Consider the following 53017-nt stretch of genomic DNA (forward strand, 5'->3'; position numbering starts at 1 on the left):
TCCTCCTCCGACATCATGCCGTCCATCCCGGCATGGCCGGAGTGCTCCGAGCTGCGCTCGGCGCCCCAGGCCTCCAGCCACTGGCCGAGCACCTCGATCTCGGGTCCCTGCGCCGCCTTGACCTGGTTGGCGAGCTCGGTGATCTGGGGGTCGACGTCGGGCTTGGCCAGGACGACGTCAGCCATCTCGATCGCCTGCTCGTGGTGCGGGATCATCATCTGCGCGAACATGACGTCCGCGTCGTTGTGCTCCGCCTGCTCGCCGGCCACGGTAGCGGTGTCCTGCGCGGGCTCCTCGGAACCTGAGCAGCCCGCGAGGGCAAGGGCGCCGGCCAGGGCGATGGCAGACATAAGGGTGCGCTTCATGGGGTCTTCCTCTAGCTCGTCTCGGGGTAGCACTCACTGCCCGACCGCGCTGGGGCACGGCAGGCTGCTGGATCGGCGCGGGTGGGCGCCGAGCCTGGTTCTACGTCCGGGAGATGCAGAGCTCGTGCAAGGAAGGGGCGCCGAGGGCGTCGGCGCCGGCGGGTGCCAGCAGCAGCGGCATCGACCATTCGATCGGGGCGCGCCACAGGAGTCGTCGTGCGGGCACGACGAGGGCCAGGAGCGCGACGAGGATCATGAGACACATCGCCGTGGCGAGGTCGTGTCCGCCGCACCCGTCGTGGCAGACGCCCGTTCCTGGCTGACCGGCGGTATCGCTGTACGACGGCGAGGCCGCCGATCTGTCGACGACGCCGCTGACCTGCGCCGGTGTGAGACCCAGCGGTGCGGCGTGCTGAGCGGCGGCGACCGACGGTTCGTGCGGCACGTGGTGCATGTGCAAGGTCGGTGACCCGCTCATCGAGTGCATCGTGACGACGCCGATGATCACCGTCAGGATCGCCAACGCGCCCATCGGGCGTTGCCGAGGACCGGCGACCGCCGAACGAAGGAGCGAGATCACGCGCACGGCACGGAGGCTATCCCACCGCCGGTGTGTAGGAAACCGGGCACAACGGTCGATGCTCTAGTTTCCACGCCGCCACCGCCGAGGCCGACCTCCCTGTCGGGACGCGGGTCAGCTGATGGTGCTCAGCAGCTCCCGGCAGGCGGTCTCGCAGGCGCGGCAGGCCTCGCCGCACACCCGGCAGTGCTCGTGCATGCTCGCGTGCTGCTCGCACTCGTCCCCGCACGCCTTGCACGCGGCGATGCATGCCTCCAGCAGCGCGCGACTGATGTTCGCGTCATAGCCGGTGTGCCGCGACAGCACCCGAGCAGTCGCGTCACAGACGTCGGCGCAGTCCATGTTCGTCCGGACGCACTTGCGCAGGTCGGCGACCATCTCCTCGCTCAGACACGCGTCCGCGCACGCCGTACACGCTTGGGAGCACTCGACGACTGACTCGATCGCGCTCGCCAGCAACGTACGGTCGAGGTTCATCGACTTCGGATAGGTCTCGAGCATCTCGCTGGTCTTCATGGCGTCTCTCCTGAGGGTGCTCTGAGGCGTCGCTGCCGTCGGGCCACGTCGCCGCTTTCGTCTTCACGGTAGGAACGCACCTCGCGACTCGCAATCAGCCGAGCCTCCTTCTCCCGTCGTCGCGGAAGACGCCCGGTCGCCTCGGGTCCGGCATGGCCTCTCTCGACGTCTCCGGCGCCGGCTCGTCGTCCTGGTGCGCCAACCGTGGATCGCTGAAGGTCCGTCGGTAGGTGCCGGGCGTCGTGCCAAGATGCGCCCGGAAACGGCGGCGCAGGTTGGTCGCCGAGACGAGTCCGACCCGGGTAGCGATGGCGAGCACGCAGGTCAGGACACCAATCCCATACAGGCCTTAGTTCTCAGCGGGAGCGCCGTTCACCGCGGCGACCCAGCGGCGACGGGCGACCAGCAGGCCGGACCCCACCAGCAGCAGGAAGACCGCGGCAACGACGGCCGCCAGCGGGTCCGCACCGGTGGCCGCGAGTACGCCTCCCGGACCAGCATCGGGCGTCCCGCTGTCTGGCTCCGGCGGGTCCTGGGAGTCGCTGCCTCCTGGCTCTCCAGGCGTCGGGGAGCCGCTGGGGCTCGGGTCGGAAGGACCAGGATCAGAAGGGCTCGGATCAGAAGGGCTCGGGTCGGAAGGGTCCGGGTCGGAAGGGTCCGGGTCAGAAGGGCTCGGGTCGGAAGGACCAGGATCAGAAGGGCTCGGATCAGAAGGGCTCGGGTCGGAAGGGTCCGGGTCGGAAGGGTCCGGGTCGGAAGGGTCCGGGTCCGGCGGGGTCTCGTCGACGCAGGTCTCCGTGAGGGTGCCAGCGTCGTGCTCGAAGCCGTCGCCGTCGCCGTCGGCCACGATGGTGAGGGTGCGCGTGGTCGAGACGGTTCCGTGCTCCTGGGTTGGCACCGACCACGTCGTCTCGACGCAGTACTTCCCGGGCCGCGTGACCGCCCATGACGTGTTCGATGTGTCGGTCTGCGGCCACACGCTCGCCGTGGTGACCCCCGCCGCGGTGTCGAACACGGTCCGCCGGGGCTTTTCCTGCTCCACCCAGAGGTCACCCGGGCCGTCGACCCGGTCGATCGTCCAGGTGACGTCGCCCGTCACCTCGTCCTGAGGGACGCCCAGGGTGTTCCACCGCAGGTAGGGCACCTCGTCGCGCGATCGGTAGGAGAACTTGCCACCGTCGTGCCCGAACCAGTAGGCGCCGTCGTCGGCGAGAGAGCCGCGGAAGATCGCGTCCTCCAGCTCCAGTCGCTCCGGGAGGGCGTCACGGTAGCTGCTGGACCGCAGCAGGTCCGCGCGGAGGGCGGAGCCGTCGAGGTCGAGAGAGACGTCCCAGAACGAGCCTTCCACCAGGACCGGTCCGTCGACGGGCTCGGCGGGCAGGGTGCTCGGTCGCCCGTCGACCGCCGGGTAGTCCGCCGTCGTGCCGCACGGCTGCACGGTGGCCGGGTCGACGGTCTCGCCGACCACGTGGGTGAGCTGTTCGGCGGCGGTGTGCAGCGTGCCGTCCGCCAGCTCTGCGCCGACGGTGATCGCGATGCAGTAGACGCCCGGCTGGTCGAAGAACCAGCTGTAGTGGACGTGGGTGCCTACCGGGAGAAGGTATCCGGCAGGGAGGCCGTTCTTCGTGTTCGCGAGCAGCCCGGCGCCGTTCTTCTCCGAGCCGTAGTTGTGGGCCCGGCCCGTATCGAGGGCGAGGTGGCCCGGGGCCTGCGTCCCGCCGGGTCCGGTGACCGCGTCGATGCGCACGCTGACGCTGGCGTCGTCCGCCGTGGAGGCCCGCAGGGTCGGTGACTGGGTGCTCATTCCCACCCAGGGCAGACCTGGCACCTGGGAGTAGGGGCTGTTCCAGATCGTCTGCCCGGGCTCTCCGACGAAGGTCCAGTCGTTCGCAGGGGTGAACGTCGCGGGGAGGGTGAGGCGTGCGGTGTCGTCCGAGTGCAGCACGAAGCGATCCCAGTCGAGCCAGCCGAGCGTGTCGTGATGGGCGCGCAGGGCGAGCGACTGGGCTCCTGACTCGTCGGTGTCGACCTCGGGTGCGATCGCGTCGATGTGACCGTCGCTGATCACGCGCACCTCCGGGTCTGGCTCGGGGTCGGGGCTCGGCTCCGGATCGGGTTCGGGGTCCGGCCCGGGCGCCTCGCCCGGCACCTCTCCGGTCGCCGTGCCGCACGGCGCATCGACGGCGACGGTGTCGCCGACGGCGATCCGGATGGTCCCGACGGCGCCCGCGGGGGTGCCGTCGGCGAGCGTCGCGGTGAAGCCCAGGTCGAAGCAGTACATGCCGGAGGCGCCGAACGACGCCCCGGTGTTGAAGATCTCTCGTGCCGGGAGGGCATAGGTCGCGTCGAGCCCCTGCGGTGAACCGTCCCGCTGCTCCCCCGTACCCCAGCGGAACAGCTCGGTCGGCGCGTCTGGGCCCGTCGCTCCGTCCTGCCGGCTCTCCGGGAGGCCGTACAGGGCGAACGAGCCGGGCGCGACGACGTTCGGCATCGAGAAGTGGAGGTTCGGGTCCTCGGTGGCGAGGGTGGTCGGCCGCACGGACCGGGTGCTGAGCCGGAGCGCGGCGACGTCCTGGGTCTGGTCGTAGTCCAGGAGCGAGACGGTGCTCCAGCGCATCTCGCCGGTCGGCCCGAGCCACGAGAACGACGAGTCCGCAGGGACCTCCTGGGCCAACCGCGACGGCACCCGCAGCTGCAGGTCGGGAGCCGTACCGTTCGGCGACGCGCTCCCACGCAGCGCCCCGGTGCCGCCCGTGAGGCTCGCCGCGACGTTGACGAGCTTCGACTCCGCCGTCGTGTCCGCGGCGACCGGGACAGCAGGCACGACCGTGACGGCGACCGCCGCGATCGTGATGAGCATCGCCGGGTGTCTCGAGCGCCGGGTACCGCGGGCCCGCCACCGAGCTGTCGTCCTGTTCCGCACTGGTCCTTCTCTTTTCGTCCGCTGGTGGTCCGACCGATCACACGCCGGGGGCGGCCGCCGGCCGCCGACCGGCGACCGCCCCCGGCACGGATCAGCCGTTGATCACGAACTCGATGTCGCGGTCGGCGCCGTTCGTGCCCGGCGAGGCCTCAAGGACGTCGAAGTTCAGGACGAAGGAGTGGCTGCCGCCGCACGATCCCGCGTCGAACGCCCATGCGCCGTGCTGGTGCGTGCCGGAGCCGACCGTCAGGACCTGCCCGTCGGCGGTGTCGAGCCCCCCGGCCGAGGAGGTGTACGCGACGTCCCCCGGGCCACTCACGAGGCCGAGGGTGATCTCATAGTCGCTGGCGCTGTCGTTGTCGAAGCCGATGAAGGGCACGTCGCCCTCGATGTTGAAGTTGTTCGGCACTGTGTAGACGCCGTTCGAACAGGTCACGTCGGTTCCGGCGACGTCGAACACCAGCCGGTAGTCGTAGGTGGAGGAGCCCCAGGACGAGAAGCTGCCGCCGAACTGGTCGTAGATCGAGCCGACCTCGTGGGTGCTGCTGACCGCCACGACGTCGGCGTGGCCGGACGTCACGTCGGACGCTGCCTGTGCGGGCAGCGCCGCCCCGAGGCTGAGCAGCGCGGCACCACCCAGGGCGACCCCCGCCCTGGCGGCGTTCCGCGGCATGCCGGTGGTGCGGGCGCCGGTAGCGCCGTTGCGGTCGTGGATGAGGTTCGTGGACATCATTTCTCCTTCGTGCCGGTTCGATGGAGGTGGACTCAGCCGGAGACAACTTCCCGCACGGCGAGCGAGACGGACAGCCCGGACATGCAGGAGCAACAGAACATTCCCCTTATTGAGAATGATTCTCGCACCGATCTAAGCGGCCGCCCGGACCGGTGTCAACGGTCTGGCGAGAATGGTTCTCATCGAAGCCGTGGCGGGACCGACACCGGGCCCGTGGATTGAGGGCGGTCCGCGAAACTGGTTGTCTGCGTCGGATGAGAATGGTTATCACTCGCGACTGGCCCGTCCACCACTGCGCGCCGGACGCCGGGGCGCGATGACCGGGCCGGCACGGCGACCGTCACCACGTTCGCTGGTTCGTCGCGAGCTGGCGACCAGCGATCGGTTTCGCACCGCGAACGACATCTACCTCACGCTCGCGGAGCAGCGACACCGAGCGAGCCTTTCGACGGTCTACCGCACCCTGACCGCGCTCGCGGACTCCGAGCTCGCCGAGACGGTCTACCTGCCCGCGGCGGGAACCGCCTACCGCTTGCGGCCTCGTGAGGCGGCCGGGCCATATCTCGTGTGCGTGCGGTGCGGCACGGCGGCGCCGGTCCCTACGGCCCATCTCGCGCCGTGGTTCCGCTCCACGGCAGCGCGGCAAGGCTTCACCGAGGTCGAGGCCCGCATCGAGATCTGGGGCCGGTGCAAGGCCTGCCGGCAAGGGCTGCCGACAGGGCTTAACGATAATGATTCTCAGTTCTGATATGGTCTGCGCCGCGGCCAAGGCCGCCCCATGCACCGTTCTCGAAAGGAGCAAGCTCCGCCCTCGCGACACCCTCGCGGAGCTCAGAACCACATGACACTCACCGCACGAACCCGCTCACGGTCGAGGAGCCTGGTCGCTCTCGGCCTCGTTCTGCCCCTCACGGCACTGGCGGCCTGCTCCTCGGGCGAGGCCGGGGCCGGCACCGACAGCACGGCCTCGCAGACCACCACCGAAGCGCCGGAAAACCCGGCGACGGAGGAGGCGACCTACACACCACGCATCGCCATCACCTACGACGGTGGGATCCAGGTGCTCGACGCCGGGACCCTGGAGAGCGTCGGCGAGTTCGAGCTCGACGGCTTCAACCGCCTGGGCGGCGTCGGTGACGGACGGCACCTCCTGGTCTCCACGTCGGGTGGGTTCCAGGTCCTGGACGCCGCGGCGTGGGCCGAGCCGCACGGTGACCACTCGCACTACTACACGGCCGACCCGCGGCTGACCGACGTCAGGTTCGACGCCGAGACGCCCGGTCACGCTGTCCCCCATGAGGGCCGGGTCGCGCTGTTCGACGACGGCACGGGCGAGGTGACGGTCTTCGACGCGGGCGACGTCGCCGACCCGGAGCGCGAGACGCGGCAGCTCAGCACTCCTGAGGCCCACCACGGTGTCGCGGTCGAGCTGCACGACGGCTCGCTCGTCCTCTCCGAGGGCACCGAAGAGGCTCGCACGGGCATCCGTGTGCTCGACAAGGACGACAAGGAGATCGCGTCGTCCGACGAGTGCCCGGGGGTGCACGGCGAGGCGGTCGCCGCCGACGAGGCCGTCCTGATCGGCTGCGAGGACGGGGTGCTGGTCTACAAGGACGGCAAGATCACCAAGGTCGACAGCCCCGACGACTACGGCCGCATCGGCAACCAGGCGGGCAGCGAGGAGTCCAGCGTGGTGCTGGGCGACTACAAGTCCGACCCGGACGCCGAGCTGGAGCGGCCCACTCGCGTCTCGCTCACGGACACCAAGACCGGCGAGATGACGCTCGTCGACCTGCCCTCGAGCTACACCTTCCGGTCGCTCGCGCGCGGCGACGACGGCGAGGCGCTCGTCCTGGGCACCGACGGCCAGATCCACGTCATCGACCCCGACAGCAAGAAGCTGGTCAAGTCGGTCCCCGTCATCGACGAGTGGGAGGAGCCGGACGAGTGGCAGACGCCGCGCCCCGCGATCTTCATGCTCGACGGCTCCGCGTACGTCACCGACCCCGCGGCCCGTTCGATCCACGCCGTGGACATCGAGACGGGCGAGGTCTGGCTGAGCACCGAGCTCGAGGTCGAGCCCAACGAGATCAACGGCATCTCCGGGAACGTCGAGGAGGGGTCGACCGAGTTCGGCGAGGGCGAGGACCACGGCCACGCGGAGGACGGCCACGCGGAGGACGAGCACGCGAAGGAGGAGGGTGACCACTCGGAGACGAGTGACCAGGGCTGACCTTGGCGCCCCCCGCAGCTCGTGGTGGCCGCGACGCCGCCGGTGTCGCGGCCACGCCCTGTCCCGTGCACGACCCTGCCTCTCACCACGACGCCGAGGAGCCTCATGCCCCCCGCACGCCCCCGTGCCCGACCTCTCTCTGCCGCAGCCGCTGCACTGCTGGTCCTCACCGCCACCACCGCGTGCTCACCCGTCGTCCAGGACGACACGGTCGACGTCCTCACGTCGTTCTACCCGCTGCAGTACGTCGCCGAGGAGGTCGGCGGCGAGCACGTGAACGTCACCAACCTCACGCCTGCCGCGGCCGACCCGCACAGCGTCGAGCTCTCACCGGCCCGGGTGCGCGAGATGGGCCAGGCCGATCTTGTCGTGTACCTCTCCGGGATGCAGGCCGCGACGGACGAGGCCCTGGAGGCCAACCCGCCCGACCGCCTGCTCGACACCGCCGAGGCGGCCGGGCTGGAGGCCGGTCCCAACGGCGCCGCCGCAGCGCCGTCGGGCTCCGCCGCGCTCGACCCGCACTTCTGGCAGGACCCCGCCCGGCTCTCCGACGTCGCCCAGGGCGTCGCCGCCGAGCTCTCCGACGCTGATCCTGATCACGCGGCCGACTACACCGCCAACGCCGAGGCACTGGTCGCCGAGCTCGACACCCTGGACCAGGACTACCGCGATGGGCTCGCGCAGTGCGCTGGAGCGACTCTCGTCGTCTCGCACGAGGCCTTCGGCTACCTGGCCGAGCGGTACGACCTCGTCCAGGTCGGCATCTCGGGCATCGACCCCGAGGCAGAACCCTCGCCCGCCCGGCTACGCGCCGTGCGCTCCGTGGTCCAGGCCGACGACGTGCGGACCGTCTTCTTCGAGGTCATCACCAGCCCGAAGGTCGCCAAGGCGCTCGCCGAGGACCTCGGCATCGACTCCGCCAAGCTGGACCCCATCGAGGGTCGGTCCGACCCGGACGCCGACTACATGGACGTCATGCGGGAAAACCTGGCAGCCCTGGAGGGCGGGCTCGTGTGCGAAGGCTGACCTGACCACGCCGGCTCCACTGCACGGAAGGTAGGCACGATGCGACTGCTGCTCCTGTCCAACTCCACCAACCACGCCGGCGGCTACCTCGAGCACGCCCTGGACACGGTGGTCGGCTTCCTCGACGGCGCGACCGTCACGTTCGTCCCGTACGCGCTCGCCGACCACGACGGCTACACCGCGAAGGTCACCGAGGTGCTCGCGTCCCGAGGTATCCGCGTGAGCGGGCTGCACGCCGCCGGCGACCCCTGGGCCGCTGTCGAACAGGCCGAGGCGGTGTTCGTGGGTGGCGGGAACACCTTCCGCCTGCTGGACACGCTGCAGCGCCTCGACCTGCTCGCCCCGCTCGCGGCGCGCGTCCGCGACGGGCTGCCGTACCTGGGCGCGAGCGCCGGCACGGCCATCGCGAGCCCGACCATCCGCACCACGAACGACATGCCGATCACCCAGCCGACGTCGTTCGAGGCGCTCGGCCTGGTCCCGGTCCAGCTCAACGCGCACTACGTCGACGCGGACCCCGCCAGTACGCACGGCGGTGAGACCCGCGAGGAGCGTCTGAAGGAGTTCCTCGAGGTCAACGACGTGCCGGTACTCGGCCTGCGCGAGGGGACCTGGCTGACCGTCGCGGACGGCACCGCCCGCATCGGCGGAACCGCCGTGGGCGACGCCGCGCCTGGTCCGGCCGTCGTGCTCACCCGTTGGGACGCACCGCTGGAGGTGAGCGGCGACGTCAGCGAGCTGCTGTCGGCCACGGCGAGGTTCGATGCTCCGACGGCGCCGTCGCCGCGTGCGGGGTCGCACGCCGCGGTACGTCGCCCGGGAGACCAGGTGCGTGTCGACCCGGCGCTCTCAGGTGCCGAGTTCTGGGAGCCGCTCTACCGGTCGGCCCCGTCACCGACGGACGTAGCGCCCAACGTCCGGCTCACCGAGGTGGTCAGCGGTCTCGCGCCGGCACCGGGTCGTGCCTGCGACCTGGGCTGCGGGCACGGTGGCGATGCGCTGTGGCTGGCCGCTCTCGGCTGGCGGGTCACCGCGGTCGATGTCTCGGCGACTGCCGTGGACCGTGTCAAGGCCGCAGCCGTCGACCAGGGCCTGGCGGACCGTGTCCGGACCGAGCAGCACGACCTGTCGCGCAGTGTGCCGACCGGCCCGTTCGACCTGGTCTACGCGTGCTACCTGCACAGCCCGGTGACGTTCGACCGGACCGATCTGCTCCGCCGGGCCGCTCAGCAGGTGGCGCCCGGTGGGTACCTGGTGCTGATCGACCACGCGTCTCTTGCACCGTGGTCCTGGCGCTCCAGCGACGACGAACCTGTGTTCCCCAGCCCGGAAGAGACCGTCGACGCGCTGGCGCTCGATGACGGTTGGCGCCTGGAACGTTGCGAGCGCAGCGAACGGGAAGCGAGAGGACCGGACGGCACGACCGCCGTCGTCGCGGACGACCTGATCGCGCTCCGTCGCACACCGCATCCGATACCCGCAGGCCCTCGGCCTGCCACGGTCAACCCATCAGGAGGAACACATGGATCCCGCTGAGTTCTGGGCGACGGGCGACTACGCCGTCGTCGGCGACCTCTGGGCGCAGCCCGGCCGCGACCTCGCCGCGTCCCTGTCGGTCGAGGGACGGGACGTGGTCGACCTGGCCACAGGAACCGGCGTGACGGCGATCGCCGCCGCCGCGCACGGGGCACGGTCCGTGGTCGGCGTGGACGTCACCCCCGAGCTGCTCCGGGAGGCCACGCGGCGTGCCGACGAGGCAGGCGTGCACATCACCTGGCTGACCGCCGACTTCCTGTCCGTGCCGCTGCCGAACGGGTGCGCGGACCTGGTGACCTCGACCTTCGGCATCGTCTTCGCCGCCGACCCCGACACCGCCCTGGCGGAGGCACGGCGCCTGACCCGGCCCGGCGGCCAGATCGTCTTCACGAGCTGGTCCGCTGCCGGCCTCTTCGGGAAGATCCGGCAGGCGCTGGCGTCCTTCTTCCCCGAGGCACCCGCGCCGTGGCACGAGACCGCGGACGACATCCGCGCCGTGGCGGGCAGGGACGCACAGGTCACCGAGGAATCGTTCGTCATGACCGTGGAGTCACCCGAGCAGTTCGTCAGCCAGCTCGAACAGCACAGCGCGCCCGTCGTGCTGGGCGCAGCGAGCCTCGGACCCGTGTGGCCGCAGGCGCGCGAACGGCTCCTGGACACCGTGCGTGCGGTAGGCGACCACACCGGCGACGGCTTCCAGCTACCGGTCGGCTACCTGCGCACCACGCTCACCACGACCACCGACGAGCCGCACCCGACGACCGGGTGACCGTGCGGGCCGGGCTGCTGCCCGCGGAGCCCGACGCCCGCGCGGCAGTGACCGGCACCCTGTGGCTGGTTCATCCCACCCAGGCTGTCCAGCTCGGCCCGGCGTCGCGCTCCAGCGCGCGCAGATAGACACTGAGCTTGCCGTAGAAGATGTAGACGGCCTCACGGTAGATCTCGTGCTGGACGAAGGGTGAGGCGATGAAACCGCCGCCTCGGTCGATCCGATCGACCTGCAGCTCGTCGACCGTGAACGCATCCAGGGCGGCCTTCATCGCGGCATCCTGCTCGTCGAACCACGCACGGAGGCCGGCGACCGTCACGGGTGATGGCGGCGGTAGCTGCCGGTGCGCCCAGTCGAGCTCGAGCGTCCGGAACGAGTGGGTGTACACGCCCTGGAGGTCTCCCAGGTCGATGAGCAGCTGGCCGAGCGTGGGATTCGCACCCGGCAGCTCGTAGGAGAGGTCGTCGTCGGAGACCACAGTGAGCAGATGGTCTCGCATGCTGTGGTGCCCGCGGATCTCCTCCTCGAACAGGCCGTTCATCATTTGCCTCCCTTTTACGACCGATAGTAGTTTCACCGTCGCAGCCCCACACCGACGACCACGCCGGCGGACACGCCGGAGAGGACGCCGAACACTGCTCGCCCCCCGCGTGACGCGTCCCAGCGGTTCGGCGTTCACTGTCAGTAGCGGTGTTGAGGAGCACCTGCTGCGATCACCCGTGACCCGCGAGATGCTGCGGCGGGCGGAGCCCGGCCGCACCGAACGTCCCCACGTGCATGCCGGACAGATATCGCCGTGTCGTCATTCGGTCGGGCCGCCAGAGCGTACGGACGAAAAGCCCCTCCGTCTCGCTGGAGACGGAGGGGCTTCGTGCGGCGCAGATCTTAGCTGATCTTGCGTCGGTAGGTGGCCATGGCGAAGCCGTAGGCGAGGGCGAGGATGCCGATGCACCAGGCGAGGGCGATCCAGATGTCGGTGCCGACGGGCTGTTGGGCCAGGAGGCTGCGGATGGCGTCGACGATGGGGGTGACGGGTTGGTTCTCGGCGAACCAGCGTACGGGGCCGGGCATGGTCTCGGTGGGCACGAACGCCGAGCTGACGAACGGCAGGAAGATGAGGGGGTAGGAGAATGCGCTGGCGCCGTCGACGGTCTTGGCGGACAGGCCGGCGATGACGGCGAGCCAGGTCAGGGCGAGGGTGAACATGGTCAGGATGCCTGCGACGGCGAGCCAGGCCAGTACCCCGGCTCCTGAGCGGAAGCCCATGAGCAGGGCGACCAGGACGACGAGGGTCACGGAGACGAGGTTGGCGACCAGGGAGGTCAGGACGTGTCCCCAGAGCACTGCTGAGCGGGCGATGGGCATGGACTGGAATCGTTCGAAGATGCCGCCCTGCATGTCGAGGAAGAGTCGGTAGGCGGTGTAGGCGATGCCGGAGGCGATGGTGATGAGCAGGATGCCGGGCAGGAGGTAGTTCACGTAGCTGCCGGTGCCGGTGTTGATGGCGCCGCCGAGTACGTAGACGAACATCAGCATGAGGGCGATCGGTGTGACGGCGGTGGTGATGATGGTGTCGGGGCTGCGGAGGATGTGGCTCAGGGAGCGTCCGGTCAGGACGGCGGTGTCACCGAAGAAGTGCTTGCTCATGACTGCTCCTTGCTCGACTCGGTCGTGACCGGCGAGCTCTTGCCCGACCCGTCGTTGGTGTCCTTGCCGCCCTTGCCGTTGGTGCCCACGAGCGTGAGGAAGATGTCCTCGAGAGACGGCTGCTTCTCGACGTACTCGACCTTGGCCGGGGGCAGCAGGGCCTTGAGCTCGGCCAGGGTGCCGTTGACGATGATGCGGCCCTGGTGGAGGATCGCGATCCGGTCGGCGAGCTGTTCGGCCTCGTCGAGGTACTGGGTGGTGAGCAGGACGGTGGTGCCCTGCTTGGCGAGCTCCGCGACGACCTGCCAGACCTCGATGCGGGCCTCGGGGTCGAGCCCGGTGGTGGGCTCGTCCAGGAAGATGATCGGCGGGTTGCCGATCAGGCTCATCGCGATGTCCAGCCGGCGGCGCATGCCGCCGGAGTAGGTGCCCGCCTTCCGGGGTCCCGCGTCGACCAGGTCGAAGCGGGCCAGGAGGTCGTCGGCGACCGTGCCGGGGTCCTTCAGGTGGCGCAGCTTGGCGACCAGGATCAGGTTCTCCCGCCCGGTCAGGACCTCGTCGACCGCCGCGAACTGCCCGGTCAGGCTGATCGACTCCCGGACGCGCTGCGCGTCGGCGGTGACGTCGAACCCGTTGACGGTCGCCGTGCCGGCGTCCGGCCGCAGCAGCGTCGACAAGATCCGCACCATCGTCGTCTTGCCTGCGCCGTTGGAGCCCAGCAGCGCGAAGATGCTGCCCCGCGCCACCTCGAGGTCCACGCCCTTCAGGACGTGCAGCTCCTTGTACGACTTCTCCATGCCCTGCACGCGGATCGCAGGTTCACGCCCTGCTCCGGTCGCTGCCTCGGCACTCATCTGATTCCCTCTCGTCACGTTCTCGAAGATCCGGATCACCCCGCCGCCGGGCCCGGTCGCCGTGGCGGCCGGGCCGGGCTCGGGCTGTTGTCAGAGGCTGCGGGCGGCGATGTCGCCCTGGGTGGTGGTCGCGTGGATCTCCAGGTCAGCGGCGCCGGTGTTCTTGAGCGCGTTCTGGATCCGGCCCAAGGTGGTGCCGGCGTCCAGGGAGGCAGAGACACCGGCAGCGGCACCCACCGTCACGTTGCCGGCCTGGGTGGTCAGCACGACCTTGCCGCGGACGGCCTCGGTGATGGTGATGTCGCCCTGCATGGTGCTGATCTCCCCGGGACCGGTAAGGCGGCCGACCGAGACGTCACCGGCCTGAGCCGTGAGGCGGACGCTCGCCGCCTCGTCGATCTTGATCGCGCCGTAGGCCTCGTGGGTGACCTCGCCGAACCGGCCGACGCCGCGCAGCTCGGCGGTGGCCGTCTTTCCCTCGACGCCGGAGCCCGAGGGGAGCTGGACGGTCACCTCGATGGCCCCGGAGGCGCCGAGGATCTCGTGCTTCACCGGGGTCACGATCCGCAGGACGCCGTCGGTGTACTCGACCGTGGTCTGCTCGGCGGCCTTCACGTCCCGGCTCTTGGAGGCGTCCGCCGGCAGGACCTCGACCACGGTGTCGGCCCGGTCCGCGGCGATGAGCTGGACACGCGCTGCGGGGATGTTCAGGACGGTGGAGATCGGGTTCGGGGTGTCGAAGTTGTACATGGTGATCGGCTCCTGTGCTCGGTGGTGCTCATGTTTCTGATGTCGCAAACGCTACGTTGCATTTGCGGATCAGGCAACGCTAGCGTTGCGTTGGAGCAGCGTCAGTGCAGGTCAGATCGTATAAATCGTTGCTCTGGGTTGGAATTTAACGCAACACGATTGCTGCGGAGCGTTGCACTAGTTGAGAACGAACGCTATTCTGAAGGACCTCATGGAGCACTAAGGAGATCGCTATGCCGGGTGGCAGGCTCAGCAAGCAGGAACGCCAGCAGATCGCGCTGGGTCTGGCCGACGACCTCGCTTATGCGGAGATCGCGCGACGCCTTGACCGGCCCACCTCGACGGTCACGCGCGAGGTGCTGCGCAATGGTGGCCCCGTCGACTACCGTGCCGACCTGGCCCACCGGGCCGCCGACCGCCGCACCCACCGGCGCAAGCAGACGACACGCCGCGGGCAGGAGGCACTCCCGCAGGCCCACGGACGCGATGCCGAGGCCGTGCGCGAGTTCGAGGAGGCCTTCACCACCCTCTTCATGCAGTCGGGCCTGCCCCGCATCGGCGCCGGAGCGCTGACCTGCCTCCTGACCACCGACGCGGGCAGCGTCACCGCAGCCGAGCTGGCCCAGCGTCTGGACGTCAGCCCCGCATCCGTCTCCAAGGCAGTCGCGTTCCTGGAGAGCCAGGGCCTCGTCCGCCGCGAGCCCGGCGAGGGTCGCCGCGAGCGCTACTTCGCCGACAACGACGTCTGGTTCCAGTCGATAATCGGCACTGCGCAGTCCAACGCCCAGCTCGCCGAGTCCGCACGGCAAGGCGTCAGCGTCCTCGGCCGCGGCACCCCGGCCGGCGAACGGCTCGAGAACATCGCCCGTTTCATGGACTTCATCAGCGAGAGCCTCGTGCGCGCAGCGGAACAAGCTCGCGAGATCCTCCACACACGGACCGAGACGCCCTCGGACGAGCCGTCATAGCCCAGCCACCAGCTCCAGTTCGCTCCACCACAGACCGTGCCGTCGCAACCGCATGGGCCTGCAACCGGATCTACTGCTGGTCCCGCGCGACCGCCTGGGCCTGTGCGTTCCGTCGGCGGACGATCGACACGATGATGATGGCGGCGGCGACCGCGAGGATGGCGAGGATGTCCAGGACCGGGTTGGCGAGCAGGGCGGAGCGTTCCTGGAGCCAGGCCTGAGCATCGACGGGAAGCAGCTCTGGTGCGCCGACCAGTCCGTTGGTGGTCCAGAACAGCACGCCGACGCCGACGACCAGCAGCCCGGTGAGCATGGACGTCGTGTGCAGCTCGCGTCCGAGGACGGTGAGGACCCGGCCGCGCAGGGCGCTGCGGCCTCGTGGGCCGAGCCGTCCCCACAGTGCGGCGATCACCAGCAGCGGCGCGACCATCCCTGCCCCGTAGACGGCGAGCAGCCCGCCGGCGGCGACCACGTCGCCCCGCGCGGCGGCGACGGTCAGGACGGCGCCAAGGATCGGACCAGCACAGAACCCTGCGACGCCGCTGGCGGCGCCGAGCAGCAGGGTCTTCACCCAGCCGGTCGCGACGTGTGCACGGGTCTGGAGGCTGGGGACGCCCGGAAGCAGGCGCGCGGGGTCGAACCCGAACCCGAGGATCTGCGCGACACCCAGGACCACGAGAAGCACGGAGGCGGCCAGCACGATCACCTGACGGTGGGTCGCGAAGAGCGCTCCGACCGCACCTGCCCCGACGCCCAGAGGCACGAGCACGAGCAGCAGCCCGGCGTAGAAGACGGCGCCGTGGGCGACCAGGCGCGGGCCGGCACCGACGGTGGAGGCGAAGAAGGCCGGCATCAGCAGTGCCGCACAGGGGCTGAGCAGAGCGAGGATCCCGCCGACAAAGGCGCTGAGCAGTCCGATGTCCATCGCGGTCACTCCGCCGCGGCGAGCGCTTGCTCGAAGGCGTCGGCGAACACCTGCGAGGGTTGCGCGCCGACCAGCGGCTCCCCGCCCATGAGAAAGACCGGTGTGGAGAAGGCGCCCAGGTCGAGGCCGAGCTGCGCGTTCCTGTCGATCTGCGTGGCAGCGGCCGAGGACTCCATGTCGGTGCCGAACTGCTCGGTGTCCAGGCCGAGCTCTTCCGCCAGGGCAGTCAGTGCCTCGTCGCTCAGCTCGGCCTCGGCGCGCTTCTCCCCGCCCGCGAAGAGCGCGTCGTGGTACTCCCAGAACTGCCCCTGCAGCGCGGCCGCGTACGAGGCCCGGGCTGCGCGTTCGGAGGCCGGCCCGAAGACGTTCACGTCGCGCCACTCGATCCGCAGGTCGCCGGTCTCGACGTGCTCCATCATCAGCGGCAGCGTCTCGTGGCTCCAGCGCGCGCAGAACGGGCACTGGTAGTCGGAGAAGACGACGAGCGTCACCGGTGCGTCGACCGGTCCCGCCGCGAGGGGGTCGTCAGGGTCACGACGTTCCGCGGAGGTGAGGTCCGGCTGGGCCGACTGCTCGGGTTCTTCGATCACCGCAGGAACGTCCCCGGTCGGCGCCGGCTCCCCTGCCGCATCGGGACCGGTCTGCGTCAGCGCGACGACCAGCCCGACGAGCAGGGCCGCTACTCCGGTCACGACGACTGGCGTCATCCAGCCTCGCGTCGACCGGCGGCGGGTCCTCATAGACATAAGACGTCCCTCTCGTTCGCGTGGTTGACGGCCCTACTATGGCACATAGTCGACTATGTCTAATAGTCGATCTCGTGCATGATGGAGGCATGACGTCCTCTCCCGGCCCGCTGTCGTCGTGGCCGCAGACCGCCGTGCTGGCCGTCCACGCGTTGCGCGCCTGGAAGATGCCCCAGGTCGGCGCAGCGGCCGGAGCGGCAGTGGCGTTCGGGCTGCTGCTCGGGCTGGCGACGGTGCTGATCCCGAATCCGGTCTTCGCCCGTGACATCCCCCCGGTCTGGTGGAACTACCCCGTGTGGGTGCTCACCTCCCTGCTCTCCGGCATGCTGTTCGCCACCTACGTGCGGCCCTCCTTCGTCCCGTCCGACGACCGGGTCGGTGACGGCCCGACGGCGGACGCCGGCGAACGCCGGAGCGGCCGGCTCGGCATGGCCGGCGGCATGCTGGCGTGGTTCGCGGTCGGCTGCCCGGTGTGCAACAAGCTCGCGCTGCTGGCCTTGGGATACTCGGGGGCGATCACGTGGTTCGCCCCGGTGCAGCCGTTCCTCGCCGTCGGGGCGCTGCTGCTCACCGGTGCCGCCCTCCTCTGGCGGTTGCGCGGCCAGATCGCCTGTCCGGTCCCAGGTCGTGAGAAGGAGAAAGTCCGTTGAACGGAAGCAACAGGGCGCCGGAGCCGCCACGGCTCGGCGCACTCGAGTCCCAGGTCATGGATGTGCTGTGGGACCACGGGCCGGCCACCATCCGGGGCATCATCAACCAGCTCCCCGGCGACCTCGCTTACACCACGATCGCCACGGTGCTGACCAATCTCGACCGCAAGCAGCTGGTCTCCGCTCGTAAGGAGCATCATTCGACGCTGTACACGGCCCGAGCCGGGCGCGAGGAGCATGTCGCCGCGGTGATGCGGCACGCACTGGGGACGAGCAGTGACCGGGCCGCGTCGATCCTGCACTTCGTCGACACGATCCCGGCCTCCGACCTCGATCTGCTGCGCGACTACCTGCGGCAGCGCGAGGGCGGAGCCGCCTCGTGACCGTGGGAGCCCTCGTCGTCCTGCTGATCACGTCGCTGGCGGCGTCGGCGGTTGCCGGGCCGTGGGTGCTGCGGCACGCGGCGCCCGCCCTGGCCCGTGTCCCCCGCGCCGCGGTGGTGCTGCTGGCCGGGAGCGTCCTGGGCTGGCTGTGCACAGCACTGGCGCTCGGACCGCTGCTGGCCTGGACGATGTCGGGCCCGTCGCTCCTGCCCGACGGCGCCGCGGAGACCTGCCAGCGTTGTCTCGACGCCGCGAACCCGTTCCCGACCACGCCGCTCGACAGCGCTGTGCCCGTCGTCCTCCTGCTGGCTCTGCCCGCACTCGGGACCGTGGCCCTGGGCGTCGCGATCACCATCGAAGCACTGCGACGGCGCCACGCCACCGCGCGCACCGGGCGCCTCCTGCGTGACCAGGCAGAGCGTCGTGCGATCCTCGGCTACCAGGTGCTCGTCGTCGACGACCCGCACCCCTTCGCCATGACTCTCCCCCGTCGCCACGGCGGCATCTCCCTCTCTGCGGGAGCCCTGGACGCCCTGGCTCCGGACGAGCTGGCCGCGGTGCTCGCGCACGAGCATGCGCACCTCCGCCAGCACCACCACCTCGTCACCACGGCGATGGCCAGCGTCTCGCGGTACCTACGGTGGGTTCCGCTCGTCGCGGCCTCGGAGGCTGCGCTCGGGCACTACCTCGAGATCGCCGCGGACGACGCCGCCCGCAGGCGTGCGGGGACCCCGGCGCTGGCCGGCGCGCTGCTGGCCCTCGGAGAGCACAGCCACTCCACCCCGGCGAACACCGTCATGGACGGTGCACTGCACATGCTCGGACCCGACCGCATCCGCCACCTCGTACAGCCCTGCCCAGGCACCGCGGGCGTGCTCCCCGCGCTCGCCGCGACGTCCTACGTGACCGCCCTCACGCTCCTGGCCGCCACCGTGCACCTGCCCTACCTCATCACCGTGCTCACCGGCTGCGCATGACCGGCACGCTCCCCCTACCCGCCCGGACCGTGCAGCAGCGCACCATGACGGTGCTCGTGATCACGCAGATCGTCGGCACCGTCGGAGTTGCTCATCGGCGCCGGATCCGCCGTCAGCCTGCAGTCCCGGTTCGCCGCGACCGACCTCGCCGAACCCCAGCACAGGGCACGCTCGCTCGCCCTCGTCGTCTGGGTCGGCACGCTCGGTTCCGTGCTCGGCCCCAACCTCGGGGTCCCCGGCGAGATCATCGGTGCGGCCACCGGGCTCACCGTCCTCGCCAGCGCCTTCCTCGTCGCAGCGGTCTGCCTCGCCCTCGCGGGCACGATCATCTTCGTCCGGCTGCGCCCCGACCCCCTTCTCCCGCTCGGCCGCGCACCGGCCCGGCCGAACGACCCCGGCGTATCCGGCACGCACTCGCGGAGATGCGCACGAACAGGCGTGCCGCTGCGTTCGCCGCCGGCCCTCTCCTGGTGGCGACGAGCTTCTCGGTCCTCGCGCTCCTCTCCATCGCGGTCCTCGTACCACTGATCGCGCTGACGGCCACGCGCGCTTTCTCGCCCGCGGCTCCGTGACACCCGCGTCCGGCGGGACCGGGCGCGACAGCCGTCACGACCACTCGCCTCAAAGGCTTGACCTGTCGGTGGTCGGGGCGTTTCCGATCGTCGCAAGGAGGTGGCGTCGGCCGTCTCCGAGCATCGCGGCGCCGTTGCTGGTGATCTGCGTGGGGACGGTGATCGGGCCGCGGCCCTCAGGGTCATAAGCCTGCGCCACGTCACCGGTCAGGACGTTGTGGACCCTGACATTGCCGCCTTCGCGGAGATAGAGGAACACGCCGCCGAGAGCGGCGATGGTCGTCTCGGGAGCCACACTTGACGACCAGAGACGCTCGTGGCCGGCGTCGTAGGCATGGAGGCCCACGTCGTCGAGGACGACAAGGGTGTTGCTGGCGACGTCGACCGCGGCGTCCAGTGCGGTATCGCTCAGCACGGTGCCCTTGTCGAGATCGATGAGCGCTTGGGTGGAGCCGGACGTCTTGATGAGCGCGAGCCCGTCTCCGGGCGAGAGGCTCGACGACGGGCCGAGCGAGGCCGCGGTCCAGCCGTACTCAGCGAGTGAGATGCGCCAGAGGTCGTGCTCACCGGCGGAGTCGCGGGCGACGAGTGCATCCTCGTCGACGACGAGGAGGGTGCCGCGGTACTCGCCGAGGATCCGTTCACCTGCCCCATCGGACTCCGCGCCGGAGATACGGCCCGTAGCGGGGTCGAGGGCGGTTCGTGGCCCGGTGTCACCCATCGGACCGTCAGGCGGTGCGGCGAAGACCGCTCCAGGCCCTTGAGAAGGGCCGGGCACATGGACAGGTCCCCAGACCTGGTGGCCGGTGGTCAGGTCATACGCGGTGGCAGTGACACCTGCCAGTGCGTCACTGGTCGTCTCGGTGTCGGTGAGGATCGCGAGTGCGCGTCCGTCAATGCCGGTGGTGACGGTGAAGCCGCTGCAGCTGACGGGGCGCTGCGCGGCCCAGAGCACCTCGCCCTGGACGTCGACGGCCGTGAACTCGAGGACGCCGTTCTGTTCGCGGGCACCCAGAAAGACACCATCGGCGTACTCCGACGTCGTCTCCCATCCTGGGTCGACGACTCGCTGCTCCTCGAACGAGCTGGGCAGCCGCAGCCCGCTCCTGTCGACCTCCGGCAGCCCCTCCTCGAGCGCACGTGGTTGCCGGACCGGCTCCGGCTCGGTGGCGCCGCATCCTGCCAGGGCGACCACCACGACCACCACGGCTGCGACACCGGCGCGGGCCGTGCGCCGGCGCCTCACCGCTCCCCCGTCTCGACGCTGGCGAGGGCCCGCTCGAACGCGTCGAGGAAGACCTGCGAGGGCTGTGCGCCTACAAGCGTCTGCCCCCCCATCAGGAACATCGGGGTGGAGAACGCCCCGAGATCCAGTCCGAGCTGCTGGTTCTCGGCGATCTGAGCGACCGTCTCCTTCGACTCCATGTCTGTGGCGAGCCGTTCGGTGTCCAGGCCGAGCTCTGCGGCCAGGGTGATGAGCGCGTCCTGCCCGAGGCCCGCCTCGGAACGCTTCTCCCCGCCCTCGTAGAGCGCGTCGTGATACTCCCAGAACGCCCCCTGCAGCCCGGCGGCGTAGGCGGCGCGCGAGGCGCGCTCGGATGCGGCCCCGTAGACGTTCACGTCGCGCCATTCGATCCGCAGGCTCCCCGCCTCGACCTCGTCCATCATCAGTGGCAAGGTCTCGTGGCTCCACTGCGCGCAGAACGGGCACTGGTAGTCGGAGAACACGACGAGCGTCACTGGTGCGTCCACCGGCCCTGCCGCCAAAGGGTCGTCGGGGTCGTGGCGTTCGGCGGAGCCGACGTCGCTCTCCGGCTGCGCGGGCTGTTCGATACCCGTTGGCGCGTCCTCCACCGCCGCTGCACGCTCAGCCACGCGCTCTCCGCTGACCTCCCCTGGATCCATCGCGAGCGCGAACACGACCAGCAGCGCCGCGACAGCCAGAACCACCACCGTCACCGTCCGTGGACGCGTCGCTGCCCGACCGGTGTGCGCACCCATCAGCTGTCACTCCCTCGCTCTCGACATCCAACAAGGCGACTATGACACATAGTCGACTATTAGCAATAGTCGAGCCGGAGACATGATGAGGCCATGGCGTTCCTGGGCACCGGGTATGTCACCGAAGGTCATCGACCCTGCGCGTGCCTGCCCGACACCGCCGCGCGAGCGGCGTCCCGCCACGTGAGGTAGCCGCCGTCGAGGTTGCGGACGTCGTAGCCGAGCTGGGTGAGCAGCCGTGCTGCGGTGTGCCCGCGTTGACCGACCTGGCAGTGCACGACGACGGGGGTACCGGCCGGGATCTCGTCGTGCGCGCGGGCGCGGAGCTCGTCGAGCGGGACGTTCCGCGCCCGGGAGGGTGCGCCGTCGACGACTGCCTCGACCGTGCCGCGCGCGTGCTCGGCGGGAGTGCGGACGTCGACGAGCGTCGCACCACCGCTGACGAGATCGTCCAGCTCGTGCCACTGGACGCTGCGCGTGTCGCCGGTACGCAGGTTGTCCGCGACGTATCCGAGCATGTTGACCGGATCCTTGGCCGACCCGTAGGCGGGTGCGTAGGCGAGCTCGAGGTCTGCGAGGTCGGACGCCGTCAGACCGCCCGCCATGGCAGTGGCGAGCACGTCGATGCGCTTGTCGACGCCGTCGCGACCCACTGCCTGGGCGCCGAGGATCAGGTCGGTGTCCGGGTCGACGAGGAGCTTGAGCGCGAGCGGGCTGGCGCCCGGGTAGTAGCCGGCGTGCTGGCTCGGGTGGGTATGGATGGCGCGATAGTGGCGGCCCTCGGCGCGCAGCCGCTTCTCGTTGCGTCCCACTGACGCGGCGGTCAGGCCGAACACCCCGACCACTGCGGTCCCGACGGACGGGCGCATGCCGGTCCGGCCGAGGATCACGTCCGCGACGTGCCGCCCGTGCCGGTTGGCGAGGTTCGCGAGCGGGATGAGCGCGAAGGGCTCCGGCTCGCCGGGCGCAGCCAGGGCATCGCGCTTGACCACTGCGTCGCCGACGGCGAACACGTCCGGCACCGAGGTGCGCAGGTCCTCGTCGACCATGACGCCGCCCCGCGGGCCAAGGGTGGCGCCCGCCAGCACGGCAAGCTCCGTGTCGGGGCGGACGCCGACGGCGGCTACCACGAGGTCCGCCGGGACGTCGCCGACCTCGGCGCCCGAGGCGTCGGAGAGCACCGCAGTGGTGGACGTGACCGCGGAGACCTGCGTCGACGTCCGGACGTCGACGCCGTGAGACTCCAGCTCGTCGCGGATACGGACGGCCAGCTCGGGGTCCAGCGGCGGGAGCACCTGGTCGGCCAGCTCCACGAGGGTGACGGCAAGGCCGCGGCGAACGAGGTTCTCGACGACCTCCAGGCCGACGAGGCCGCCGCCGATCACGACGGCGGTCCGGGCGGGCTCGGCGCCCGCCACCCCGCCGTCCGCCGTCCCGTCGATCGCGGCGACAAGCCGGTCGGCGTCGGCGACGTCGCGCAGCACGAGCGCGCGCTCGATGCCGGGGACCGGCGGCACGACCGGGCGGGCACCTGGGCTCAGCACGAGCCGGTCGTAGGTCTCGGCGTACTCGTCACCGGTCCCGAGGTCCCGCACGGTCAGCTTGTGGGCAGCGGCGTCGACGGCGGTCACCCGGTTCCGGACGCGCACGTCCAGCCGGAACCGCGAGGCGAGGGACACCGGGGTCTGCAGCAGCAGCGCCTCGCGGTCCTCGATCACCCCGCCCGCGTAGTACGGCAGCCCGCAGTTCGCGTACGAGACGTGGTCGCCGGCCTCCAGGACGAGGATCTCGGCATCCTCGGCCAGACGACGTAGCCGGGTCGCCGCGGACATGCCCGCTGCCACCCCTCCGACGATGACGATCTTCATGTGGATCCTCCTTGGGTTTGACGTTCACGATACCCCGGGGGGTATCCTCTGTCGAACAGTGCGAGGGAGACCACCGTGTGCAGAGCTGAGACGTGCAAGACGTGCGGCAAGACGACGTGGGCCGGCTGCGGCCAGCACGTCGACCAGGTAATGGGTGGCGTGCCGCGTCGCGACCAGTGCGAAGGACATGCCAAGGAGCCCGCCAAGGGCTCGTTCCTGTCGCGCCTCTTCGGGCGCTGAGCGGAAGGATCGATCATGGACCTCGACCCTGACGAGATGAAGAAGGTCTCGAACCGCCTCAAGCGAGCCCAGGGCCAGCTCGCCGCCGTCGTACGCGCGGTGGACGAGGGGGGCGACTGCGTGGACGTCGTGACGCAGCTCTCCGCCGTCTCCAAGGCGCTCGACCGGGCAGGCTTCGCCGTCATCGCCTCGGGCCTGAAGCAGTGCCTGGCCGACGAGGAGAACGGCGAGGCCGACCTGCAGAAGCTCGAGAAGCTGTTCCTGTCGTTTGCCTGAGCGACCGCTTGGGCAGTACCCGCGCTTACGACGACTCCGCTGGGAGTGGCCCGTTCGTCATCTCACCGACGGCGCACGCGACAGCACACGCACGACGGCATCGACGCCGTCGGTCGCATCGTCCCGGTGCGCCCAGGCGGGATACGTCCGAGATGCTCGTTCGAGCATGAAGCGCTGCAGCGTGATGGCCTGCCACCCGATGCGACGCACTGCCGGTGTGATGTGACCCCGGATCTTGAGCTGCCCGATCGCGACACCGATCGCCGTCTGCGCCCCGGCGTCCACTATGTGGTCGGCCTCGCCGGGCACCGACTTGGCCCAGGCACGAGCGTCGTCGGAGTCCGCAGACCACAAGTCGGTCGGCACGTCGTATTGGTAGTCGACGAAGGTCTCAGTAAGGAAGCGTGGTACGTCGTCGTCCCGTCCGCCGGCGACGTACCAGTCCTCGAGCGACCCGAGGATGTCGTGGCCGCCGTCGTTGCCGAACGGCGCGAACCCGTCGGACTCGGAGTAGAACGACTCCGGAACGATGGCCACGTACGCCGGATGACTCGCCTCTGGCGCGAGTCCTTTGACGTAGATACCGAAGCTGCGCCAGTACGTCCAGGGATACACAGCCAGAACCTACCGTCCCGCTCCAGACGATCACATGCCACTGCGGCAACGTGCACGACCGTGTGACCGGCTTCGTGAATCACGAGACGAACGGTGAAACGATGTCCTGTTCAGCCGAGGCGCTGCAGCGCTTGTCCTACGGCGATCTCGACACGAGCTGTCACGCCCGACACGTCGACCGGGCGGCGCCCAGCGACCTGGCGGGAGATCGACCGCGGTCCGTTGTCGTCGTGGTGAAGGAGGCTGTACAAGTCCCACCACGGGTGAAGAGGGACACCCGCGATCGATTCGTAGAGCGAGCGGAGTTCCTCCGCCCAATCGGGCGAGTAGAGCGACGCCAGGTACCGCCGGCACTGTCCGACATCGATTGCGCGAGACCCTCGGTGGATGCTGTTCCAGTCGGTGAGTCCGGTGATCTTCCCGCGCGACCACAGCAGATTTACGGGCAGGTAGTCGCAGTGCAGGAAGACGGCATCATCCTCAGGTGGTGGTAGCTCCATGGCATCGAAGGCGGCTTTCCAGACCGCAGGTCTCTGCGCGCCGACTGGAACCTGAAACTGGCCAAGAGGCGTGATCCATGAGTCTGCCCAAGGTCGGAAGATCGGGGCTGGGAGGTCAACGGAATGGAGCAGGGCAGCGAACTCGGCGATCCTCTCGATCCACGGTCGGTGCTCGGCTGGGTTGAGGTGGACGTGGCCGGGTAGCCGTGTCATCAGCAACGACGGCGCTCCGCGGGTAGCAGCGCCGGCAACGTCAGCGGCCAAGACCGTCGGGACCGGAAGCCCGCTGCCTGCCACCACCTCGAGGTTGGCGATCTCCTCCTCCATGGCGGTCCGGAGCGCGATGCTTCCCGCCGGGTACTGCCGCAACACCACGAACGTTCGCGTGCCGCGTCGCTCAACTGTCAGGCGATGGACAGCGGAGTTGGCGCCGCCGGTCAACCGACGGTGGCCGACGACGCGACTACCTCGGCCCATGGAAGCGGCCACCCAGTCCAGAGCTTCGGTGGAGGGTCGACGTCGGAAGAACTTGTTCTCTCGCCAACCGCCGTCGACCGTCAGGTCCTGGCGGGCAACGTCGTCACCGGTCATGCACGCAAACCTACTGAGGCTGCCGAGGCTGAGCAGCACCGCCTGCTCACGAACGGCGGAAGCTTCACCAGGAGCACGACTTCCTTGACCGGGTGTCAGCGCAGCGACTTCGGACCGACGATCGCGCCGCCGTCCCTGCGGTTCCTCCTGATACCGGCGACCGCGACGGCGAGCACCGAGGTCAGGACCAGTGCCACGGCAGGCGCCAGGGTGGTCCACGGGGCGCGTTCCACGTAGTCGATACCTTCGGCGAGCAGCAGGCCCCACTCGGGCAGCGGCGGCTGGGCGCCCAGACCGAGAAAGCCCAGCGCCGCGAGCGCGAGGGCGACGCCGGGGAGCCGGAGCATGCCGTGGCGCAGCAGCGGCGGAACGGTGGCGGGCAGCACGTGGCGCACCCAGATCTCGAAGCGGGATACTCCTGCGAGCGGGAGCCATCTGATGTGCGGCATGGCGCTGGCCTCGTCGAGGAGTGCGGCGGCGTGGGCTGTGAGCGGAGGCCAGGTGACCCAGAGCACCGCGAGTGCCGCGCCGCCGACCGACGGGCCGAGGAGGGCCGCGATGATGACGCCTGCGAGGATCGGTGGCGTCGCGTTGGCGATCTCGGCGGGCCCGCGCGCGATCTCGCCGAGCACGGCCAGGAGCAGCGCGACGAGCACGGCGACCAGCACGATGCCCACCGAGGGCAGCAGCGTGCCGAGCGTCCCGTGCGCGACCCTGGCGAGGAGGTCGCGCCCGCTGGCGTCCGCGCCGAAGGGCAGGTCGGCGCTGGGTGGTGCGAGCCGTTCGTGAGCGAGTGTGTACGGGTCGCGGGGAAGACCGAAGGCAAGGATGAGCAGCAGCAGGCTCAGCGCGATCCCGACGGTCCAGCGGGCGGCCCGGTCGTCGCCGCGGCGCTCGGGCGGCGGCGGGAGTGTCCCCGGTGGGATCGGCCCTCCGCGAAGTGCCCGGCGGGCGAGGCCGGTGGCCAACCCCACGAGCACGGCCGCTAGCGCCATGAGCAGCACGCCGGCCTGCAGTGCGGGGAGGTCCTGTGCGTTGGCGGCGCCGAGCAGGTAGCGGCCGAGGCCGGGGATGGCGAAGACCTGTTCGACGGCGACGGCACCGCCGAGGAGGCCGATGAGCACGAGGCCCAGCTGGTCGACGACGGCGGCCGTTGCGCGGCGGAGGACGCCCGCGAGGATCACGCGGTGCCGAGCGCCCGCGAGCAGCCACACGGTGACCCAGCGTTCTTCGGTGACGCTGGCGACGGCGTCGGCCAGGAGGCGGCCGAGGAGGCCGCCTGCGGGGATGCCGAGGGCGAGCGCCGGCAGGATCGCGGTGCGCAGACCGGTCCATCCGTAGGGCGGCAGCCATTGCAGCTGCACGGCGACCACGACGAGCAGGACGCTCGCGAGCAGGAACTCGGGCAGCGCGGTGAGGGCGACCCCGACGGGCCCGGAGCCGCGCTGCGGGCGGTCGCGCAGCACCCGCAGCACGGCCGGCGTGACGATCGCCGCGGCGACGGCGAGCGCGACGACACCCGCGAACACGGTGAGCGTCACGGAGACGCCGAGTGCGCTCCACGCGCCCGGCCCGATCTCGCTGCCGCTCACCCAGGAGCTGCCGAGGTCGCCGCGGAGCACGCCGGACCACCAGCGGATGCTGGTGGCTACCGGCCCGCCGTCGAGCCCCAGCTCGGCGCGTATCGCCGCGAGGGCCTCCGGGGTCGGTTCGAGCTCCGCGTAACGGGCGCGGAGCACCGAGGCGGCGGGATCTCGCTGCGAGAGCCAGGGCAGCGCCCCGGCGACGAGCAGCAGCGCGATCCCGCTGACGAGCCGGGAGGCGATCCCGAGGGCGTTACTGTGCCGCATCGAGGCGGGTGTCAGCGGTGACGAGGATGCGTTCGCGGGGGTCTCTGGCGGCGTCCGTCACTCGCGCCGTCTCGCCCTGGATGACGCGTTCGTGCAGGAGCGGGATCGCGGCGTCGGTGGCGAGCACCTCTGCCTCCGCGATCATGCTCGCGCGCTGCCGGTCCTCGCCCGGCTCGGTCTGCGCAGCCTGGCTGATAGCCGTGTCGACGTCCGGGCTGCACAGCTGGGCGATCGAGAAGCCACCCTCACAGGTGTAGTCGGAGGCGAAGTAGGCGACCGGATCACCCGAGTCGAGGACCGTCGCACGGGACAGGATGAAGGCATCGAACTTGCCGTCCAGCGCGTCGGCCTCGATGAACTGGTACTCGCGGACGTCCTGCTGCACGTCGAAGCCGACGGCCTCCAGCTGCTGCTCGATCATGACGGCGACCTCGGGCAGCTCCGCCCGGTCGGTGAAGGTGCCGAGCGTGATCTTCGTACCGTCGACGTCGGCCGTCTCGGCGCGCCCTTCGAGTACCTCTTGGTAGTCAGGGTCGTCGCGGTAGCCGGCTGCCCAGGGCAGTGCGGGACCGAGCAGGCCCTCCGCGACGTCGGCCCGTCCTTCATAGACCGACTCGACGATCGCCGCGCGGTCGATGGCCTCGCGCGCGGCGGCCCGCACGGCGGGATCGGCGAACGGACCGGTCTCGGTGTTCAGATAGAGAGTGTTCGTGCGCGGCATGGGCACCTCGATGATGAGGTCATCGGAGATCGATGCGGCCTGCCCTGCCGGGATCGCCTCGACGATGTCTGCCTCACCCGTGCGCAACGCGGCGGCGCGGGCCGTGCCGTCGGGAACGAACTTCACGTCGATCCCCGCCGCGTGCGCTGCCTCGCCCCAGTAGTCGTCGTAGCGGTCGAGCGTCGCTCCGACGACGCCGTCGACGGCGGTGAGCTCGAACGGTCCGGTGCCGGTCCCTGCCGGGTCGACCCCGTTGTCGGTGTACGCCTCCGCGTCGAGGACGGCGAGCTGCGGGCTGGACAGGCGGTGCGGGAGCAGCGGGTCGGGTTCGGCGGTGGTGATCACAACGTCGTCGCCGTCGGCCCGGACCGTCATCTCGACGCCGTCGAGAATGCGCGGGACCGGGGTCGCGTCGATCGCGTGCTGGAGCGAGTTGACCACCGAGTCGGCCGTCAGCTCGTTGCCGTTGTGGAACCGTACGTCCTGCCGGACGGTGAACCGCCAGGTGGTCTCGTCGTCCTGCGTCCACTCGGTGGCGAGCGCGGGGAGCGCCTCCCCCTCGTCGTCGAGGACGACGAGCGTCTCGGCGGTGGCCCAGCGCGAGAGCTTGAAGGCGTCGTCACTCAGCGGGCTGAGACCGGAGCGTGGTGGCTGCAGCATCGCGACGGAGAGGCGTTCGCCAGATCCGCTGCTGCTGGCCGGAGCAGCCTCCGAGAAGCATCCGGTGAGCAGGGAGAGCGAGAGGGGAATCGTCGCGAGCGCGAGGAACCGTCCAGGGACGTGGCGCTTTCGAGGGTTCATCAGGTGGGTTCCGTTCATCGGTCAGAGGGGGATCAGGCACAAGGAGTAGTCGGGCAGGACCAGCGATCGGCTGGTGCCGTGGCGATGGAGCGTGGCGCTGTGCCGCCGGACCGAACCGCGGCGGGCGGCGGCGGGCGGCGCTAGCGGGGCGCGCTGATCCTGAGGGTGCGGGTGCAGCGTTCTGCGACCGACGGGTCGTGGGTGACCAGCAGCAGGGCGATACCCAGCTCCTGGGTGACGGACAGCAGTGCCGCCGACACGGCGTCCGCCGTACGGGCGTCGAGCGCGCTGGTCGGTTCGTCGGCGACGAGAACGGCCGGGCCCGGTGCTACCGCACGGACGGTCGCCGCGCGCTGCGCCTGACCGCCGGAGACCTCCGTCGGCCTGCGCTCGAGCAGTTCGAGGTCGAGCTGCGCCAGCTCGGCGGCCCGGCGTACGCGGGACTCGGTGTCGTGCTCGCCGGTGAGTCTGCGGACTGCCTGGTCGATCGACCGGCGGAGCGTCCACCTGGGCACGAAGGCGGCGAGCGGGTCCTGCGGGACGCCCTGGACGAGGTGGCGCCTGTCACGGGGCGGCCGGGCCGACGGCGTGCACCACTCCACACCGCCGACCAGGACACGGCCCTCGGCCGGCAGCCGCAGGCCGAGGGTGATGTCGGCGAGCGTCGACTTTCCGGCACCGGATCGGCCCACCACCGCCACGGACTCGCCGGGGCGGATGTCGAGGCTGGTCGGGGCGAGCGTCGCACGAGCCTTGGCGCCACGACCGTGGACGGCGGTCACGCCCGCGATGGTGAGGGCCGGAGAAGTTCGCGTGGTCATCGTGCGCCGCTGTCCCGCTCGGCCCGGGAGAAGAGCTCGGTGACGACGCCGTCGGACACGACGAGGTGGCGAGCCCCGAGCGCCCTGGCGACCGCGGTGTCGTGGGTGGCGACGACAAGGGTCTGCTGCGGACCGACTATCTCCTCCAGCAGGCGCAGCGTCTGGTCACGGGACTCATGGTCGAGCGCACTGGTCGGCTCGTCGGCGAGGATCAGCGGCGCGTTCGTCAGCGCCGCGAGCGCGACGCTCGCGCGCTGCGCCTGACCGCCCGAGAGCTCGGTGGGGCGACGTCGATGAAGCCCTGGATCGTCGAGCCCGACCGATTCGAGCACCTGGACGATCCGGCCGGGGGTAGCACCGGTGACCAGGCGCAGCTGGCGAGCAAGCGGGATCAGCGGATGGAAGGCGTCGAGACCGCGCTGAGGGACGAAGCCGATGCGGTCGGCCGACGTCGCGCGCTCTCCGGTGAAGCGGAGGCCGACCGGCCACCGTCCCATGAGGGTGCTGAGCAGGAGGGACTTGCCGCTCCCGGACGGACCGGTGACGACGATGCGCTGCCCTGCGAGGACATCGAGGGAGACGGCGCGGAGCAGTGTCCTGCCGTCGGCAGCGCGCACCTCGGCGTCACGCAAGGACAGGACCAGGAGGTCCTCCGAGGCCCGTCCTTCGGCAGCGACCGGATGCACGCGCGCTGGCTGGATGATGTCGCTACTCATAATGAGAATCATTGTCGCCGGTTCGCAGTGCGGTTGGCAAACAGCACCTTCGCCGCATGGTTGCGTGTTTGCGTAGTGACGCAGGTACGGGGATAATTGCCACATGCTGCGCGTCTTAAGCCACCCTGTCTACCGTCGCTTGTTCACAGCCCAGGTGGTGGCGTTGCTCGGTACTGGCCTGGCCACGGTGGCGCTGGCCCTGGTGGCGTACGACCTGAACCCCGATAACGCTGCCGGGGTGCTCGGCACGGCACTGGCGATCAAGATGGTCGCCAACGTGGTCGTGGCACCGCTGGCCGTCGCCGCGGTGGCACGTCTGCCCCGCAAGTGGGTGCTGATCGGCGCCGACCTGCTGCGCCTGGTGGTCGCGGCCTCGCTCCCGTTCGTGGGCGAGGTCTGGCAGGTATACGTACTGATCTTCGTCATGCAGGCCGCCTCGGCCACCTTCACTCCGACATTCCAGTCCGTCATCCCCGACATCCTGAAGGACGAGGACGACTACACCGTCGCCCTGTCCCTGTCCCGGCTGGCCTACGACCTGGAGTCGATCCTGGCTCCGGTCTTCGCCGCCGTGCTCCTGCTGCTGGTGCCCTCCTCCACGTTGTTCTTCGGCACGGCGATCGGGTTCGCCGGCTCGGCGCTGCTGGTCGTAGCGGCCGTCATCCCGCGGCGTGGCGGTGAGAGCTCCGGCGAGCGCCCACAGCTGCCCTTCGGCAATCGTGCGCGGCGCGGTGCCGAGCTGTTCGTGCGCACCCGCGCGCTGCGCCCTGTCCTGCTGCTGAACCTCGCCGTCGCCGCGGCCGGGGCCTTCGTGCTGGTGCAGACCGTCGTGATCGTGCGCACGACGTTCGGCCAGGGCGAGGACGTCGTTCCGCTGCTGCTGGCCACGAGCGGGCTGGGTTCCATGGTCGCCGCGTTCGCGCTCCCACTGGTCCTGCGCCGCGTGCCCGAGCGGCGGGTGATGCTCACCGGGGCCGTGGCGCTGACGGCCGCGGTCGCACTGGTGCCGTTCGCGCTCAGCATCGGCCGGTCGGTGTGGGGCTTGGTCGCCGTCGGTGTGCTCTGGGTACTGGTGGGCCTGGGCTGGTCGACCGTGGAGACCCCGGTCGGACGCATCATCCGTCGCAACGTCCCTGCCGCTGACCTGTCCGACGTCTTCGCCGCCCAGTTCTCCCTGTCCCATGCCTGCTGGCTGATCACCTACCCGCTGGCCGGCTGGCTCGGCGCGACCGGCCTGAGCAGCACCGCCCTGGTGCTGGCCGGTGTCGCCGGCGCCGCCACGCTCGGCGCCGTGCGCCTGTGGCCCGCCAAGGAGCCCCGCGACGCCGTGGCCGCCACCGCGTCGCGGAACACCAGCCCCGGCTGAGCACGGATGCGATGATGACGCTCGTGGCCACCACCCCGCGAACGAGCCAGCGCACCACAACCCCGGACGCCGACCTCGACCACGCCGTCCAGGTCCTGCGGCTGCTCGCCGACCGCACCCGCCTGGCGATCCTCGCCATGCTCGACGGCACCGAGATGTCCGTGACGGCCATCGCCGAGACCCTCGACCGCCCCGCCGCGGCCGTCTCGCAGCACCTGGCCAAGCTGCGCGCCGGCCACCTCGTCACGGCCCGCCGAGACGGGACCACCATCTACTACGGGCAACCCGACGCACACGTCGCCGCCCTGGTCACAGGCGTCCTGCAGCACACAGAGCACGTGCTCTACGACGTCCCACCGCACCACCGCTGAGCGACAACCAGTCGGCGAACCAGGTGTTGTTCGCATCCCGCTGAGGACTCAGTCAGCACCGCGCCTTCCGGTCGGTGCCCTCCCGCACGAGAAAGGCCGCCGACCTGGGCTGATGCCCGGCCAGCGGCCTTTCAATCGGTGGAGCTAGGGGGATTCGAACCCCCGACCTCTTCCCGGTGAAGCGAAACTCTTCGACGCACGCAGAGCCATCTGACGTGGCGATCGCGATCGCCCTGGTGAGCGTCGGAAACGGCGAAATCTCGCCGTTCCTGGGGGCCCAAGCCCAGCCTCACATGGACGGGCAACCATCGGCAAGCGCGGGCGTTCGTGGGCATAGAACCCGTGTCACCACGCGTGTCAGGGCGAGCAACCGTGTCAGGAATCGTGTCACGACATGCGCCGCTTCAACTCCTGGCTATGTGGTCGCTACTCGTCATCGAGCGACGCGAGCAACTCAAATTCCTCGAGCTCGTACTTCCTGATCGCACCGGACCGTCCCGAGGACGCAGTCTCGACTACACGGAACGACGCGGATACTCGCCGGCCTCTCTCTACGTTGGCATCCGCAACGGCAGTCTGGAGTCTGCGAGGTACGTGCGCTTCGATCGCAGCGCCTTGATCCGGCGCAAGTCGCATGATCGACGTCGACCAACGCCAACCATCCACAACTCCTGGAACGTCGATCTTGTAGTCACGGGTCGGCGCGTGGCCGATCCTGTCGACGAGACGCTGCGCCGCGGAACGAGACAGATGCGCCCGGCGTTCATCGCCAGCGCGTGTCGTCAACGTCCCCTTGAGACCCCACTCATGCTCAAGCACGGTGTTCGCCACGGATTGCAATGCCCGCTGGGCAGCCGGATCAAGATCGTCGTCACGCAGGGTAGTGCCGCTCGCTGCCGTCAGGCGCTCGCCCGCGCAACACGTTCCAGGTGGGTCTTTCGTGCCGTGCGTGTCAGCGTCAGCGTCACGAGCAGGCACAGCACCGACGTGAGGGCCAGGAGGATCAACCCGACGCCGTAGCCGCCGGTCCTTTCGTACAGGGCGCTGAGCAACAGCGGAGGAACGAAACCACCGAGACCACCGGCGGCACCGACGAAGCCAGTAGCCGATCCGATCCTGTCGCCGTCGACGATCTCCGCGACGAGCGCGAAGACGGCACCCGACCCCGCACCGAGGGCGGCCGCCATGGTGAGGAAACAGAGGGTCGCGACCAGCGGGATCGATCCGTCCTGAAGGCTTTGCGGAGTGGATGCCAGGCCCACGGCGGCGGTCGCGATCACTGAATAGCCGGCAGCGAGGACCGAGATGGAGCTGAACCTGTCGGAGAGGATCCCCCCGAGCGGGCGGCAGAACACGGCGACGACGACGAAGCCCGCCATCCGGCTGGACGCGTCGGCCAGCTCGAGGCCGTATGCGGTCTGCAGGTAGGTGGGCAGGAAGATCGAGAATGCGACGTATCCGCCGAAGCTCAACGCGTAGAGGAACGACGTCTGCCAGGTGACGGCGCTTCGTGCCGTCGTGGTGAGCCGGCTCAGCAACGACGTCGTCGGGACGGTGCGATCGGGTGAGTCGCGAAGGAGCATCCACGACACGACGGTGTACACGGCCAACGCCACCGAGGTGATGAGGAAGGGAGAGGCACTTCCCACGGCGTCCCAGAGGTGGACCGTGGTCAGCGCCGCGATCGCTGTGCCGCCCATCCCGATGCCGTACAGGCCCACCGCCGTTCCTCGCCGTTCGGGCGGGAACCACGCGTTGACGAACGGCACACCGACGGCGAAGATCGTGCCGGCGACGCCCAAGAAGAAAGCACCGCCGAGAAGGGCGCCGTACGACGTTCTTCCGAAGAAGCCGAGAAAGAGAACAGGAATGATCGATACGGCCGAGATCGCGGGAAACATGATCCGACCGCCGAACCGATCGGTGAGCGCTCCCACCGGTATTCGGCCCAGTGCGCCGACGAGCACTGGAATCGCAACAAGAAGTGCCTGCTGGTTACCCGATAATGTGAGCAGATCTTTGTAGAGGGGGCCGAGCGGGCTGAGAAGAGCCCAGGCCCAGAAGTTCAGCGCGTAGCCCACCGCGGCCACGACGAGCATGAGCATGGCGCGTGAGCTGCTTGGCTGTGCTCGTCGAGTATGCATGAGCAACCTTCCCACATGGCGCTGTCTCCACCTGGGTCGTCGATTGTCGTCGAGCGAGAAGATCACGGGCCGAAAACCCATTCTGTTCGACGGCGCAATTTCTCGTCCTCATTGAAAACCGGGCGCTACACTCCCGAAATGGACCATACTTCGAAAGATCAGCAGGTGCCATCACCGGATATCGGGCCGGACGGTGCACAGTCGAGCTTCCGGTCCGAGCTCGACAGCAAGCACTACACCGCCGTCGACGAGCACTGGGCCGGAGGGCTTCCCGCCCAGTACGGTGTTGCTCCCCGCGTGCGGATCGGCCGGAGCAAATGGTTCAACCTGCTCTGGCTGATCCCGATCGGACTTCTGATCCTGGTCATCGGCATTGCGGTCGCCAGGGGAATCCGCGAGCTCCCGGCCGTGCAGGACTTCATCCGGCAGTATCCGGGCGAGTCCGAGCTTCCGGACAGCGCACCGGTCGGCCTCCCCGCCTGGCTCGGTTGGCAACACTTCCTGAACCTGTTCCTGATGATCTTCATCATCCGCTCCGGCGTCACGATCATCGCTGACCATCCCCGGTTCTACTGGACCAGGCACTCCACCCCGGGCAAAGACTGGTTCCGGATGCAGAAGCCGGTGCCCTCCGACCCGCTCTACACCGCGAAGCAAGACTCGATCACCCTGCCTGACGGCGTCGGACTGCCTGGCCGCCGACACTCCATCGGCCTCGCCCGCTGGTGGCATCTCGGTGTCGACACCCTCTGGCTGCTCAACGGGGTCGTCTTCTACATCCTGATCTTTGCCACCGGCCAGTGGATGCGTCTGGTCCCGATGAGCTGGGACGTATTCCCGAACTCCATCTCGGTAGCCATTCAGTACCTTTCCCTGGACTGGCCGGTGGAGAACGGCTGGGTCAACTACAACAGCCTGCAGATCATCGCCTACTTCGTCACCGTATTCATTGCGGCGCCGGCGGCCCTGATCACTGGACTGGGAATGTCCCCAGCCCTGTCCACCCGGTTCCGCCGGGTCAGCTCGGTGTTCAGCATCCAGCTCGCCCGGTCGCTGCACTTCCTCGTGCTGTGCTGGTTCGTCATGTTCATCATCATGCACGTGACCTTGGTGCTGACCACCGGAGCCCTCCGCAACCTGAACCATATGTATGCGGCCCGGGACGACGGCTCATGGGTAGGTTTCGGGATCTTCGCCGCCTCCATGGTCGTCGTCATCGTCGGCTGGGTGGCGGCAACCCCGTTCACGTACCGGCACCCGCGGGTCGTCCAGAAGGTCGGCTACGCGCTGATAGGCCCCGCGCAACGACTGTTCGAACACCTCGACTCGAAGCCGGGCCAGTACTCGGAGAAGGACATCTCCCCGTACTTCTGGCACAACGGCAAGTACCCCGAGACCGACGAGTACAAGCGGCTCGAGGCCGGCAACTTCGCCGACTACAAGCTTCGCATCAACGGTCTCGTCGAGAACCCCGTCGACCTGAGCCTGGAGCAGCTGCGGGCACTGCCGAACCACGAGCAGATCACCCAACACTTCTGCATCCAGGGCTGGTCCGGTGTCGCCAAGTGGGGCGGGGTGTCGATGCAGTCGATCCTCGATGTCGTCCAACCCAAGCCGGAGGCAAAATGGGTGATCTTCTACTCGTACGCCGTCGGGCCGGATGGCGGTATCTACTACGACGCCCAGCCGATCGAGCAGATGAGCTACAAGCTCACGATGCTCGCCTACGACATGAATGACGACACGCTGTCATTCGGTCACGGAGCACCCGTTCGACTGCGCAACGAGGTCCAGCTCGGCTTCAAGCTGGTCAAATGGATCAAGGGAATCGAGTTCGTCGAGCATTTCTCGGAAGTGGGCGGCGGACTGGGCGGGTACAACAACGATCATGAGTTCTTCGGCTATCGACAGTCCATCTAGGGGCAGTCCCGTCAGTACGTCTTCAGGTTGTGCGCCCGGAACTGGTCCCGCACGCGCTCGGTCAACTCGGCCCACGTGAGCTTGTTCGTGTGTCCGACTGAGCGGCCGCCGCGATTCTCGGCCGTGGTTGCTGGGTCGCTACTTGCAGCGTCGCAGAACGCTGGAGGACTTGTACCTGCTCGCGGTGACGTACCGAAAACTCTGCGGAGGCTCCAGCCCGTTCGGGTCCGCAGGTCGGCGCTGTGCTGTGACAGCTCACCGATCCTCATGGCGTCCATGACCTCGACGGTAAACCTTCGAGCCGACTCGAAGGTCAAGCCGCATACCAAGCAGTTGCGCTCAACATTGATGGGTGTCAACATAGAGACCCATCGATGAGCTCGGAGGTCGACGATGACGGCTCTTGCCCAGCAGAGTGCTCGCGAGGTGGAATCCCACGCGATCAGTGTGGACGCTGCGACCACCGTAGCCATGACGCTCAAGGCCCTGGCCGAGCCGCTGCGGCTGCGCATGCTGTCCGCGATCGCCACCAGCCCCGCCGGTGAGATCACCGTCGGCGAGCTCGCCTCGCTGACCGATGTCTCTCAGCCCACGGTGTCGCACCACCTCAAGGTGATGCGCGACGTCGGGCTGCTCACCGCGGACCGGCGCGGCACCTCGGTCTGGTACCGCATCAAGCCCGCCTACCGCGGCGCCGTGAACACGCTGCTGGACCGGTTCGCACCGGCAGCCGTCGACGTCTTGGAGACCCCGCACCTGGTCGGGCTCAAGAACGCAGAGCCCGCCCTTGACCGGATGGCCGCCTCCCTGACCGAACGGTTCCCCGGAACGCCCCCGAACGAATGCGTCCGGGTGGTCCGCGAGTCTTACGCCGCGCTCGTCCGCCGGGGCGGCACGACCACCCACCTCGTCCCGCTCACGGAGCAGTTCGCACGGCAGCGGATCATCGACGCGGAGAAGGCGCACGCCCAAGAGTCCGGTGCAGCGGGTGCCAGACATCTGCCGCAGGTGCTGTTCGTGTGCGTCGCCAACGCCGGGCGGTCGCAGCTTGCCGCTGCACTGATGCGGCACTATGCGGGAGACCGCGTAGTGGTCCGCTCCGCCGGGTCGGCGCCTGCGGCTGACGTGCACGCAGGAGTGCGCGCGCTCCTGGAAAAGCTGAACGACTCCGCCGCGGCCGACGCGGTGGACGACGTGACCCGCTTCTATCCCAAGCCCCTGACGGACGACGCGGTCCGGGCCGCCGACGTCGTGGTGACCATGGGCTGTGGCGACGCGTGCCCGGTGCTGCCCGGCAAGCGGTACGAGGACTGGATGGTGGGCGACCCGGCCCTGGCCTCCCCTGCCGGTGTTGCGGCGATCCGCGACGACCTGGACGAGCGCGTCCGGGCACTGCTCGCCGACCTCGTGCCCCAGACCACCTGACCTGCTGGCCAACCGACATCTGCCTGACCAAAGCATTCACACTGAACCGGAGAACCCTATGAGCGTCACCGAACCCACCGAGTCTGCCAAGCCGTCGGCCCTGTTCGTCTGCGTGCACAACGCGGGCCGCTCCCAGATGGCCGCGGGCTTCCTTCGCGCGCTGTCCGGTGGGGCCGTCGAGGTGCGCTCCGCCGGCTCCATGCCTGCGGAGATGATCAACCCCACCGCCGTGGAGGCCATGCTCGAGAAGGGCATCGACATCCGCGGCGAGAAGCCCAAGGTGCTGAGCAACGAGGCCGTCGAGGCGTCTGACGCCGTCATCACGATGGGCTGTGGCGACGCCTGCCCGTACTACCCCGGCAAGAACTATCAGGACTGGGAGCTCAGCGACCCCGCGGGTCAGGGCATCGAGGCTGTTCGCCCCATCCGCGACGAGATCGAGCGGCGGGTGCGCGGCCTGCTCGTCGAGCTCGGCGTTCAGCCTGTCTCGTAGGGGAACACGTGGCGACGCCGGTGGTCATTGAATTGATCGCGATGGATCGAACGGTAGGCTCGCCGCATGAGCGAGTGGGTTGCCCGGGACAGCGGGCAGTACGGGGCGGTAGAGCAGACGCCGCACCCCGCGCTGCGCTCGACCTTGAGCCGCGGGCAGGCCGAGGACACGGCTGCGGTGCTGCGGGTCGTGTCCGACCCGACACGGCTGCAGATTCTTTCCCTGATCCATCACAGCGACGAGCAGCGCATCCGGGTGGTCGACCTGACGCGCGCGCTGGGTCTGCGCCAGCCGACGGTCTCGTACCACCTGAAGGTGATGAACGAGGCGGGCATCGTCTCGCGCGACCCGGTAGGCCGCGAGGCCTGGTACACGATCGTGCCGCAGCGCCTGGACATGATCGCCGACCTGCTGCGCTAACGGCTTCCTCTCGTCAGAGTTCCAGGAAGTGCGTCCGTTGACGGATCTTCGCCTGCTCGCCGCTCAGGCGGCAGCCATGGCTCACCCGGACCGGCTGCGGCTCCTCGCCCTGGTCCTGACCGATCCGTCGAGCCAGCCGACGGCGGCGCACCTGGCAGGCTCATTCGGCAACCGGGTCGCGATCGTCAGGCACCTGGAGGCGATGGCGGACGTGTGGCTGCTGGCTCGCGTCGGCGACCCGCGCACGCCGGGCTACCGCCCCACCGCGGACGCGATAGTCAGGTTCGGCGGCGCAGCGATCGGCGCCGCGCCGGACCACGACCGGCCGGTCGTGGACGCCGGCAACCACAAGCAGCTGATGGACCGCGTGGTGGACGAGCTCACCGACAGGTTTTCCGAGACGTTCGGCCGCGAGACCGTCGAGCGGTTCGTCCGGGAAAGCTACGGCCTGCTCGCCGACCGGGCATCCGTGCAGCGTTACCTGCCCGCCCTGACGGCGCGGTTCGCAACCGACCGACTGACGGCACTGGCGGCGCCGTTCAACAGTGCTGATGCCCCGGGCAGCAAGGCCATCAGTGACGTCCTGTTCGTGTGCGTGCACAACTCGGGTCGCTCGCAGATCGCGGCCGCGGCGTTGCGGTCCCTGGTCGGGAGCAGGGTGCGGGTACGCACGGCAGGCTCCACGCCGGCCGGCATGCTCGACCCGGGCGTCCGGGCCGAGCTGGCTCGTCGCGGCCTGGACCGGCTGGCGGAGATTCCGCGGCCGTTGACGGAGGAGGTCGTACGGGCCTCCAGCCTGGTCGTGACGATGGGCTGCGGGGACGCGTGCCCCGTCCTACCTGGCCGCCGCTACGTCGACTGGCCCGTGGAGGACCCCGCGGGGCGGTCGCCGGACGAGGTACGCCGCATCGCGGACGAGATCATCGACCGGGTCCACGTACTGCTCGCTGAGATCGACGCAGGACTCGATTAATAGGTCCTCATCTATTAATCACTGGACACGGAGACCGTCATGAGCGGTGTGGAGTCCAGCCGGTAGCCGATGCCTCGCACGGTGTGCAGGGCGCCGGCTGCGCCGAAGGGGTCGAGCTTGCGGCGCAGCCGGGAGATGACGGCGATGAGCGCGGCGTTCGGGTCGGACGAGGTCGGCCAGAATCGCCGTTGCAGTGCCTCGCGCTCCACCACGTGGTCGTGCTGGGACGCGAGCTCGTAGAGGGCTTCGAACTCCAGGGTGGCCAGGTCGATCCCCTGGTCGCCGAACTGCGCGTCGTACCCCGTCACGTCCAGCCGGAGCCGGCCGACCTGGACGGTGGGCAGCCGGACCGGCCCCTGGCGCACCTCTCGCACGGCGGACTCGAGGGCGGCCGGCCCGTAGGGGCGGGTCAGCATCGGCCGGGCACCGGCCAGGACCGCAGGGCCGATGAGGTCGGTCTCACCCGGCCCGTGCGCTACGAGCACGGCCACACCGAGCTCCTCGTGAGCAACCTCGACCACCGCCAGGAGCGTGTCGCTGCCCAGCTGTGCGGACAGGACCAGCGCGTCCACGCCTCCCGCGCCGACACGCGCCAGGCCGCGCAGCACGTCGCGGTAGACGAGCAGGCTCACGCCCCGCTCGCGCAGGCGCGAGGTGAGCCAGCGTTCCCGGTCCAGGGCGGCGTCCACCAGGACGACGGTGTGCGTACCGCGGCGCAGCTCGTCGCCCCGACCACGTTCCTTGCGGCTGCCGACGCCGGGCGCTCCGGGGGTGATGGTTGCCATGACGCTCCTTGGTGTGCGGGCGTCAGCCGAAGCGGCCGCTGATGTAACCCTCGGTACGCGAGTCCGCGGGGCTCTCGAAGATCTTGGTCGTCTTGTCGTACTCGACCAGCTCGCCGTGCCTTTCTCCGGTGTCCGGGTCGATGGCCGCGGTGAAGAAGGCCGTGCGGTCCGCGACGCGGGCGGCCTGCTGCATGTTGTGCGTGACGATGATGATCGTGTACTGGTCACGCAGCTCGGCCATGAGCTCCTCGATCCGGAGGGTCGCGATCGGGTCCAGGGAGGCGCAGGGCTCGTCCATCAGGATCACGTCCGGCTGCACCGCGATGGTGCGCGCGATGCACAGGCGCTGCTGCTGGCCACCGGACAGGCCGTAGGCGGACTGCTTGAGCTTGTCCTTGACCTCGTCCCACAGTGCGGCCTTGGTCAGGGCCTGCTCCACGTGGTCGTCCATGCTGGCGACGCTCATGCCGGTGACTCGCGGCCCGTAGGCGATGTTGTCGTAGATCGACTTGGGGAACGGGTTGGGCTTCTGGAAGACCATCCCGATCCGGCGGCGCACCTCGATCGGGTCGATCCCCGGGGCATACATGTCCTGGCCCCAGTACCGGATCGGCCCCTCGACACGCGCGCCCACGATGAGGTCGTTCATGCGGTTGAGCGAGCGCAGGATCGTCGACTTGCCGCACCCGGACGGTCCGATGAGCGCGGTGATCTCGTTGTGACCGAAGTCGACGGAGACATTCCGCACCGCGAGGTAGTCGCCGTAGTAGACGTTCACGTTGTCCACCTCAAGGACTGCCCGCTCCGGGCGGTCAGGGACGTCCCGAGTCGCCTGCTGGTGGTGCTCGAGCTCTATCTCGATGGCGTCGCGGACTTGTGGCATGGGTTCAGGCATGGGGTCACCAGCGCTTCTGGTAGCGGTTGCGGATGTAGATGGCGGCGCCGTTCATGAGCAGCACGAGGGCCATGAGGAGCATGGAGGCGCCTGCGGCCAGGGTGTGGAACTCGGCCTGGGGCTGCGCGGTCCAGCTGAAAATCTGGATCGGCATGGTGGTGAACTGGCTGAGCATGCCGTTCGGGTCGAACCGGAGGAACACGAGCCCGCCGAGCAGGAGCAGCGGCGCGGCCTCCCCCAGCGCGCGGGACAGGCCGAGGATGGTGCCGGTGGCGATGCCGGGCAGCGCTGCGGGCAGGGTGATGCGCCAGGTCGTCTGCAGCGGCGTGGCCCCGATCGCGAGCGACCCGTCGCGCAGTTCGCGCGGGACGGCCCGGACGGCCTCCCGGGTGGAGATGATGATGACGGGCAGGATCAGCATGGCCAGTGCGATCGCGCCGCCGATCACGATGTTCTTCTGCTGCACGCCGATGAGCGCCAGGGCGCCCAGAGCGAGCATGCCGTAGATGATCGCGGGCACGGCGGACAGGTTGGAGATGTTGATCTCGACCAGCCTGTTCCACCAGCGTTTGCGGTCGGCGAACTCTTCGAGGTGTACCGCGGCCGCGACGCCGAGCGGGACGGCCAGCACCGCCGTCGTGCCGACCACCCAGAGCGACCCGAGGATCGCCGGGCGGGCGCCCGCCTCCTCGGCACGCGAGGACGGGTAGCCGGTGAACAGCCGACCGTCCAGTCGCGACAGCCCGTCGGCGAAGGTGTCCACCAGGAGCACGGCGAGCGTGACGAAGCCGATCAGCAGGCTCAGCCACAGCAGAACGATGAACAGCACCGACTGCGGGGTCTGCTCCTTGCTGCGGCCCGACGTCGACAGGACCGCGCGGCGAGCGTCGGCCCCCGAGGCCGCGGGTGTGTAGAGGGACATCAGTACTCCTGCCGGAAGCGGCGGACGAGCTCGATCGCGATCAGGTTCACGATCAGGGTGAGGAGGAAGAGCAGCAGGCCCACGACGAACAGGGTGTTGTACTCCAGCGAGCCCACCCGGGAGTCGCCGAGCGCCGCGTTGGCGATGAAGGTCGTCATGGTCGCGCCCTGCTGGAGCGGGTTGCTGACCATCTGCACCATCTGGCCGCCGGCGATCGTGACGATCATGGTCTCCCCCACGGCCCGGGAGATGCCGAGGACCACGGCCGCCACGACACCGGAGAACGCTGCGGGGAAGACCACACGCAATGAGGTCTGCATGCGGTTGGCGCCCAGCGCGGCCGAGCCCTGCCGTAGTGCGTTCGGCACCGCGGACATGGCGTCCTCGGAGACGGATGCGATGGTGGGGATGATCATGACGCCCATGACCATGCCGGCCGACAGCAGGCTGAACGGTCCGACCTCGAGGCCGAGGTCCTGGAGGAACGGTGTGAACCAGAGCAGGGCGAAGTAGCCGAACACGACGGTGGGTACGCCCGCGAGCAGCTCGAGGATCGGCTTGAGGATGCGGCGCAGCCGTTCGGGCGCGTACTCCGAGAGGTAGATCGCCGAGCCCAGGCCGCACGGGACCGCGACGGCCAGGGCCACCAGGGCGGTCCAGGCGGTCGCCGTGATGAGCGGCAGCACACCGTAGGAGGCGTCCGCGAAGCGCGGGGTCCAGCGGGTGCCGGTCAGGAAGTCGAGGATCGGCACCTGCTCGAAGAAGGTGAGCGCGGGAACCAGCAGCGCGATCACGATGCCGGCGGTGATGACGACGCTGAGCATCGCGGCACCGGCGAGCAGCCCACGGGCGATCAGCTCGCCCGGTCGGCGCCTGCCGCGCAGGTCGGACGATCGGGGCGGCCCGGCTTCCAACGTGTCGAAGGAGGCACCGGAGGGCGGCCCCGACGGCGGGCCGACCGACCGGCCGGGCGTGATGGCCCGACCGGTCGGCGTGGAAGAGACTGAGCTCACGCGTCAGCCCTTCAAGCTGTCCAGCTCGGTGCGGGCGGTGGTGGCCTGCTCCTCGGTGAGACCGATGAACAGCGCCTCCTCGGCGATCGACGCCTCGTTCTCCAGGTAGAAGTCGACGAAGGTCTGCAGGGCCTCGTTGTCGGCGTAGCTGGCGTTGTTCACGTAGATGAACAGGGGCCGGCCCAGCGGCGTGTAGGTCCCGTCCTGGACCGTCTCGGAGGACGGGGTGACGCAACCGTCACCGCCGTCGATGTCGAGGATCTTGACCGCGTCCGGGTTCTCCTCGGCGTAGGACAGGCCGAAGTAGCCCAGCGCACCCGGCGAACCCTGCACGCCCTGGACCGTGACGTTGTCGTCCTCGGTGGGGGTGTAGTCGGCGCGGGTGGCACCCTCCTCACCGTTGATGGCCTCGGTGAAGTAGTCGAAGGTGCCGGAGTCGGTGCCCGCGCCGTAGAGGTCCAGCGGCTCGTCCGGGAAGGACGGGTCCACGTCCTTCCAGCTCATGACCTTGCCCTCGGCCTCAGGGGCCCAGATCGTGCCCAGCTGCTCGACCGTGAGGCACTGCGCCCAGTCGTTCTCGGGGTTGACCACGACGGACAGGCCGTCGTTCGCGATGATGATCTCGGTGTACTCGGTGCCGGCCTCTTCACAGGCGGCGATCTCCTCGTCCTTGATCGGACGGGAGGCGTCGGAGATGTCGGTCTCGCCGGCGCAGAACGCCTTGAAGCCGCCGCCGGTACCGGAGGTGGCGACCGTGACCTGGACGCCCGGCTCGACGTCGGCGAACTGCGTCGCGGCGGCCGAGGTCAGGGGGGCGACCGTGGAGGAGCCGTCGACGGCGATGGTGCCGGAGAGGCCACCGTCGTCGGCCGCCTGCTGACCGCCGCCGCAGGCGGCGAGGGAGAGCGCGAGGCCTGCGGCGCCGACCGCCGCTGCGGTGCGCTGGGGGAAGTTCATCACCTGTGGGATCCCGTCTTGTGGAGGCGAGATGTTCCCGCCTACATCGTCTGTCGGACGAGATTGATAGAACGCGGTCTATGTGAACGCCAGGTGAACCGCTGCCCAACCCGTCGTGATCAATCAATCACGATCGATGCTTAGGGGCTAGACCGGGGGTGAAGTCGGTCAGTCCGCACAGGCGGGGCGTAGCCGCGGGGCGCCCTCAACGGCAGCGAGGCCGACGAGGGCGCCCAGTGTCGCGGCGAACGCACCAGACGTCAGGCGATACCAGGTGAACCTTCCCTCGGCCTCCCCGACGATCACCCCCGCGTCACGCAGCTGGCGCAGATGGTGACTGATGGTCGTCTGCTTCGCGCCCGTGAGATCCACCAGGTGGCAGGTACACAGTTGCTCCTCGGTGAGAGCGAGCACGATCTGCAGGCGGAGCGGGTCGCTGAGCAGCGCGAACTCCGCTGCGAGCTCGGCGGTCGGCGGTCGGACTGCGCTTGGCATGCAGTGATGCTACACATCAGCGCCGGTTGATATCAACGAGCATCGATGTAATGCTTTCGCCCGGCAGCCCGTCAGGCGCCACATCCATGCCTGCCCGATTCGTGGAGAACCCATGCTGCTCGCCCTGATCATCTTCCTGGTCACGCTCACGTTCGTGATCTGGCAACCACGCGGTCTCGGGATCGGCTGGAGCGCCTTGGCCGGCGCGGGCGTCGCTCTGCTCACCGGGGTGGTGCACCTGAGCGACGTCCCCGACGTGTGGGCCCTGGTGTGGAACGCGACGCTCACCTTCGTCGCCGTGATCCTCATCTCCCTCGTCCTTGACGAGGCCGGCACCTTCGAGTGGTCGGCCCTGCACGTCGCGCGCTGGGGCAAGGGCAACGGTCGACGGTTGTTCACCCTCATCGTGATCCTGGGCGCGGCGATCGCCGCGGTGTTCGCCAACGACGGCGCAGCGCTGATCCTGACCCCGATCGTCTTCCAGATGATGCTCGCGCTGAAGTTCAGCCCGGCCGCGTCGTTCGCGTTCATCATGGCAACTGGCTTCGTCGCGGACACCACCAGCCTCCCGCTCGTGGTCTCGAACCTCGTCAACATCGTCTCGGCCGACTTCTTCGGCATCGGGTTCGCCCGCTACGCGCTGGTGATGGTCCCGGTCTCGCTGGTCTCGCTCGCCGCGACCCTGGGTGTCCTGCGGTTCTTCTTCCGCAAGTCCATCCCCGACCGCTACGACGTCGCGGAGCTCGGCCGCCCCGAGGACGCCATCCGCGACCACCTGACCTTCCGTGCCGGCTGGGTGGTCCTGGCCGTCCTGCTCGTCGGCTACTTCGTTGCCGAGCCGTTGAACGTGCCGCTGTCCGCCGTCGCCTCCCTCGCGGCCCTGGCGATCATCGTGGTCGCGGCCCGCCGTCCGGTCTTCCTCTTCCGCAGCGCAACCTGGCGGCCAGAGCCCGTCACCGGCACGACTTCGGCGCCGGTCGGCCGTGGGCCCATCGCCGTGTGGCCGGTCGTGCGGTCCGCGCCCTGGCAGGTCGTGCTCTTCTCCCTCGGCATGTATCTGGTCGTGTACGGCCTGCGCAACGCGGGCCTGACCGATGCCCTCGGCGAGGTCTTCGCCGCGATGGCCGGGCAGGGCACGCTCGCGGCCGGCGTCGGCACCGGATTCCTCGTGGCCGGGATGTCCTCGGTCATGAACAACATGCCCACGGTGCTGGTCGCAGCCCTGGGCATCGATGCAGCCGACGCGACCGGCATCGTCCACGAGATCATGGTCTACGCCAACGTCATCGGCGCGGACCTGGGCCCGAAGATCACGCCGATCGGATCGCTGGCGACCCTGCTGTGGCTGCACGTGCTGGACCGCAAGGGCATGCACATCGGCTGGGGCCAGTACTTCCGCATCGGAATCATCCTGACCATCCCGGTCCTGGCCGTGACGCTGCTGGGCCTGGTGGCCTGGCTGACCGTCCTGCACTGACCAACGGGCGGTGAGGGTGGCGACCTCAGGTCCGAACCGTAAACATAGACAGCGATTTATGCATTTTCCGTTCATTGCCACGTTTCCGGATCGTCGAGACGTGGACACCGCCCGTTCCTAGCGTGGACACCACCCAGCTCCCGCTGCGAATATCAGAACCCCCGAACGTACACGGAGACCTCCGATGACGATCGCCCCCGAATCTCGCCAGCTGCTGCAGATGGCGCCGTATGCGCGTGGCAAGCGCAGCCCGGTCACCTGCCGCCTCAAGTGTGCGGACGCCTGCTCCCATCCCGCTCCGAACGAGAGCGCCAACGAGTACTTCAAGGACGTGGTGAGCGCGGCACTGTCCCGCCGCGCCATGCTCGGCAGCATCGCGGTCGCCACCGGTGCGGTCGTGATCGGTACGGAGGTGGTCGGCGCGCCGTCGGCCACCGCGCACGGCTGGGGTCACGGGCACGACGGCGGGCGCGGCGGCCTCTCGTTCCGGCCCGTCGCCTCTCAGGCAGCCGACGTCGATGCCCTGGTGGTCCCGGAGGGTTTCACGTGGAGCCCGATCATCCGCTGGGGCGACCCGATCCTGCCCGGTGCCGAGCCGTTCGACGTCAGCTCACAGAGCGCCGCCAAGCAGGCCCGCGCGTTCGGGTACAACTGCGACTACCTGGAGCTCTTGCCGCTCGGCCGTGGTCGGCACGTGTGGTCCGGCAAGGGCCGCACTGGCCGACGGCGCGGCCGCGACCTGGGCACCTCGGCCCTGATGGTGTCCAACCATGAGTACACCAACGCCGGGATCATGTTCGACGAGACCTACGACGCCGCGACGCGTCGGGCGATCGAGCGGGCCGCGCACGGCATGTCCGTGGTGCAGGTGGAGCGCCGCCGCGAGGGCAAGCCGTGGGAGTACGAGCCGCGCAGCCGGTACAACCGCCGCGTGCACGTCGGCACCAAGTTCACGCTCGACGGCCCGGCCGCCGGGTCGGACCTGCTCAAGACCGTCGACGACCCGACCGGCACCCGCGTGCTGGGCACCCTGAACAACTGCGCCGGCGGGACCACGCCCTGGGGAACGGTGCTCTCGGGCGAGGAGAACTTCCACGGCTACTTCCGGGTGGACGGCACCGACCCGCGCGACGCGCGCTACGGGCTGAGCAGCTCGACGTCGCCCACCAGCTACGGCTGGGAGCTGGACGAGCCGCGCTTCTCCGGGCACAACGAGGGCTACGAGAACGAGTCACGCCGCTTCGGGTACATGGTGGAGATCGACCCCTACGACCCGGAATCCACGCCCGTGAAGCACACCGCGATGGGCCGCTTCAAGCACGAGGGTGCCGAGGTCATCCTGTCGCGCCACGGCCACGCCGTCGCGTACATGGGCGACGACGAGCGCTGGGAGTACGTCTACAAGTTCGTCTCTTCCGACCGGTTCCGGGACGGAGACAGCCTGGGCGCCCGGCGGCACAACATGGGCCTGCTCAGCCGCGGCTCGCTCTACGTCGCGAAGTTTTTGGGCGACAGCACCGGGGAGATCGACGGGTCGGGCGACCTGCCGTCCGACGGAGCGTTCGACGGGCGTGGGGTCTGGATGCCGCTGCTGATCGACGGGCGCAGCGCGGTGGCCGGGATGTCTGCCGAGGAGGTCGCGGTGTTCACGCGCCAGGCGGCCGATGCCGTCGGCGCCACGAAGATGGACCGTCCGGAGGACATCCAGCCCAACCCTGTGACCGGCAAGATCTATCTGGCCTGCACCAACAACTCCGAGCGCGTGCCCGGCGCGGCGCGTGGCGCCGTCGACGAGGCCAACCCGCGCGACCGCCGGGTGGTCAGCGGAGAGACCCAGACCGGCAACCGGGACGGGCACGTCATCGAGATCACCGAGGACGGCGACCACACCGGCACCACGTTCCGCTGGAACATCCTGCTGCTGTGCGGCAACCCAGAGGTCAACGAGTCCGTGTACTTCGCCGGGTTCCCCGTGGACCGGGTCTCGCCGATCTCCTGCCCGGACAACGTGGCGTTCGACTCCGAGGGCAACTTGTGGATCTCGACGGACGGCGCGTCGAGCCCCATGGGGCGCTGCGACGGTCTGTTCAAGGTGCCGCTCACCGGCCGCGAGCGCGGGCACGTGCAGCAGTTCCTGTCCGTGCCTACCGGGGCGGAGACCTGCGGGCCGATCATCGACGACGAGGACGGGATGGTCTACGTCGCCGTGCAGCACCCGGGCGAGGACGGCTCGTTCGCCGCGCAGCAGTCGTACTTCCCTGACTACCTCGCGCCGGGTGAGCCGGCCGAGGCCGGTGCGTGGCGCGGTCCGCGGCCGTCCGTCGTCCAGGTGTGGCGGGAGGGCTCACGCCACCGCTGAGCCGTTACCTCGACGCCCGTCGCCCTCGGGGCGGCGGGCGTCGCCGTCTGCGGACAGCCCTGCAGACCGGGCTCAGTTCACGACGCTGCGGCGTTCCATGAAGACGGTGTCGTGCCAGACGCCGTCGCGCTGAGCGATGCGTTCGCGGATGCCGAGGGTGCGGAACCCGGCCGTGTGGTGCAGGCCGACGCTGCTCCGGTTCTCGGCGAAGATCGAGGTCTGCAGCGTCCAGAGGCCGCCCTCGTCGGCGGCCATGACCTGCTTGCGGATCAATGCCTTGCCGATTCCACGGCCCCTGTACCCGTGGCCGACGTAGATCGAGGTCTCGGCGACACCGGAGTAGACCTCGCGCGCTGACGCGGGGGTTGCGGCGGCCCAGCCGACGACCTCGCCGTCGATCTCGGCGACCCAGCGGTGGTCCGGCAGCCACTTCGCGTCCAGCGACGCGCGGCTCGGAACGGCGGTCTCGAAGGTCGCGAGGCCGGTCGCGAGGCCTTCGCCGTAGATGCGACGAACAGCGGCCCAGTCCAGGTCCCGCAGCGCACGTACGGTCACGTCGGCCGGGACGTCCTCAGGGCAGCATGGGCGGGGCGCGAGCAGGCCCATCACGGCGTCGGCGGCGTGCGGCAACCCCACGCAGCACGCGGGGTTGATCGTGACCAGGGTCGCGGTGCCCTCCTTGTGCAGCTGGACGAACCCGACGTCGGCGAGCTTGCGTACGTGGTGGGAGCAGGTGGACTGGCTGATGCCCAGGACCTCCGTGAGCGCGCCGACCGTCATCCCCTGCGGCGCCGTAGCGACCGCATGCAGCAACCGGACCCGGGTCGGCTCGGCCAAGCAGGCGAACCAGGCCGCATAGGTGGAAGCCTCGGCGTCGGGCAGGACCTGGGCCTCGAGGGTCGTCGTCATGAACATCATGATCGATCAGACTCGATGGTTGCGTCAATCGACGACGGTCGATAGAGTCCCGACCAGTCAGATCGAACAACATCGATGGGAGAACTGTCATGAGCACGTTGCCCCCTGTCGGTGCCGTCCTCCGGCCGCTGAGGTGCGAGCCATGAGGGCGGAGGTGGTCGCGGAGCCCGGCTTGTCGCCGGCCGGGCTGCGCAGGGTCCTGGTGACGTTGTGCGTCACCGAGATCACCAGCTGGGGCATCCTGTATTACGCCTTCCCCGTGCTGGCCGTCGAGATCACGAGGACGACCGGCTGGTCCGGGGCATCCGTGATCGCCGGCTTCTCGGTCGGGCAGCTGGTGGCGGCGCTGGCGGGGATCCCGATCGGTCGGTGGCTGGACCGGATCGGTCCGCGCTGGCTGATGACTGGCGGTTCGCTGCTCGCGGTCCCCTCAGTGGTCCTGGTCGCCACGGCACAGGACCTCGCATGGTTCATCACCGCCTGGGCGCTGATGGGGTTGGCGATGGGCGCGACCCTGTACCCACCCGCGTTCGCGGCCTTGACTCGCTGGTACGGTCCGCGGCGCGTGTTCGCCCTCACCGTGCTCACCCTCGCTGCCGGCCTGGCGTCCACCGTCTTCGCGCCACTGACGGCGCTCCTGGCCGCGCACCTGGACTGGCGGCAGACCTACCTCGTGCTCGCAGCCATCCTGGGGGTCATCACGATCCCCGGACACCTGTGGGGACTGCGCGGCACGTGGCCCGACCCCGAGCCGCACGATCACGCACAGCCGGCCGAGCACCGTAACCCCGGGCAGGTGGCACGCTCCCGCGCCTTCGTCCTCTTGGTGGTGACGTTCGGCCTGGCCGCGTTCACGGCCTATGCGGTCATCATCAACCTGGTGCCGCTGCTCACCGAACGCGGCCTCACCCCGGGCCTCGCGGCAGTGGCGCTCGGGCTCGGCGGCGCCGGACAGGTCCTGGGCCGCCTCGGCTACACCACTCTGGTGAGGCACACGAGCGTCCGCACCCGCACCGCAGTGGTGGTCGGCGCGGTCGCTCTCACCACCGCGGTTCTCGGGCTGGTCACCTCGACGCCGGTGCTGATCGCCGCTTCGGTGATCGCCGGCATGGCCCGCGGGGTGTTCACCCTGCTGCAGGCCACTGCCGTCACCGACCGCTGGGGCGCCGTGCACTACGGCCGCCTCACCGGTCTGATGTCCGCCCCGCTCGCGATCACCATGTCCCTCGCCCCGTGGGCGGGGGCCGCAATCGCCGCTGGCTTCGGCGGGTACTCCAGCACCTTCGTGCTGCTGGCCGTGGTCGGTGGCGCCGCTGCGTTCCTCGCACTGGCCACCACACCCGCCACACGCCCAGCACCGTCTCGGAAGGACACTGATCATGACTGACGCGATCGTCATCGGCGGCGGCCAGGCCGGCCTCGCCGCCGCCCACGCACTCCTCGCCCAAGGACTGCGTCCCACACTCCTCGAAGCCGGCGACGAGCCGGTTGGTTCGTGGCCGCGCTACTACGACAGCCTCCACCTCTTCTCCCCCGCCCGGTACAGCACCCTGCCCGGTCTCGCGTTCCCTGGTGACCCGGACCGCTACCCGCGCCGCGACGAGGTGGTCGACTACCTGCGCACCTTCGCCAAGAGCCTCGACGCGGACATCCGCACCGGCCACCGTGTCACGGCCATCACTCACGACGGCGACCGGTTCACCACGCAGGTGCCGGACGAGCAGCCGCTGTCCGCGCCGATCGTGATCGCCGCGACCGGCGCGTTCAGCTCGCCCCACCAGCCCTCACTTCCTGGCCTCGATCGATTCACCGGTGCAGTCCTGCACTCGAGCGAGTACCGGGACCCGGCGCCGTTCGCCGGGCAGCGAGTCGTGGTGGTGGGGGCGGCGAACTCCGCGGTCCAGATCGCGGTCGACCTCGCACCGCACGCCCGTGTCACTCTCGCCACACGCGCACCGGTCCGGTACACCAACCAGACGCCGCTGGGTCGCGACGCGCACTTCTGGTTGACCGTCAGTGGGTACGACGCGCTCCCGATCGGACCGTGGCTGGGCACTCAGCCCAGCATGCCCGTGCTGGACACCGGCACCTACCGGACAGCCGTCGACGCGGGACGGCCTGATCAGCGACGCATGTTCACCGCGATCGACGGCGACGCCGTCACCTGGCCCGACGGCAGCGCCGAAGACGTGGACACCATCCTGCTCGCCACAGGGTTCCGCCCTGACATCTCCTACCTCGGCGGTCTCGGTGCACTCGACGCGAACGGCGCACCGCGACAGCGTCGTGGCCTGTCCACCACGCATCCCGGCCTGGGCTACGTCGGCCTGGAGTGGCAGCGCAGCTTCTCCTCGGCCAGCATCCGTGGTGCCGGCCGTGACGCTGCGTACGTGGTCCGCCGTCTCGCCAGACGTCGAGGTTGAAACGATGGGGCCGGGCGGTCGAACTGGCTTGCTTCCTATATCGGTAACTGTCAAAATAGAAATAGGTCAATATACGCCTGGCCGTCGGATACAGGGCGAGCCCAGCCCCGTCAGGAACCCGAGCAGAGGAACCTCATGAGCACCTCGTCGCCCCTCAAGATCGTCGTCGTCGGTTCGGTAGCGGCGGGCACCTCCGCCGCCGCCAAAGCCCGGCGCAACACCGAGACCGCCCGCATCACCGTGTACGAGCGCGACCACGACATCTCCTACTCCGGGTGCGGGTTGCCGTACTTCGTCGGCGGCGAGGTCGAGACCATCGACGAGCTCACCCCGCGCAACGCCGCGTGGTTCAAGGCCCGTTACGACGTCGACGTCCGCACGGGCCACGAGGTCACCGCGGTCGACGCCGCAGCCCGGACCGTGACCGTGCGCGACCTCGCCACCGAGGAGACGTTCGAGGACACCTACGACGAGCTGATCCTGGCCACCGGAGTACGCAGCGTGGTCCCGCCGCTGCCCGGCGTGGACCTGCCCGGGGTATTCACGGTCCGGAACCCGTCCGACGCCCGCGCGATCCGGGAATGGATCGAGGAGCGCCAGGTGCGCCGCGCCGTCGTCGTCGGTGCCGGATACATCGGGCTGGAGATGACCGAGCAGCTCACCGAGCGCGGCATCGAGGTCACCGTGATCGAAGCGCTGGAGCACGCCATGCCGCGCATGGACGCGGACATGTCCGCGCGGGTGGACGCCGAGCTGCGCAAGCACGACGTCGACCTGCGCCTGGGTACGCGCGTCGGCGCGATCGAGGGCGACGACGGCGGCGTGACCGGGGTGCGTGTCGGTTCCGCGGACGACGGCGACACCGTGCCCACCGACCTGGTGATCGTCTCCGTCGGCGTGCGACCCAACCTGGAGCTCGCGCAGCAGGCCGGGGTGACGATCGGCCCGACGGGCGCGATCGCCGTGGACCCACAGGGGCGCACCGATGTGGCGCACGTGTGGGCGGTCGGGGACGTGGCCGAGTCGTTCAACCTGATCACCGACGAACCCACCTGGGTGCCGCTGGGGTCGACGGCGAACAAGATGGGCCGCATCACCGGTGACGCGATCACGGGCGGCACGCTGGAGCACCGAGGCATCCTCGGCACGTCGATCGTGCGGGTCTTCGATCTGGCGGTGGCCCAGACCGGGCTGACGGAGGACCAGGCCAGGGCGGCCGGGTACGACGTCGAGGTGCTGCACAACATCAAGCCCGACCGGCCCGAGTACCTGGGCGGCGAATCGCTGCTGATCAAGGCCGTCGCCGACCGGGCCACCGGGCGGCTGCTCGGCGCGCAGGCCATCGGCGCGTCCGGGGCGGACAAGCGCATCGACGTGCTGGCCACAGCGATCACCTACGGGGCCGACGTCGCCGACCTGTTCCACCTGGACCTGGCCTACTCCCCCACCTACGCCACGACCAAGGACCCGGTGCACTACACGGGCATGGCGCTGGACAACGCGATCCG

53 protein-coding genes (1 of these 53 only partly in view) are annotated in these 53017 nt (G+C 69.6%); 24 read left to right on the top strand and 29 right to left on the bottom strand.

Annotation, left to right across the window (positions count from 1 at the left end; all coding sequences use genetic code 11):
* The 6 genes from APR04_RS24470 to APR04_RS24495 all read right to left on the bottom strand — a co-directional run.
* Nucleotides 1-365 carry the 5' portion of a DUF305 domain-containing protein gene (locus APR04_RS24470; protein ID WP_253875530.1) on the bottom strand. The gene continues 208 nt to the left of window position 1, outside the view, so only the first 365 of its 573 coding nucleotides appear in the window; it begins with the start codon at nt 363-365; the stop codon falls past the left edge of the window.
* 100 nt (nt 366-465) lie between these two features.
* Nucleotides 466-951, bottom strand: coding sequence for a DUF6153 family protein (locus APR04_RS24475; protein ID WP_253875532.1), 486 nt, complete (start codon nt 949-951; stop codon nt 466-468).
* A gap of 108 nt (nt 952-1059) precedes the next feature.
* Nucleotides 1060-1461 carry a four-helix bundle copper-binding protein gene (locus APR04_RS24480; protein ID WP_253875535.1) on the bottom strand — a complete coding sequence of 134 codons (402 nt, stop codon included), beginning with the start codon at nt 1459-1461 and terminating at the stop codon, nt 1060-1062.
* A gap of 94 nt (nt 1462-1555) precedes the next feature.
* On the bottom strand, nt 1556-1780 hold the full coding sequence (locus APR04_RS24485) for a hypothetical protein (RefSeq protein ID WP_253875537.1): 225 nt from the start codon (nt 1778-1780) through the stop codon (nt 1556-1558).
* 30 nt (nt 1781-1810) lie between these two features.
* Nucleotides 1811-4321 carry a choice-of-anchor M domain-containing protein gene (locus tag APR04_RS24490; protein ID WP_253875539.1) on the bottom strand — a complete coding sequence of 837 codons (2511 nt, stop codon included), beginning with the start codon at nt 4319-4321 and terminating at the stop codon, nt 1811-1813.
* Nucleotides 4322-4475: 154 nt separating this feature from the next.
* Nucleotides 4476-5114 carry a hypothetical protein gene (locus tag APR04_RS24495; RefSeq protein WP_253875541.1) on the bottom strand — a complete coding sequence of 213 codons (639 nt, stop codon included), beginning with the start codon at nt 5112-5114 and terminating at the stop codon, nt 4476-4478.
* 175 nt (nt 5115-5289) lie between these two features.
* On the opposite strand from APR04_RS24495, the gene APR04_RS24500 reads away from it, so the two are divergent.
* The 5 genes from APR04_RS24500 (at nt 5290) to APR04_RS24520 (ending at nt 10681) form a co-directional block, all read left to right on the top strand.
* Nucleotides 5290-5865, top strand: coding sequence for a Fur family transcriptional regulator (locus APR04_RS24500; RefSeq protein WP_253875544.1), 576 nt, complete (start codon nt 5290-5292; stop codon nt 5863-5865).
* A gap of 93 nt (nt 5866-5958) precedes the next feature.
* A complete protein-coding gene (gene aztD / locus APR04_RS24505; RefSeq protein ID WP_253875546.1) occupies nt 5959-7350 on the top strand; it encodes a zinc metallochaperone AztD in 1392 nt (463 codons plus the stop codon).
* A 105-nt stretch (nt 7351-7455) separates the two neighbouring features.
* The gene (locus APR04_RS24510) at nt 7456-8376 is read left to right on the top strand and encodes a metal ABC transporter substrate-binding protein (protein ID WP_253875550.1); all 921 of its coding nucleotides are present in this window, start codon (nt 7456-7458) and stop codon (nt 8374-8376) included.
* 39 nt (nt 8377-8415) lie between these two features.
* Nucleotides 8416-9912 carry a dipeptidase PepE gene (gene pepE / locus APR04_RS24515; RefSeq protein ID WP_253875553.1) on the top strand — a complete coding sequence of 499 codons (1497 nt, stop codon included), beginning with the start codon at nt 8416-8418 and terminating at the stop codon, nt 9910-9912.
* Nucleotides 9899-10681: a class I SAM-dependent methyltransferase gene (locus APR04_RS24520; RefSeq protein WP_253875556.1), complete on the top strand. Its 783-nt coding sequence runs from the start codon at nt 9899-9901 to the stop codon at nt 10679-10681. The genes pepE and APR04_RS24520 overlap by 14 nt, the downstream gene beginning before the upstream one ends.
* Before the next feature lie 70 nt (nt 10682-10751).
* On the opposite strand, the gene APR04_RS24525 is transcribed toward APR04_RS24520, so the two are convergent.
* The 4 genes from APR04_RS24525 to APR04_RS24540 all read right to left on the bottom strand — a co-directional run bounded on the left by APR04_RS24525 (nt 10752) and on the right by APR04_RS24540 (nt 13932).
* On the bottom strand, nt 10752-11222 hold the full coding sequence (locus tag APR04_RS24525; protein WP_253875558.1) for a DinB family protein: 471 nt from the start codon (nt 11220-11222) through the stop codon (nt 10752-10754).
* 344 nt (nt 11223-11566) lie between these two features.
* Entirely contained in the window at nt 11567-12328 is a 762-nt protein-coding gene (locus APR04_RS24530) for an ABC transporter permease (protein ID WP_253875560.1), read from the bottom strand.
* The gene (locus APR04_RS24535; protein ID WP_253875562.1) at nt 12325-13182 is read right to left on the bottom strand and encodes an ABC transporter ATP-binding protein; all 858 of its coding nucleotides are present in this window, start codon (nt 13180-13182) and stop codon (nt 12325-12327) included. The genes APR04_RS24530 and APR04_RS24535 overlap by 4 nt, the downstream gene beginning before the upstream one ends.
* A 90-nt stretch (nt 13183-13272) precedes the next feature.
* A complete protein-coding gene (locus APR04_RS24540) occupies nt 13273-13932 on the bottom strand; it encodes a DUF4097 family beta strand repeat-containing protein (RefSeq protein ID WP_253875565.1) in 660 nt (219 codons plus the stop codon).
* 233 nt (nt 13933-14165) lie between these two features.
* On the opposite strand from APR04_RS24540, the gene APR04_RS24545 reads away from it, so the two are divergent.
* Nucleotides 14166-14900: a GbsR/MarR family transcriptional regulator gene (locus tag APR04_RS24545; protein WP_253875568.1), complete on the top strand. Its 735-nt coding sequence runs from the start codon at nt 14166-14168 to the stop codon at nt 14898-14900.
* A gap of 70 nt (nt 14901-14970) precedes the next feature.
* Here APR04_RS24545 and APR04_RS24550 read toward each other — a convergent pair whose 3' ends face one another.
* Together APR04_RS24550 and APR04_RS24555 are read right to left on the bottom strand one after the other, a co-directional pair.
* Nucleotides 14971-15825 (bottom strand): cytochrome c biogenesis CcdA family protein, encoded by an 855-nt coding sequence (locus tag APR04_RS24550; RefSeq protein ID WP_253875571.1) that lies wholly within the window; start codon nt 15823-15825, stop codon nt 14971-14973.
* A gap of 5 nt (nt 15826-15830) precedes the next feature.
* Nucleotides 15831-16532 (bottom strand): DsbA family protein, encoded by a 702-nt coding sequence (locus APR04_RS24555; RefSeq protein WP_253875574.1) that lies wholly within the window; start codon nt 16530-16532, stop codon nt 15831-15833.
* Between the two features lie 128 nt (nt 16533-16660).
* On the opposite strand from APR04_RS24555, the gene APR04_RS24560 reads away from it, so the two are divergent.
* The 4 genes from APR04_RS24560 (at nt 16661) to APR04_RS24575 (ending at nt 19109) form a co-directional block, all read left to right on the top strand.
* Nucleotides 16661-17221 (top strand): hypothetical protein, encoded by a 561-nt coding sequence (locus APR04_RS24560; RefSeq protein ID WP_253875577.1) that lies wholly within the window; start codon nt 16661-16663, stop codon nt 17219-17221.
* Nucleotides 17218-17604: a BlaI/MecI/CopY family transcriptional regulator gene (locus APR04_RS24565; RefSeq protein ID WP_253875579.1), complete on the top strand. Its 387-nt coding sequence runs from the start codon at nt 17218-17220 to the stop codon at nt 17602-17604. Before APR04_RS24560 ends, APR04_RS24565 begins: the two co-directional genes overlap by 4 nt.
* Complete coding sequence (locus tag APR04_RS24570; RefSeq protein ID WP_253875581.1) at nt 17601-18581, top strand: M56 family metallopeptidase; 981 nt, start codon at nt 17601-17603, stop codon at nt 18579-18581. Before APR04_RS24565 ends, APR04_RS24570 begins: the two co-directional genes overlap by 4 nt.
* 87 nt (nt 18582-18668) lie before the next feature.
* Nucleotides 18669-19109 carry an MFS transporter gene (locus APR04_RS24575; protein ID WP_253875584.1) on the top strand — a complete coding sequence of 147 codons (441 nt, stop codon included), beginning with the start codon at nt 18669-18671 and terminating at the stop codon, nt 19107-19109.
* A 93-nt stretch (nt 19110-19202) separates the two neighbouring features.
* Here APR04_RS24575 and APR04_RS24580 read toward each other — a convergent pair whose 3' ends face one another.
* The 3 genes from APR04_RS24580 to APR04_RS24590 all read right to left on the bottom strand — a co-directional run bounded on the left by APR04_RS24580 (nt 19203) and on the right by APR04_RS24590 (nt 23022).
* Entirely contained in the window at nt 19203-20399 is a 1197-nt protein-coding gene (locus tag APR04_RS24580; protein WP_253875586.1) for a hypothetical protein, read from the bottom strand.
* Nucleotides 20396-21103 carry a DsbA family protein gene (locus APR04_RS24585; RefSeq protein ID WP_253875589.1) on the bottom strand — a complete coding sequence of 236 codons (708 nt, stop codon included), beginning with the start codon at nt 21101-21103 and terminating at the stop codon, nt 20396-20398. Before APR04_RS24585 ends, APR04_RS24580 begins: the two co-directional genes overlap by 4 nt.
* Nucleotides 21104-21282: 179 nt before the next feature.
* Complete coding sequence (locus APR04_RS24590) at nt 21283-23022, bottom strand: FAD-dependent oxidoreductase (protein WP_253875592.1); 1740 nt, start codon at nt 23020-23022, stop codon at nt 21283-21285.
* 75 nt (nt 23023-23097) lie between these two features.
* On the opposite strand from APR04_RS24590, the gene APR04_RS24595 reads away from it, so the two are divergent.
* Both APR04_RS24595 and APR04_RS24600 read left to right on the top strand, forming a co-directional pair.
* Nucleotides 23098-23262: a DUF8730 family Cys-rich protein gene (locus APR04_RS24595; protein ID WP_253875595.1), complete on the top strand. Its 165-nt coding sequence runs from the start codon at nt 23098-23100 to the stop codon at nt 23260-23262.
* 15 nt (nt 23263-23277) lie between these two features.
* The gene (locus APR04_RS24600; protein ID WP_253875597.1) at nt 23278-23538 is read left to right on the top strand and encodes a metal-sensitive transcriptional regulator; all 261 of its coding nucleotides are present in this window, start codon (nt 23278-23280) and stop codon (nt 23536-23538) included.
* Nucleotides 23539-23595: 57 nt separating this feature from the next.
* Here APR04_RS24600 and APR04_RS24605 read toward each other — a convergent pair whose 3' ends face one another.
* The 6 genes from APR04_RS24605 to APR04_RS24630 form a co-directional block, all read right to left on the bottom strand.
* Nucleotides 23596-24153 (bottom strand): hypothetical protein, encoded by a 558-nt coding sequence (locus APR04_RS24605; protein ID WP_253875599.1) that lies wholly within the window; start codon nt 24151-24153, stop codon nt 23596-23598.
* A gap of 110 nt (nt 24154-24263) precedes the next feature.
* The gene (locus tag APR04_RS24610; RefSeq protein WP_253875602.1) at nt 24264-25244 is read right to left on the bottom strand and encodes a phosphotransferase family protein; all 981 of its coding nucleotides are present in this window, start codon (nt 25242-25244) and stop codon (nt 24264-24266) included.
* Between the two features lie 95 nt (nt 25245-25339).
* On the bottom strand, nt 25340-27094 hold the full coding sequence (locus APR04_RS24615) for an ABC transporter permease subunit (RefSeq protein WP_253875605.1): 1755 nt from the start codon (nt 27092-27094) through the stop codon (nt 25340-25342).
* Complete coding sequence (locus APR04_RS24620) at nt 27081-28634, bottom strand: ABC transporter substrate-binding protein (protein ID WP_253875608.1); 1554 nt, start codon at nt 28632-28634, stop codon at nt 27081-27083. Before APR04_RS24620 ends, APR04_RS24615 begins: the two co-directional genes overlap by 14 nt.
* Before the next feature lie 122 nt (nt 28635-28756).
* Complete coding sequence (locus APR04_RS24625) at nt 28757-29398, bottom strand: ATP-binding cassette domain-containing protein (protein ID WP_253875611.1); 642 nt, start codon at nt 29396-29398, stop codon at nt 28757-28759.
* A 35-nt stretch (nt 29399-29433) separates the two neighbouring features.
* On the bottom strand, nt 29434-30153 hold the full coding sequence (locus APR04_RS24630) for an ATP-binding cassette domain-containing protein (protein ID WP_253875614.1): 720 nt from the start codon (nt 30151-30153) through the stop codon (nt 29434-29436).
* Nucleotides 30154-30256: 103 nt separating this feature from the next.
* Between APR04_RS24630 and APR04_RS24635 the strand changes: the two genes are divergently transcribed.
* Both APR04_RS24635 and APR04_RS24640 read left to right on the top strand, forming a co-directional pair.
* Entirely contained in the window at nt 30257-31519 is a 1263-nt protein-coding gene (locus tag APR04_RS24635; protein WP_301312946.1) for an MFS transporter, read from the top strand.
* A 14-nt stretch (nt 31520-31533) separates the two neighbouring features.
* A complete protein-coding gene (locus tag APR04_RS24640) occupies nt 31534-31890 on the top strand; it encodes an ArsR/SmtB family transcription factor (RefSeq protein ID WP_253875619.1) in 357 nt (118 codons plus the stop codon).
* 899 nt (nt 31891-32789) lie between these two features.
* Here the strand turns inward: APR04_RS24640 and APR04_RS24645 are convergent.
* The gene (locus APR04_RS24645; protein ID WP_253875622.1) at nt 32790-34034 is read right to left on the bottom strand and encodes a nitrate/nitrite transporter; all 1245 of its coding nucleotides are present in this window, start codon (nt 34032-34034) and stop codon (nt 32790-32792) included.
* 15 nt (nt 34035-34049) lie between these two features.
* On the opposite strand from APR04_RS24645, the gene APR04_RS24650 reads away from it, so the two are divergent.
* The 5 genes from APR04_RS24650 (at nt 34050) to APR04_RS24670 (ending at nt 39265) form a co-directional block, all read left to right on the top strand.
* Nucleotides 34050-35954, top strand: a complete 1905-nt coding sequence (locus APR04_RS24650) for a molybdopterin-dependent oxidoreductase (protein WP_253875635.1) — start codon at nt 34050-34052, stop codon at nt 35952-35954.
* Nucleotides 35955-36347: 393 nt separating this feature from the next.
* Nucleotides 36348-37379 carry a metalloregulator ArsR/SmtB family transcription factor gene (locus APR04_RS24655; RefSeq protein ID WP_253875650.1) on the top strand — a complete coding sequence of 344 codons (1032 nt, stop codon included), beginning with the start codon at nt 36348-36350 and terminating at the stop codon, nt 37377-37379.
* Nucleotides 37380-37437: 58 nt separating this feature from the next.
* The gene (locus APR04_RS24660; protein ID WP_253875652.1) at nt 37438-37872 is read left to right on the top strand and encodes an arsenate reductase ArsC; all 435 of its coding nucleotides are present in this window, start codon (nt 37438-37440) and stop codon (nt 37870-37872) included.
* Nucleotides 37873-37938: 66 nt separating this feature from the next.
* Entirely contained in the window at nt 37939-38292 is a 354-nt protein-coding gene (locus APR04_RS24665; RefSeq protein ID WP_253875663.1) for an ArsR/SmtB family transcription factor, read from the top strand.
* Between the two features lie 37 nt (nt 38293-38329).
* Nucleotides 38330-39265 carry an arsenate-mycothiol transferase ArsC gene (locus APR04_RS24670; protein WP_253875665.1) on the top strand — a complete coding sequence of 312 codons (936 nt, stop codon included), beginning with the start codon at nt 38330-38332 and terminating at the stop codon, nt 39263-39265.
* Nucleotides 39266-39279: 14 nt separating this feature from the next.
* Here the strand turns inward: APR04_RS24670 and APR04_RS24675 are convergent, their stop codons facing one another.
* From APR04_RS24675 to APR04_RS24700, 6 genes are all read right to left on the bottom strand, one after another.
* A complete protein-coding gene (locus APR04_RS24675; protein ID WP_253875667.1) occupies nt 39280-40050 on the bottom strand; it encodes a winged helix-turn-helix domain-containing protein in 771 nt (256 codons plus the stop codon).
* A 22-nt stretch (nt 40051-40072) separates the two neighbouring features.
* Nucleotides 40073-40945: a phosphate ABC transporter ATP-binding protein PstB gene (gene pstB / locus APR04_RS24680; protein ID WP_253875670.1), complete on the bottom strand. Its 873-nt coding sequence runs from the start codon at nt 40943-40945 to the stop codon at nt 40073-40075.
* Between the two features lie 4 nt (nt 40946-40949).
* Complete coding sequence (gene pstA, locus APR04_RS24685; protein WP_253875674.1) at nt 40950-41867, bottom strand: phosphate ABC transporter permease PstA; 918 nt, start codon at nt 41865-41867, stop codon at nt 40950-40952.
* Nucleotides 41867-42880: a phosphate ABC transporter permease subunit PstC gene (gene pstC, locus APR04_RS24690; RefSeq protein ID WP_253875677.1), complete on the bottom strand. Its 1014-nt coding sequence runs from the start codon at nt 42878-42880 to the stop codon at nt 41867-41869. Before pstC ends, pstA begins: the two co-directional genes overlap by 1 nt.
* Before the next feature lie 3 nt (nt 42881-42883).
* A complete protein-coding gene (locus tag APR04_RS24695; protein ID WP_253875680.1) occupies nt 42884-43837 on the bottom strand; it encodes a PstS family phosphate ABC transporter substrate-binding protein in 954 nt (317 codons plus the stop codon).
* 168 nt (nt 43838-44005) lie between these two features.
* Nucleotides 44006-44332 carry an ArsR/SmtB family transcription factor gene (locus APR04_RS24700; RefSeq protein ID WP_253875682.1) on the bottom strand — a complete coding sequence of 109 codons (327 nt, stop codon included), beginning with the start codon at nt 44330-44332 and terminating at the stop codon, nt 44006-44008.
* 112 nt (nt 44333-44444) lie between these two features.
* On the opposite strand from APR04_RS24700, the gene APR04_RS24705 reads away from it, so the two are divergent.
* Nucleotides 44445-45809: an arsenic transporter gene (locus APR04_RS24705; protein WP_253875685.1), complete on the top strand. Its 1365-nt coding sequence runs from the start codon at nt 44445-44447 to the stop codon at nt 45807-45809.
* A 184-nt stretch (nt 45810-45993) separates the two neighbouring features.
* Complete coding sequence (locus tag APR04_RS24710; protein ID WP_253875689.1) at nt 45994-48168, top strand: PhoX family protein; 2175 nt, start codon at nt 45994-45996, stop codon at nt 48166-48168.
* Nucleotides 48169-48240: 72 nt separating this feature from the next.
* Here the strand turns inward: APR04_RS24710 and APR04_RS24715 are convergent, their stop codons facing one another.
* Complete coding sequence (locus tag APR04_RS24715) at nt 48241-49077, bottom strand: helix-turn-helix domain-containing GNAT family N-acetyltransferase (protein WP_253875692.1); 837 nt, start codon at nt 49075-49077, stop codon at nt 48241-48243.
* 151 nt (nt 49078-49228) lie between these two features.
* Between APR04_RS24715 and APR04_RS24720 the strand changes: the two genes are divergently transcribed.
* From APR04_RS24720 to APR04_RS24730, 3 genes are all read left to right on the top strand, one after another.
* A complete protein-coding gene (locus APR04_RS24720; protein ID WP_253875695.1) occupies nt 49229-50473 on the top strand; it encodes an MFS transporter in 1245 nt (414 codons plus the stop codon).
* A complete protein-coding gene (locus tag APR04_RS24725) occupies nt 50466-51509 on the top strand; it encodes a flavin-containing monooxygenase (RefSeq protein ID WP_253875698.1) in 1044 nt (347 codons plus the stop codon). Before APR04_RS24720 ends, APR04_RS24725 begins: the two co-directional genes overlap by 8 nt.
* Nucleotides 51510-51644: 135 nt before the next feature.
* Nucleotides 51645-53017: FAD-dependent oxidoreductase (locus tag APR04_RS24730; RefSeq protein ID WP_253875701.1), on the top strand; the 1373-nt coding region annotated here is incomplete at its 3' end.

The sequence above is a fragment of the Promicromonospora umidemergens genome (genome assembly GCF_024171995.1).
Lineage (GTDB): Bacteria > Actinomycetota > Actinomycetes > Actinomycetales > Cellulomonadaceae > Promicromonospora > Promicromonospora umidemergens.

Coding starts and splice junctions, on each gene's coding strand:
- APR04_RS24480 (WP_253875535.1), bottom strand. CDS start 1,461: ATGAAGACCAGCGAGATGCTCGAGACCTATCCGAAGTCGATGAACCTC.
- APR04_RS24490 (WP_253875539.1), bottom strand. CDS start 4,321: ATGCTCATCACGATCGCGGCGGTCGCCGTCACGGTCGTGCCTGCTGTC.
- APR04_RS24495 (WP_253875541.1), bottom strand. CDS start 5,114: ATGTCCACGAACCTCATCCACGACCGCAACGGCGCTACCGGCGCCCGC.
- APR04_RS24500 (WP_253875544.1), top strand. CDS start 5,290: ATGGTTCTCATCGAAGCCGTGGCGGGACCGACACCGGGCCCGTGGATT.
- aztD (WP_253875546.1), top strand. CDS start 5,959: ATGACACTCACCGCACGAACCCGCTCACGGTCGAGGAGCCTGGTCGCT.
- APR04_RS24510 (WP_253875550.1), top strand. CDS start 7,456: ATGCCCCCCGCACGCCCCCGTGCCCGACCTCTCTCTGCCGCAGCCGCT.
- pepE (WP_253875553.1), top strand. CDS start 8,416: ATGCGACTGCTGCTCCTGTCCAACTCCACCAACCACGCCGGCGGCTAC.
- APR04_RS24520 (WP_253875556.1), top strand. CDS start 9,899: ATGGATCCCGCTGAGTTCTGGGCGACGGGCGACTACGCCGTCGTCGGC.
- APR04_RS24525 (WP_253875558.1), bottom strand. CDS start 11,222: ATGAACGGCCTGTTCGAGGAGGAGATCCGCGGGCACCACAGCATGCGA.
- APR04_RS24530 (WP_253875560.1), bottom strand. CDS start 12,328: ATGAGCAAGCACTTCTTCGGTGACACCGCCGTCCTGACCGGACGCTCC.
- APR04_RS24535 (WP_253875562.1), bottom strand. CDS start 13,182: ATGAGTGCCGAGGCAGCGACCGGAGCAGGGCGTGAACCTGCGATCCGC.
- APR04_RS24540 (WP_253875565.1), bottom strand. CDS start 13,932: ATGTACAACTTCGACACCCCGAACCCGATCTCCACCGTCCTGAACATC.
- APR04_RS24545 (WP_253875568.1), top strand. CDS start 14,166: ATGCCGGGTGGCAGGCTCAGCAAGCAGGAACGCCAGCAGATCGCGCTG.
- APR04_RS24550 (WP_253875571.1), bottom strand. CDS start 15,825: ATGGACATCGGACTGCTCAGCGCCTTTGTCGGCGGGATCCTCGCTCTG.
- APR04_RS24555 (WP_253875574.1), bottom strand. CDS start 16,532: ATGACGCCAGTCGTCGTGACCGGAGTAGCGGCCCTGCTCGTCGGGCTG.
- APR04_RS24560 (WP_253875577.1), top strand. CDS start 16,661: ATGACGTCCTCTCCCGGCCCGCTGTCGTCGTGGCCGCAGACCGCCGTG.
- APR04_RS24590 (WP_253875592.1), bottom strand. CDS start 23,022: ATGAAGATCGTCATCGTCGGAGGGGTGGCAGCGGGCATGTCCGCGGCG.
- APR04_RS24600 (WP_253875597.1), top strand. CDS start 23,278: ATGGACCTCGACCCTGACGAGATGAAGAAGGTCTCGAACCGCCTCAAG.
- APR04_RS24610 (WP_253875602.1), bottom strand. CDS start 25,244: ATGACCGGTGACGACGTTGCCCGCCAGGACCTGACGGTCGACGGCGGT.
- APR04_RS24615 (WP_253875605.1), bottom strand. CDS start 27,094: ATGCGGCACAGTAACGCCCTCGGGATCGCCTCCCGGCTCGTCAGCGGG.
- APR04_RS24620 (WP_253875608.1), bottom strand. CDS start 28,634: ATGAACGGAACCCACCTGATGAACCCTCGAAAGCGCCACGTCCCTGGA.
- APR04_RS24630 (WP_253875614.1), bottom strand. CDS start 30,153: ATGAGTAGCGACATCATCCAGCCAGCGCGCGTGCATCCGGTCGCTGCC.
- APR04_RS24635 (WP_301312946.1), top strand. CDS start 30,257: ATGCTGCGCGTCTTAAGCCACCCTGTCTACCGTCGCTTGTTCACAGCC.
- APR04_RS24640 (WP_253875619.1), top strand. CDS start 31,534: ATGACGCTCGTGGCCACCACCCCGCGAACGAGCCAGCGCACCACAACC.
- APR04_RS24645 (WP_253875622.1), bottom strand. CDS start 34,034: ATGCATACTCGACGAGCACAGCCAAGCAGCTCACGCGCCATGCTCATG.
- APR04_RS24650 (WP_253875635.1), top strand. CDS start 34,050: ATGGCGCTGTCTCCACCTGGGTCGTCGATTGTCGTCGAGCGAGAAGAT.
- APR04_RS24655 (WP_253875650.1), top strand. CDS start 36,348: ATGACGGCTCTTGCCCAGCAGAGTGCTCGCGAGGTGGAATCCCACGCG.
- APR04_RS24660 (WP_253875652.1), top strand. CDS start 37,438: ATGAGCGTCACCGAACCCACCGAGTCTGCCAAGCCGTCGGCCCTGTTC.
- APR04_RS24665 (WP_253875663.1), top strand. CDS start 37,939: ATGAGCGAGTGGGTTGCCCGGGACAGCGGGCAGTACGGGGCGGTAGAG.
- APR04_RS24675 (WP_253875667.1), bottom strand. CDS start 40,050: ATGGCAACCATCACCCCCGGAGCGCCCGGCGTCGGCAGCCGCAAGGAA.
- pstB (WP_253875670.1), bottom strand. CDS start 40,945: ATGCCTGAACCCATGCCACAAGTCCGCGACGCCATCGAGATAGAGCTC.
- pstA (WP_253875674.1), bottom strand. CDS start 41,867: ATGTCCCTCTACACACCCGCGGCCTCGGGGGCCGACGCTCGCCGCGCG.
- APR04_RS24695 (WP_253875680.1), bottom strand. CDS start 43,837: ATGAACTTCCCCCAGCGCACCGCAGCGGCGGTCGGCGCCGCAGGCCTC.
- APR04_RS24700 (WP_253875682.1), bottom strand. CDS start 44,332: ATGCCAAGCGCAGTCCGACCGCCGACCGCCGAGCTCGCAGCGGAGTTC.
- APR04_RS24705 (WP_253875685.1), top strand. CDS start 44,445: ATGCTGCTCGCCCTGATCATCTTCCTGGTCACGCTCACGTTCGTGATC.
- APR04_RS24710 (WP_253875689.1), top strand. CDS start 45,994: ATGACGATCGCCCCCGAATCTCGCCAGCTGCTGCAGATGGCGCCGTAT.
- APR04_RS24715 (WP_253875692.1), bottom strand. CDS start 49,077: ATGACGACGACCCTCGAGGCCCAGGTCCTGCCCGACGCCGAGGCTTCC.
- APR04_RS24720 (WP_253875695.1), top strand. CDS start 49,229: ATGAGGGCGGAGGTGGTCGCGGAGCCCGGCTTGTCGCCGGCCGGGCTG.
- APR04_RS24725 (WP_253875698.1), top strand. CDS start 50,466: ATGACTGACGCGATCGTCATCGGCGGCGGCCAGGCCGGCCTCGCCGCC.